General features: G+C 39.9%; 55 protein-coding genes and 2 tRNA genes. 18 read left to right on the forward strand and 39 right to left on the reverse strand.

The window, feature by feature from the left end; translation table 11 throughout:
* Positions 1-215 precede the first annotated feature (215 nt).
* Positions 216-1448, reverse strand: a complete 1233-nt coding sequence (locus QL986_RS17110; RefSeq protein ID WP_028834337.1) for a site-specific integrase — start codon at positions 1446-1448, stop codon at positions 216-218.
* Positions 1449-1649: 201 nt separating this feature from the next.
* Entirely contained in the window at positions 1650-1826 is a 177-nt protein-coding gene (locus tag QL986_RS17115) for a hypothetical protein (protein WP_013464196.1), read from the reverse strand.
* A gap of 316 nt (positions 1827-2142) precedes the next feature.
* Between QL986_RS17115 and QL986_RS17120 the strand changes: the two genes are divergently transcribed.
* From QL986_RS17120 to QL986_RS17130, 4 genes are all read left to right on the forward strand, one after another.
* Positions 2143-2574, forward strand: a complete 432-nt coding sequence (locus QL986_RS17120) for a thioesterase family protein (protein ID WP_024601547.1) — start codon at positions 2143-2145, stop codon at positions 2572-2574.
* A gap of 12 nt (positions 2575-2586) precedes the next feature.
* Positions 2587-3639 (forward strand): aldo/keto reductase, encoded by a 1053-nt coding sequence (locus tag QL986_RS17125; RefSeq protein WP_024601546.1) that lies wholly within the window; start codon positions 2587-2589, stop codon positions 3637-3639.
* A 120-nt stretch (positions 3640-3759) separates the two neighbouring features.
* Positions 3760-4107 (forward strand): hypothetical protein, encoded by a 348-nt coding sequence (locus QL986_RS18890; RefSeq protein ID WP_356742369.1) that lies wholly within the window; start codon positions 3760-3762, stop codon positions 4105-4107.
* Complete coding sequence (locus tag QL986_RS17130; protein WP_356742372.1) at positions 4052-4693, forward strand: hypothetical protein; 642 nt, start codon at positions 4052-4054, stop codon at positions 4691-4693. Before QL986_RS18890 ends, QL986_RS17130 begins: the two co-directional genes overlap by 56 nt.
* On the opposite strand, the gene QL986_RS17135 is transcribed toward QL986_RS17130, so the two are convergent.
* The 3 genes from QL986_RS17135 to QL986_RS17145 all read right to left on the reverse strand — a co-directional run bounded on the left by QL986_RS17135 (position 4626) and on the right by QL986_RS17145 (position 9287).
* On the reverse strand, positions 4626-5246 hold the full coding sequence (locus QL986_RS17135) for a fumarylacetoacetate hydrolase family protein (RefSeq protein WP_024601544.1): 621 nt from the start codon (positions 5244-5246) through the stop codon (positions 4626-4628). The genes QL986_RS17130 and QL986_RS17135 overlap by 68 nt on opposite strands.
* 242 nt (positions 5247-5488) lie before the next feature.
* Positions 5489-8005, reverse strand: a complete 2517-nt coding sequence (locus tag QL986_RS17140; RefSeq protein ID WP_024601543.1) for an exo 1,3/1,4-beta-D-glucan glucohydrolase — start codon at positions 8003-8005, stop codon at positions 5489-5491.
* Between the two features lie 16 nt (positions 8006-8021).
* Positions 8022-9287: a sugar MFS transporter gene (locus QL986_RS17145; RefSeq protein ID WP_013464191.1), complete on the reverse strand. Its 1266-nt coding sequence runs from the start codon at positions 9285-9287 to the stop codon at positions 8022-8024.
* A 251-nt stretch (positions 9288-9538) separates the two neighbouring features.
* Between QL986_RS17145 and QL986_RS17150 the strand changes: the two genes are divergently transcribed.
* The 3 genes from QL986_RS17150 to QL986_RS17160 are packed head-to-tail and all read left to right on the forward strand — an operon-like array spanning position 9539 to position 13230.
* Positions 9539-10873 (forward strand): GH1 family beta-glucosidase, encoded by a 1335-nt coding sequence (locus tag QL986_RS17150; RefSeq protein ID WP_024601542.1) that lies wholly within the window; start codon positions 9539-9541, stop codon positions 10871-10873.
* 15 nt (positions 10874-10888) lie between these two features.
* Entirely contained in the window at positions 10889-12217 is a 1329-nt protein-coding gene (locus QL986_RS17155; protein ID WP_024601541.1) for a glycoside-pentoside-hexuronide (GPH):cation symporter, read from the forward strand.
* 11 nt (positions 12218-12228) lie between these two features.
* Positions 12229-13230 carry a LacI family DNA-binding transcriptional regulator gene (locus QL986_RS17160; RefSeq protein ID WP_290191750.1) on the forward strand — a complete coding sequence of 334 codons (1002 nt, stop codon included), beginning with the start codon at positions 12229-12231 and terminating at the stop codon, positions 13228-13230.
* A 32-nt stretch (positions 13231-13262) separates the two neighbouring features.
* Here QL986_RS17160 and QL986_RS17165 read toward each other — a convergent pair whose 3' ends face one another.
* The 5 genes from QL986_RS17165 to QL986_RS17185 are packed head-to-tail and all read right to left on the reverse strand — an operon-like array spanning position 13263 to position 18783.
* Positions 13263-15224 (reverse strand): response regulator, encoded by a 1962-nt coding sequence (locus QL986_RS17165; RefSeq protein WP_290191751.1) that lies wholly within the window; start codon positions 15222-15224, stop codon positions 13263-13265.
* 25 nt (positions 15225-15249) lie between these two features.
* The gene (locus tag QL986_RS17170; protein WP_290191752.1) at positions 15250-15711 is read right to left on the reverse strand and encodes a response regulator; all 462 of its coding nucleotides are present in this window, start codon (positions 15709-15711) and stop codon (positions 15250-15252) included.
* Between the two features lies 1 nt (position 15712).
* The gene (locus tag QL986_RS17175; RefSeq protein WP_290191753.1) at positions 15713-17197 is read right to left on the reverse strand and encodes a sensor histidine kinase; all 1485 of its coding nucleotides are present in this window, start codon (positions 17195-17197) and stop codon (positions 15713-15715) included.
* 18 nt (positions 17198-17215) lie between these two features.
* The gene (locus QL986_RS17180; RefSeq protein ID WP_028834349.1) at positions 17216-17425 is read right to left on the reverse strand and encodes a hypothetical protein; all 210 of its coding nucleotides are present in this window, start codon (positions 17423-17425) and stop codon (positions 17216-17218) included.
* A gap of 17 nt (positions 17426-17442) precedes the next feature.
* Positions 17443-18783: a sigma-54 dependent transcriptional regulator gene (locus tag QL986_RS17185; protein ID WP_016900152.1), complete on the reverse strand. Its 1341-nt coding sequence runs from the start codon at positions 18781-18783 to the stop codon at positions 17443-17445.
* A 227-nt stretch (positions 18784-19010) separates the two neighbouring features.
* Between QL986_RS17185 and QL986_RS17190 the strand changes: the two genes are divergently transcribed.
* Positions 19011-19526, forward strand: a complete 516-nt coding sequence (locus QL986_RS17190) for an NUDIX hydrolase (RefSeq protein WP_013464184.1) — start codon at positions 19011-19013, stop codon at positions 19524-19526.
* 28 nt (positions 19527-19554) lie between these two features.
* Here the strand turns inward: QL986_RS17190 and QL986_RS17195 are convergent, their stop codons facing one another.
* From QL986_RS17195 to QL986_RS17205, 3 genes are all read right to left on the reverse strand, one after another.
* On the reverse strand, positions 19555-20061 hold the full coding sequence (locus QL986_RS17195; RefSeq protein WP_024601536.1) for a YgjV family protein: 507 nt from the start codon (positions 20059-20061) through the stop codon (positions 19555-19557).
* A 61-nt stretch (positions 20062-20122) separates the two neighbouring features.
* Positions 20123-20689 carry a Crp/Fnr family transcriptional regulator gene (locus QL986_RS17200; RefSeq protein WP_090494584.1) on the reverse strand — a complete coding sequence of 189 codons (567 nt, stop codon included), beginning with the start codon at positions 20687-20689 and terminating at the stop codon, positions 20123-20125.
* Positions 20690-20695: 6 nt separating this feature from the next.
* Complete coding sequence (locus QL986_RS17205; RefSeq protein ID WP_290191754.1) at positions 20696-21730, reverse strand: nitronate monooxygenase; 1035 nt, start codon at positions 21728-21730, stop codon at positions 20696-20698.
* A gap of 200 nt (positions 21731-21930) precedes the next feature.
* On the opposite strand from QL986_RS17205, the gene QL986_RS17210 reads away from it, so the two are divergent.
* The gene (locus QL986_RS17210) at positions 21931-23307 is read left to right on the forward strand and encodes an NAD-dependent succinate-semialdehyde dehydrogenase (RefSeq protein ID WP_016900150.1); all 1377 of its coding nucleotides are present in this window, start codon (positions 21931-21933) and stop codon (positions 23305-23307) included.
* A 70-nt stretch (positions 23308-23377) separates the two neighbouring features.
* Here the strand turns inward: QL986_RS17210 and QL986_RS17215 are convergent, their stop codons facing one another.
* The 4 genes from QL986_RS17215 to QL986_RS17230 all read right to left on the reverse strand — a co-directional run bounded on the left by QL986_RS17215 (position 23378) and on the right by QL986_RS17230 (position 25841).
* Positions 23378-23914: a DUF924 family protein gene (locus tag QL986_RS17215; protein ID WP_290191755.1), complete on the reverse strand. Its 537-nt coding sequence runs from the start codon at positions 23912-23914 to the stop codon at positions 23378-23380.
* Positions 23915-24047: 133 nt separating this feature from the next.
* A complete protein-coding gene (locus QL986_RS17220) occupies positions 24048-25127 on the reverse strand; it encodes an endonuclease/exonuclease/phosphatase family protein (protein ID WP_290191756.1) in 1080 nt (359 codons plus the stop codon).
* Positions 25128-25148: 21 nt separating this feature from the next.
* The gene (locus QL986_RS17225) at positions 25149-25520 is read right to left on the reverse strand and encodes a hypothetical protein (RefSeq protein WP_024601530.1); all 372 of its coding nucleotides are present in this window, start codon (positions 25518-25520) and stop codon (positions 25149-25151) included.
* A gap of 72 nt (positions 25521-25592) precedes the next feature.
* Positions 25593-25841: a TIGR03643 family protein gene (locus QL986_RS17230; RefSeq protein WP_013464176.1), complete on the reverse strand. Its 249-nt coding sequence runs from the start codon at positions 25839-25841 to the stop codon at positions 25593-25595.
* 143 nt (positions 25842-25984) lie between these two features.
* On the opposite strand from QL986_RS17230, the gene QL986_RS17235 reads away from it, so the two are divergent.
* Both QL986_RS17235 and QL986_RS17240 read left to right on the forward strand, forming a co-directional pair.
* Positions 25985-26641: a YoaK family protein gene (locus QL986_RS17235; RefSeq protein WP_138764997.1), complete on the forward strand. Its 657-nt coding sequence runs from the start codon at positions 25985-25987 to the stop codon at positions 26639-26641.
* A 56-nt stretch (positions 26642-26697) separates the two neighbouring features.
* A complete protein-coding gene (locus tag QL986_RS17240) occupies positions 26698-28767 on the forward strand; it encodes a TonB-dependent receptor (RefSeq protein ID WP_138686749.1) in 2070 nt (689 codons plus the stop codon).
* Positions 28768-28825: 58 nt separating this feature from the next.
* Here the strand turns inward: QL986_RS17240 and QL986_RS17245 are convergent, their stop codons facing one another.
* The 5 genes from QL986_RS17245 to QL986_RS17265 all read right to left on the reverse strand — a co-directional run bounded on the left by QL986_RS17245 (position 28826) and on the right by QL986_RS17265 (position 34294).
* Positions 28826-29965 (reverse strand): Na/Pi symporter, encoded by a 1140-nt coding sequence (locus QL986_RS17245; RefSeq protein WP_013464173.1) that lies wholly within the window; start codon positions 29963-29965, stop codon positions 28826-28828.
* 402 nt (positions 29966-30367) lie between these two features.
* A complete protein-coding gene (locus QL986_RS17250; protein WP_013464172.1) occupies positions 30368-31360 on the reverse strand; it encodes a fatty acid desaturase in 993 nt (330 codons plus the stop codon).
* A 165-nt stretch (positions 31361-31525) separates the two neighbouring features.
* Positions 31526-32350, reverse strand: a complete 825-nt coding sequence (locus QL986_RS17255; RefSeq protein ID WP_236613526.1) for a transporter substrate-binding domain-containing protein — start codon at positions 32348-32350, stop codon at positions 31526-31528.
* Positions 32337-33617, reverse strand: coding sequence for a GGDEF domain-containing protein (locus tag QL986_RS17260; protein ID WP_138686751.1), 1281 nt, complete (start codon positions 33615-33617; stop codon positions 32337-32339). The genes QL986_RS17255 and QL986_RS17260 overlap by 14 nt, the downstream gene beginning before the upstream one ends.
* Positions 33618-34209: 592 nt before the next feature.
* A tRNA-Leu gene (locus QL986_RS17265) sits at positions 34210-34294 on the reverse strand.
* A gap of 271 nt (positions 34295-34565) precedes the next feature.
* On the opposite strand from QL986_RS17265, the gene QL986_RS17270 reads away from it, so the two are divergent.
* A complete protein-coding gene (locus QL986_RS17270) occupies positions 34566-35063 on the forward strand; it encodes an RDD family protein (RefSeq protein WP_024601524.1) in 498 nt (165 codons plus the stop codon).
* Positions 35064-35176: 113 nt separating this feature from the next.
* Here the strand turns inward: QL986_RS17270 and lptG are convergent, their stop codons facing one another.
* Together lptG and lptF are read right to left on the reverse strand one after the other, a co-directional pair.
* On the reverse strand, positions 35177-36244 hold the full coding sequence (lptG, locus tag QL986_RS17275) for an LPS export ABC transporter permease LptG (RefSeq protein ID WP_016900139.1): 1068 nt from the start codon (positions 36242-36244) through the stop codon (positions 35177-35179).
* Positions 36241-37353 carry an LPS export ABC transporter permease LptF gene (gene lptF / locus QL986_RS17280; RefSeq protein ID WP_024601523.1) on the reverse strand — a complete coding sequence of 371 codons (1113 nt, stop codon included), beginning with the start codon at positions 37351-37353 and terminating at the stop codon, positions 36241-36243. Before lptF ends, lptG begins: the two co-directional genes overlap by 4 nt.
* Positions 37354-37660: 307 nt before the next feature.
* On the opposite strand from lptF, the gene pepA reads away from it, so the two are divergent.
* From pepA to QL986_RS17295, 3 genes are all read left to right on the forward strand, one after another.
* A complete protein-coding gene (gene pepA, locus QL986_RS17285) occupies positions 37661-39172 on the forward strand; it encodes a leucyl aminopeptidase (RefSeq protein WP_016900137.1) in 1512 nt (503 codons plus the stop codon).
* Between the two features lie 172 nt (positions 39173-39344).
* On the forward strand, positions 39345-39791 hold the full coding sequence (locus QL986_RS17290; RefSeq protein WP_013464165.1) for a DNA polymerase III subunit chi: 447 nt from the start codon (positions 39345-39347) through the stop codon (positions 39789-39791).
* 58 nt (positions 39792-39849) lie between these two features.
* Positions 39850-42702 carry a valine--tRNA ligase gene (locus QL986_RS17295; RefSeq protein WP_290191757.1) on the forward strand — a complete coding sequence of 951 codons (2853 nt, stop codon included), beginning with the start codon at positions 39850-39852 and terminating at the stop codon, positions 42700-42702.
* A gap of 129 nt (positions 42703-42831) precedes the next feature.
* On the opposite strand, the gene QL986_RS17300 is transcribed toward QL986_RS17295, so the two are convergent.
* Positions 42832-44133, reverse strand: a complete 1302-nt coding sequence (locus QL986_RS17300; RefSeq protein WP_290191758.1) for an outer membrane protein transport protein — start codon at positions 44131-44133, stop codon at positions 42832-42834.
* Between the two features lie 282 nt (positions 44134-44415).
* Here QL986_RS17300 and QL986_RS17305 point away from each other — a divergent pair, with 282 nt between their 5' ends.
* Positions 44416-44736 (forward strand): hypothetical protein, encoded by a 321-nt coding sequence (locus QL986_RS17305; RefSeq protein WP_290191759.1) that lies wholly within the window; start codon positions 44416-44418, stop codon positions 44734-44736.
* Here QL986_RS17305 and QL986_RS17310 read toward each other — a convergent pair.
* Positions 44696-45913: an HD domain-containing phosphohydrolase gene (locus tag QL986_RS17310; RefSeq protein ID WP_290191760.1), complete on the reverse strand. Its 1218-nt coding sequence runs from the start codon at positions 45911-45913 to the stop codon at positions 44696-44698. The genes QL986_RS17305 and QL986_RS17310 overlap by 41 nt on opposite strands.
* 284 nt (positions 45914-46197) lie before the next feature.
* Positions 46198-46272: transfer RNA gene (locus tag QL986_RS17315), tRNA-Arg, on the reverse strand.
* Positions 46273-46509: 237 nt separating this feature from the next.
* Between QL986_RS17315 and QL986_RS17320 the strand changes: the two genes are divergently transcribed.
* Positions 46510-46692 carry a hypothetical protein gene (locus QL986_RS17320; RefSeq protein ID WP_008110377.1) on the forward strand — a complete coding sequence of 61 codons (183 nt, stop codon included), beginning with the start codon at positions 46510-46512 and terminating at the stop codon, positions 46690-46692.
* Here the strand turns inward: QL986_RS17320 and QL986_RS17325 are convergent.
* Genes QL986_RS17325 through QL986_RS17335 form a run of 3 tightly spaced genes read right to left on the reverse strand, consistent with a single transcriptional unit; the run spans position 46689 to position 48401 of the window.
* Positions 46689-47492, reverse strand: a complete 804-nt coding sequence (locus QL986_RS17325; protein WP_290191761.1) for a phosphotransferase — start codon at positions 47490-47492, stop codon at positions 46689-46691. The two genes, QL986_RS17320 and QL986_RS17325, sit on opposite strands and share 4 nt — an antisense overlap.
* A gap of 3 nt (positions 47493-47495) precedes the next feature.
* Positions 47496-48119 (reverse strand): nicotinamide riboside transporter PnuC, encoded by a 624-nt coding sequence (gene pnuC, locus QL986_RS17330; protein ID WP_013464158.1) that lies wholly within the window; start codon positions 48117-48119, stop codon positions 47496-47498.
* A 30-nt stretch (positions 48120-48149) separates the two neighbouring features.
* Entirely contained in the window at positions 48150-48401 is a 252-nt protein-coding gene (locus QL986_RS17335) for a hypothetical protein (protein ID WP_008110382.1), read from the reverse strand.
* A 100-nt stretch (positions 48402-48501) separates the two neighbouring features.
* On the opposite strand from QL986_RS17335, the gene QL986_RS17340 reads away from it, so the two are divergent.
* Positions 48502-48741: a DUF2960 domain-containing protein gene (locus QL986_RS17340; protein ID WP_004588463.1), complete on the forward strand. Its 240-nt coding sequence runs from the start codon at positions 48502-48504 to the stop codon at positions 48739-48741.
* 70 nt (positions 48742-48811) lie between these two features.
* Here QL986_RS17340 and alr read toward each other — a convergent pair whose 3' ends face one another.
* The 9 genes from alr to rpsF all read right to left on the reverse strand — a co-directional run bounded on the left by alr (position 48812) and on the right by rpsF (position 55011).
* Positions 48812-49891 carry an alanine racemase gene (alr, locus tag QL986_RS17345; RefSeq protein ID WP_138765006.1) on the reverse strand — a complete coding sequence of 360 codons (1080 nt, stop codon included), beginning with the start codon at positions 49889-49891 and terminating at the stop codon, positions 48812-48814.
* Positions 49891-51270, reverse strand: coding sequence for a replicative DNA helicase (gene dnaB / locus QL986_RS17350; RefSeq protein ID WP_016900130.1), 1380 nt, complete (start codon positions 51268-51270; stop codon positions 49891-49893). Before dnaB ends, alr begins: the two co-directional genes overlap by 1 nt.
* Positions 51271-51382: 112 nt before the next feature.
* Complete coding sequence (locus QL986_RS17355) at positions 51383-52321, reverse strand: DUF4097 family beta strand repeat-containing protein (RefSeq protein WP_024601519.1); 939 nt, start codon at positions 52319-52321, stop codon at positions 51383-51385.
* Between the two features lie 9 nt (positions 52322-52330).
* Entirely contained in the window at positions 52331-52810 is a 480-nt protein-coding gene (locus tag QL986_RS17360) for a hypothetical protein (RefSeq protein WP_016900128.1), read from the reverse strand.
* On the reverse strand, positions 52803-53354 hold the full coding sequence (locus QL986_RS17365; protein ID WP_016900127.1) for an RNA polymerase sigma factor: 552 nt from the start codon (positions 53352-53354) through the stop codon (positions 52803-52805). Before QL986_RS17365 ends, QL986_RS17360 begins: the two co-directional genes overlap by 8 nt.
* 225 nt (positions 53355-53579) lie before the next feature.
* Positions 53580-54032 carry a 50S ribosomal protein L9 gene (gene rplI / locus QL986_RS17370; protein ID WP_008110407.1) on the reverse strand — a complete coding sequence of 151 codons (453 nt, stop codon included), beginning with the start codon at positions 54030-54032 and terminating at the stop codon, positions 53580-53582.
* Between the two features lie 36 nt (positions 54033-54068).
* Positions 54069-54296, reverse strand: a complete 228-nt coding sequence (gene rpsR / locus QL986_RS17375; RefSeq protein ID WP_002962753.1) for a 30S ribosomal protein S18 — start codon at positions 54294-54296, stop codon at positions 54069-54071.
* Between the two features lie 12 nt (positions 54297-54308).
* On the reverse strand, positions 54309-54626 hold the full coding sequence (priB, locus tag QL986_RS17380; protein WP_008466122.1) for a primosomal replication protein N: 318 nt from the start codon (positions 54624-54626) through the stop codon (positions 54309-54311).
* 43 nt (positions 54627-54669) lie between these two features.
* Positions 54670-55011 (reverse strand): 30S ribosomal protein S6, encoded by a 342-nt coding sequence (gene rpsF / locus QL986_RS17385; RefSeq protein ID WP_008110420.1) that lies wholly within the window; start codon positions 55009-55011, stop codon positions 54670-54672.
* Positions 55012-55190: the final 179 nt, after the last annotated feature.

The raw sequence follows: 55190 nt of genomic DNA on the forward strand, positions 1-55190 counted from the left end.
TACCAATGCCACAGCTTCTTGTTTAAATTCTGCTGTGTAACTTCTGTTTGTTCGTTTTGTCATTTAACACCTCAATAATTGGATTATATTCCATTATTAAAGTGTCCTGTTTGATTAAAGCAGATCACTCTTTATGATTAAACTCCGATTGAAGAAGTTGCTCATAATAATCAGAGCTTTTTGGTTTCCGAACTTTTTTCTCTGAATCTTCCATCTTATTGTTCTCCATTAACAACCAGTTTTAGTAAACGCTCTTTATAACCGCAAGAATGTATATATAATTTGGTTGTTTGATTCGAACTATAGCCATCTACCTTATGGCCCATACGCCTAGCTGTCTCAATGTAAGTTGCAGACTCAGTGGTGATTGACTCAAAATTTTTGCCACTATTCCTGCACAGCTCGTAAAATACATCCGTCCCAAACGAGTGTCGCAAGTGATGGTAAACAGCCCCTCTTTCGAGGATCTGGCAACCTGTATATAATTCTGGATTTTCATCTATACTGTTGATAACTTTAAGTAAAACTTTATGAAATGTCCTAGAACCATATTCAGAGGATAAAACGCATCCCTTTGAGTAATTATTGGCGTTAGATACAAATAGATTATTGGAGTTGGTAATTGGTCTTTCAGTAGAATAGTAGCGTTGCATTTTCTCTAGTAAAAACCTTGGTATATAAAGAGTCCTTGAACGTCCATATTTGGTATATAGAGAAGAGAGATGGTATTCAAATTCATGTTTATCGGCTTTTTTTTCTAATTCAGAGAATAAGCTCAATAGACCACTGTGTTTTTTCTGGTTTGCAGTAAAATCTTTTAGTAAAAAGCCTTGATTTTCTTTAGTCCGACAACCTAAGTCACCGCCAGTTCGCAGTATAATTTCTTCGAGTAGTGTCCCTGCTCTGCGGTATAATAGCTCTCTAGTTGCAGGTAGAAGGTATTTAACAAGCAAGCATTGTTTGTTATTGGCTCTTGATAGTGTTCGGTGAGATGAAAACACAAAAATATTTTTATATTTATTATCAAAGAAATAACTTAACCAATTGAAGTAACTTTTCAAGGAGTAAACAGCTTTAGAAACAGCAGCTTCACTCTTACCTTGAGTTTTAATAAGGTAGTTATTTATATATCCATTAATAACATCACTAGGCAAAGCAGTATGGTTAGTTAAGGACATTTGAGAGCCTGATAGAGATTGCATACAAACCCAATCTAAGAAAAGGCCAAGCTGATTACAACGAACATACTGCCCGTCGAAAGAAGTTTCTACTTCCTCAAAAAAGTGGATGATTTGATTAGTAATTCTATCTTTTTTTACTTTGAGCTCAATATATACCCCTCGCTGAGTTATATATCGAGCGTAAAGACAAGGTAAAATTAAAGGTGTATTATTATCATCTAAGTAGATCCAATGCTTATTATATTTCTTATCATGAAACCTCTGCATTTAAAAACAACCCTAAGTTACTCTCTATAACTTAAGAGTAGCAGAGATAATTTAACTTACATTTAAAACCGCAAGAATACACCCCTGAGTTTAAAAGCAGTCCATATCTATATGAATAAACTTTTTCATCACACAATAACAACTGTTTATTTATACAGCCATTATTGTGGAATCACTTTTAATTAGCAAGCATGTTATTGCTTAAAAAGAGCGTTTACTTTTCTTTGGCTTATTAAAACAATACATCCAAAATAAAATTTCTAAAGAAAAGCCTAATAAAATCAAAACAATTGCCCCAGCCTCATTACCCATAGCGTAACAAGTAAACGACGCTATAAAAACGGTGCATGCCAATAACCAATTAATTATATTCTGCATAGTTATCTCCTTGTGTGTTAATAGTTACTATAGCCATGAATTTAAAGAGGTACAATTTTTACTCAAGGGTTTTTATTTAGTACTGTTGTTCTTTTAAGGTTAAGGTTTGTTCAATCTGAGGCAGTTTACTCACGGCGCGAGGTTTATAGCCTAATTGTTTAAATAAAAAAAGCGCAAAGCTTCCATGTCCTGCTTACGTCCCTTATTTATATCCATGAGGGCAATACAGAGTAGCTCCATCCCTAGTTATAATTCCCTTGAGCTCATCCGACCATATTGCTAATCTAAATGCTTTAAAACTAAGAGCAATAAATACATGGAAACGTTTAAACAACAACACCCTATTCATACCGATATCACTGTAGCATGGGGCGATATGGATGCCCTACAGCATGTTAATAACTGTGTTTACCTGCGTTATTTTGAAATAGCCAGAATCGATTTTTTAAATAAATTAAATTTATTTGATACTATTAATGCTAAAGCCACGGGGCCTGTGATCAGTGAAAATAATATTCGCTATAAGCGTCCCGTTACCTTTCCCGACACATTGAGCGTAGGTATTACCATTAGTGATATTAAATCTGACCGATTTGTAATGAACTACAGTGTGTTTAGTCATGCGCAAAACGCGATAACAACCACCGGCATGTCAAAAGTGGTGATGTTTGACTTTAAAACAGGCCAAAAAGCCACGATCACTGAGCCATTGTTATCGGCTTTAAAAGCAAACTCTCAAACCGAATAATTAGGATTAGCAATGCAATATAGTCAATTAGGCAGTAGTGGTGTTAGCGTTTCAAGAGTGTGTTTAGGTAGCATGACCTGGGGAGTACAAAACACTCAGCATGATGCCGACCAACAGATAGCCTATGCGCTTGAGCAGGGTGTGAACTTTATTGATACAGCAGAAATGTATGCTGTTCCTCCCTCTCCCGATACCTACGGTAAAACAGAAGAAATTATAGGCAATTGGATAGCACGTAATTCACAAAAACGAAAAGACATTGTTATTGCAACTAAAATTGCCGGTAATGGGCTTTCATGGATCCGTGATGGCGGTGATATTACTCGCCAAGCTGTTATTGATGCCGTTGATCAGTCTCTAAAGCGCTTACAAACAGATTATATTGACTTATACCAATTACATTGGCCAAATCGTTGCACTCCTCATTTTGCAAGGCAATGGCCTGGCATGCTTAAATTTACTGATGTCGATGCAGAACAACACACCGCTGATATGCTTGATATTTTAGAGGGGTTAGATGCGTGTGTTAAAGCAGGAAAAATTAAGCATTGTGGGCTTTCTGATGATACGCCTTGGGGAATTAGCCAATTTTTAAATTTATCAAAAGAGCATAACTTGCCAAAAATGGTGTCAATCCAAAACGAGTTTAGCCTAGTACATGCCAAAGATTGGCCTTATTTAATAGAACAATGTGTACATGAAGATATTGCTTATTTACCTTGGTCACCATTGGCCGCAGGGCTATTAACCGGTAAATACCTAAATGGAGCACGCCCTGAAGACTCCCGCTGGACATTTATGCAGCGTAACGGTATTTTTCGTGATACGCCACAATCACAACAGGCGACCAAAGAGTATGTTGAACTTGCCCATGCACACGCTATCACCCCAGCTCAATTAGCGCTGGCTTGGTGTAATCAAGTTGATGGAGTGACATCATCTATTATTGGTGCCACTACTATGGCGCAATTAAAGGAAGACATTGATGCGTTTGACCTAACACTGAGCGATGACGTGTTATCAGCGATTGATATCATATTTAGAAATAATCCAATGCCTTACTAATGAAATTAAGCAAAGGGTAAATGTTATTCAATAATGTTGATTCTTTGCTATTCTTTATGTTTATTTTTTAAACATTATCGGTATAATGCGCAGCAAATTTTCAAGGACGATCTATTTGTTATGTTGCCTCTTCGTTTTTTATGCCTGAGCACTTTAGTTATTTTTTCTCTTTATAGTCACACTCTAATAGCTAAACCGGTAGAGGAAATTTTATGGCTACAAAGTAAAACCCCTCCATTTCATTTAGATGCTGATGATTCCCAATCCGGCTTATGTGATAATTTAACTGAGCAACTCATCTCAACCATTAAAGGCGTTAAACATACTCGCTTAGTTTTACCGCAAAAGCGTATTAATAAATATATAGATGAAGGTAAAAACGTCTGTTTCCCATGCGCTATTTATAAGCACAGTGCAAATAAACAGTTTATATATTCAATACCTACGTCTATTTACCCCCCCATTTAATATCATTACTACCGCAGCAAAAGCACCTGAATTAACCACAAAACATGGAATCCCTATAAACTTAGTTAGTTTGCTTACTGATGAGAACTTTACTTACGGTCAAGCTGATGCTCGCAGATTTTCTGTGCAGATTAACAATATTATTGAAAATTCACTAACTCACTCCAATGTTTCTATGAGTTGGAGTAGTGATAATGAAAGCGGTGTTGTAATGGAGCGCTTAAAGCATGGGTCTTTAGATTATTCGCTTGATTACCCATTTATAACTAGTTACTTCAATAAAGGTAATCAATCAAATATCGTAAACCTAGCAATTGCACAAAATAAGAATAAATTAGTCCCCATAGCGGTTGGCTGTGCCACCAATGCCCCTAATGACTTTGCATCACAAGCAATTAAAAAAATTAACCACACACTAAAAAATAACATTCTAGTCTCTGAACAATACAAAAATAACCAAAAATACTGGTTAAATGAACACTTTGAGGACTTTAATAAAACCTATACTCAGTATGTCCTTAACTTTGACTCACAGACCAATGATGCTCCAATAAACACTGCTGACCAGAATAAAGAGCAACGTTGAACTCTCGTCCAGTACTAACCATCCCTACGCCAGCAGGCGTGCCAGTCATAATAATGTCGCCTTCTTCGAGGCTCATAAACTGACTAACCTCAGCCAATATTTGTGCAGGTTGGTACAACATAAGTTGGCTATCACCATGTTGAACCGGCTTGCCATCAATATGTAATTCAAATATAAACGATGTCATTTCTGGCGTTAACTCAATAAAATCACTAAATAATGCTGAGCCATCGAATGCTTTAGCACGTTCCCACGGCAAGCCCTTTTCTTTTAAACTGCTTTGCAAAGCTCGCTTAGTCAAATCAAGTCCAACCCCTACGCCCACAAGTTGTTTATTTTTAACCACAAAGCATAATTCAGTTTCATAATGCAACGTATCACCGTTATGGGAAGAGAGTAAGGTATTAGTGATCGCGCTATTAGGCTTATTAAAAATTACCATTTGCTCAGGGTGTTCGTTGTTTAATTCAGCAATATGCGCACTGTAATTGCGCCCCACACAGACTATTTTTGAAGGCTGTATGTTCTGCGAAGCCAGCTTTATTTGATTCATTCTCTTACCTGTTAATTACATAACGCTTTTAATATTTCGGCATACTCTCAAATAATTAACGCAAAAGCGAATGCAGTTTTATTATGTTTTTATGATAACTATTGAGCTGAATATAATCAATCACATAGAATGGAATGAAAGTAAGAAAGGACTAATTTGGTAGGTTTTTGTATACGCGGTTTTAAAGCAATAAGCAGGTACATTTAGTACCTGCTTATTGATGTTTGTTAATAGGTTATTGACTACTTACAAGTAACACTACTTTGCTCGACAGCATTTGCTGTAATAGCCAGCTTAGCAATAGATACATGCCAATCACCTTGCGTGCTTAACTGCCAAGGGGTGAACACTTGTGCTAAATCAACACCTTGCTCTGCAAAACAACTTAAGTTGATGTTTAATGTTTGCCATTGACCTGATTGCTCAAGGTTATCAGTAATATCAAACTTACCCTGACAACTCTCACCACACCCCATACCAACCCATAACGGACTAGCCGCGGCTTTATCTACTTTAATTTGCATTTGCAGTTGGCCATTACTCTCAACGTATGAGCGTAAGTCAGATGGAAACGCAGCGGCTAAATTAACCCCAGCCATTGCTTGGCCATTAAAACGAATAGCGCGCGCATCTTCTTGCACCTCTTTATCAAATGTTTGGATGCTCACCGCACCTAATGACTCGCGACTGCTCGCCACCGTTTTTTGTTGCTCACCACTTTTTAAAACCAGTGACCACGGTGCTTTAATTGCACGCTCAAACAATACTAAATCATCCAGTTTTTCAGTCTGTTGAGTTTGCTCCACCAAGTCATCTTTTAAGACATTACTATCGTTGTAAGTTAAACCAAAACCATAAGGAAGTAATGGGCTGTAAGCTTCGTCGTTACGGTTTTCATTATCAATTGGATTATTAGGCCAGGAAAACGATAGCTTGCCTTTAAAGTCATGATTAATAGAGCCGTCTGCATTTTTAAACAAGACATCGCTAATAGCATCGCCTTCACTACCTGGAAGCCAAATAGCAACGAACGCATCACTGGCGTTAAGCTCAGCATTAACCCACATAGGGCGACCGCTTATAAATAATGAAACAACAGGGATTCCCGCATCTTTAAACTTACGTAGTAACGCTAAGTCGCTTTTATTACCGCGCTGGTATTCGAGGTTATCAACATCACCATTACCCTCTGCGTATGGTTGCTCACCAAACACCACAATGGCAACATCAGGGCGTGCAGTATATTCCCCTTCAACGCTCAGCGCTGCACTGCCACCAGCTTGCTCTACAGTATCTTTAATACCTGCATAAATAGAGCTGCCACCAGGAAAATCACTGTTTTTATTACCTGTACCTTGCCACGTAACGCTCCAACCACCCGACTGCATACCTATGTTATCAGCCCCTATGCCTGCGACTAATACGTTGATTTTACGTGATAATGGCAGTAACTGCTGCTTATTTTTAAGTAATACTAAAGACTCGCGTACAGCCTGTTTAGCCACTGCACGGTGATCGCTACTACCAATAATTTCAGTTTTTCCAGACAGGGGACGCTTCGCAGGGCTTGGTTTATCAAATAACCCTGCACGCATTTTAACGCGTAAAATACGCGTTACTGCATCATTAATTCTACTGAGTGGGATTTCACCGCTATTAGCTTGGTTAACCAAGTTGCTAAATAATGGTTTCCACTCATCCGGTGCCATGTATACGTCTAAGCCCGCATTAGCCGCTTGAGCACAGTTACTATTAGAACAGCCTTTAACCTGCCCGTGGCCATTCCAGTCACCGACAACAAAGCCATCAAAACCCATCTTATCTTTAAGCACATCGGTCAGTAAATATTTACTGCCGTGAATTTTTTCACCATGCCAGCTATTAAACGAGGCCATTACCGTTTGTGCACCTGCACCCAAACCACCAACATAACCTTGAGCATGAAGCGCAAATAATTCTTCTTCAGAGGCGATATTATTACCTTGATCATCGCCATTCACAGTACCGCCATCACCTAAAAAATGCTTAACCGTACTGACTACCCGCGTATCTGATAAAAAGTCTTCATCAACAGCGCCTTGTAAGCCTTTAACAATTGAGGCTGAATATGCTTTTACTATTTCAGGGTCTTCAGAATACCCCTCGTAAGTACGACCCCAACGATCATCTCGCACTACGGCAACCGTAGGTGCAAATACCCAGTCAATACCGGTAACCATAACTTCACGCGCCGTTGCTGCGGCAATTTTTTCAATAAGTTCAGGGTTGTTCGCCGCCCCTAAACCAATATTATGCGGAAATAAAGTCGCACCAATCACATTGTTGTGTCCATGTACCGCATCAGTGCCCCACATTGTAGGAATCGTGCTGCCATCGAGGGAATCATCAATAGACGCTTGATACATCTTTTCAGCTAAATCAACCCAGTCTTCGGGGGTTGCATGTTTATTGTTATTTGGAAACGAGCCACCGCCGTTTAAATAGGAGCCAAAGCCATATTTACGCATATCTTCAACCGTAATATGACGAATTTCAGGTTGGATCATTTGCGCTATTTTTTGCTCTAGTGTCATGGTCTTTAGCATATCTGCGATTTTTTGCTCCATTTGAGCATCGCTTTTAATACCGGTTTCTATTGTTGGCCAAATTTCTTTTTGATTTGTCGCATCGCTAGCACTGTTAGAGGGTTGCGAACAACCGCTGCTGGCTATTGCTGCTAGCATCAGTGCAGTGACTGAAAAAGTTCGTTTAATAATCATAGCATTCACCTAAAACTCAAAGACGAGTTGACGTTGTTTTTTTTGCACCAAACAGCGCGAAGTAAGTAATATATAAATAGCAGCCAATAGGCAGTATAAGCGCTAGTTGCACACCGATATTGTCAGCCAGCATACCTTGTAGTAATGGAATAATAGCTCCACCTACAATCGCTAAGCATAAAATACCCGACCCCTGTGAGGTGTATTTACCCAAGCCTTGAAGCGCTAAACTAAAAATAGTAGGGAACATAATAGAGTTACACAGACCAACCAATAAAATAGCCCACATAGCGAGTGACCCTTGACCTGTCATTGCAATTAACACTAACACACCGGCCAAAATACCATGACAAGCTAACACCTTGGCTGCATTTAATTTTTGCATAATCGCAGCGCCAGCAAATCGCCCTATCATTGCACCTGCAAAATAATAGCTAATATAATGTGCAGCTTGTTGCTCTGGTAAACCTGCAATATGGTCAAGGGTTAAAAAGCCGACTAAAAAGCTACCAATCGCAACTTCAGCACCTACATAAACAAAAATACCAATAGCGCCCAAAATAAGATGGCGATATTTCCAAACACTGCCTAAGTCAACAAACTCAGTGTCACCTTGATTTTCAGCTTCACTATCAATCGCTTTACCGAGTTTAGGTAACTTCAAAAAAGCAAAAATAATAGCCAGTGTTAGTAAACTTGCACTGAGCATTAAGTAAGGGAACTTAACTTCTTCGGCTGTAGCTTGACTAATTTCAGACAAAATCAACCAACTACCAAATAATGGCGCAACCGTTGTTCCTAAAGAGTTAAAAGCTTGGGTCATGGTTAAACGCGAAGACGCTGTTTTTGCAGGCCCTAATACGCTTACATAAGGGTTAGCAGAGACTTGTAAAATAGTGATCCCTGAAGCAAGCACAAATAAAGCAAGTAAAAATAGTTCGTAAACATGTGCCTCTGCAGCGGGGTAAAATAATGCACACCCTATCGAAGCAACAACCAAACCAACAACAATACCAAATTGGTAACCTATTTTACTAACGAGTTTTCCTGCAGGAATTGACATAACAAAGTAGGCACCAAAAAAACAAAATTGTACCAACATTGCTTGGGTGTAATTAAGGGAGAACATTCCCTTTAAATACGGAATTAAAATATCGTTCAGGCAGGTAAGAAAACCCCACATAAAAAACAAGGTCGTAAGCGATGTTAACGCAAAGGTGTGTGTAGACCCTGGTTTTTGGCTGTTTTCTGCTGCCGGTAGTGGCTGTGTGATATGTGCCATAGTATAATCTCTAATTATTTATAATTATCAGATTGTTACCTCTATTTAATTGCGTTTAGTAAAACTTAAAAAGCAGATAATAGTTGCAACACCAAATGTAAGCGCTTACATTTATAGCATACAGAGAAAATTTATCAATTTATTTACAAATAATATTGTAAGCGCTTACATTGCTGTATTATACAATTTCTATTGCTTAGCTAATTACGGTAAAGCGCATTATTATTGCAAGCTTAAGGACGTATCTCATTGTGTTTAAAACAATTTCTTTGCCAGGCACGTCAGCCCTTTTAAAATCGCCGTTTATTTTTGGTGTTGCCACGGCCTCTTTTCAAATAGAGGGAAGCCACAACACGCGCCTACCATGTATTTGGGATACTTTTTGTAGCAAACCAAACACCATTGCAGATAACAGTAACGGCAATCACGCCTGTGAGCATGTAAAATATTGGCAACAAGACGTTCAAATGATTGCCGATTTAGCCGTTGATGCCTATCGACTTTCTATTTCTTGGCCCCGCGTTTTACACGAAGATGGAAGTTTAAACATTCAGGGCATGGCGTTCTATAAGTCATTACTACAAGCTCTTAAAGCACGCAATATTAAAACTTATGTCACTTTATATCACTGGGATTTGCCACAACATTTAGAAGACAACGGTGGTTGGCTAAATCGCGATACCGCGTATCAATTTGCTCATTACGCTCATATAGTAACTCAGCAACTAGAGGGCTTAGTGGATTCTTATGCGACCTTAAACGAACCGTTTTGTAGTGCCTACCTAGGCTATGAAATAGGGGTACATGCACCAGGCATAAAAAGTCAAAAAGCAGGACGCCAAGCGGCGCACCACTTATTACTCGCCCATGGACTTGCGATGCAAGTGATACGCAAAAACTGCCCTAAGATAGAGGCCGGTATTGTGCTTAATTTTAGCCCTGCCTATCCATTTACTCCTGACGATGAACGCGCTGCTAAATTAGCTGATGACTATCATAACCAATGGTATATTCAAGCAGTGCTGGAAGGCCGCTACCCTGAAGTGATTAAGGAGCTTGCAAATGATGCAAAACCTGATGTTGCAAATGGCGACATGGCAATTATTAGCCAAAAAATCGATTTTTTAGGGGTTAATTACTATACTCGTATCCATTACAAAAATACGCCAGATCATTGGTTTAGCGAAGCTCCTTTAGAAAATATTGCCACCACTGATATGGGCTGGGAAATATACCCACAGGGATTGTGTGAACTCCTACTTGCATTAAATGATCGTTACACGCTACCCAAAGTATATATAACTGAGAACGGTGCAGCGATGGCCGATGTATTAATAGATGGAAAAGTAGATGACATACATCGTATCAATTACTACCATACACACCTTAATGCCGTTCATAATGCCGTTGAGCAAGGCGTTAATGTGCAAGGCTACTTTGCATGGAGTTTAATGGATAATTTTGAATGGGCCTATGGCTATGAAAAACGCTTTGGGCTAGTCTATGTTGATTACCAAACTCAACAACGCACCTTAAAACAAAGCGCAATTGCGTATCGTGATTTTCTTAAACAGCGCCAAAAATAATAATGAGTGGCTTTTATGCTGAGTAAAAAAGAAAAAATAGCTTATGGCCTAGGTGACACGGCAAGTAATATTATTTTTCAAACCGTAATGCTATTTTTAACCTTTTTTTACACCGACATTTTTGGTATTTCGCCTGCTGTTGTTGGTACCCTTTTTTTAGTCGTCAGAGTCATTGATGCAGTTACAGACCCAATAATGGGCGCCCTGACCGATGCCACTCATACAAAATACGGTAGCTACCGACCGTACCTACTTTGGCTTGCCATCCCCTTTGCTGTTATAAGCGTGATTACCTTTACTACCCCCGCGATGGATGACGGCAACAAAATTATTTACGCGTTCGTTACCTACACCTTGCTAATGTTGGTTTATACCGCAATTAACATTCCTTATTCGGCACTTGGCGGCGTACTCAGTAGCAATCCTAACGAACGGGTTTCTATTCAATCATATCGATTTGTGTTTGGCATGCTGGGGGGGTTATTGGTTACGAGCTGCACTTTACCTTTAGTAAAGTGGTTTGGGGAGGGTAATAACGAGTTGGGCTATCAACTCACCATGCTGGTTATGAGTTGCCTTGGTGTAGTGTTATTTCTAATTTGTTTTCGTTACACCAAAGAGCGGGTGATCAATCCACCACATAAATTATCTTTAAAAACACAACTTCACGTTTTATGGCAAAATCAGCCGTTTAAAATATTGTGTATGGCAGCACTGATATTATTGACCAGTATGGTGCTGCGCACGACATTAGCTATTTACTATGTAAAGTATGTTCTTGGAAAAGAAGATTTAATCACCGAATTTGTGACTTTAGGTATGGTCGGTAATATTATAGGCTGTGCGTGTGCGCAACCTTTAAGTAAACGCTTAGATAAAAAAACGGCTTATATTTATCTGCAATATATTTCTGCCATATTGAGCTGTTTTGCTTTTTTTGTCCCTAATGAGCAAGTTTTACTCGCCTTTTTAATGTATTTTTTATGGTGCTTTTTCACTCAAATGGCGACACCTTTATTGTGGGCAAAAATGGCAGATGCTATTGACTACGGAGTTTGGCAAAATGGTCAACGACTCACAGGTTTGGTTTATGCAAGCGTGGTATTTTTTATCAAATTGGGGCTCGCATTAGGCGGCGCTATAGCGGGTTGGTTACTTGCGTATTATCAGTATCAAGCCAATGTAGAATTAAGCGAAGCAACTAAAAGCGGTATTTTAACCTCATTTACACTCTACCCTGCTATTGGCAGTATACTTGTGGCTTTAATAATGACTAAATACAACTTAGATAACAAAACCATAAAAAAAATCACCGCCGATTTAACACAAAAAAGTAATTTGTAACAAGGAATAGTATGGCCACCATTTATGAGGTGTCAAAGCTTGCAGGGGTATCACTTGCCACTGTTTCAAGAGTAATGAACAACAATGCAAACGTAAGTGATGCAACCAGAAAAAAAGTGACTTTAGCGATGGAAGAATTAGGCTACCGCCCAAATTCTATTGCGCAATCGCTGGCCTCTAATTGCTCTAATAGTGCTGGCTTATTGGTTTCTGAGTTAAAAGGTCCTTTTTATGGCCCTATGATGAGCGGCATAGAAAACACCCTCAGAAAACAAGGTAAACACGTTATTATTACCGCAGGGCACAGTGACGCAGAGCGGGAACAACAAGGCATAGAGTTTTTAATTAGCCGTAATTGTGATGCACTTATTTTGCATGTTGAAGCGGTTAGCGATGAATATTTAATAAAGCTGAGCAAAGGTAAAACGCCGTTTGTTTTACTTAATCGCCATATTCCTGAGCTCGCCGATCGCTGTATTATTCTTGATAATGTTAAAGGGGGCTATTTAGCGACTAAATACATTCTTGAGTCTGGTCACAAAAACATTGCTTACATTAGCGGCCCTTTATGGAAAAAAGACGCTCAAGAGCGTTTAAACGGACATAAACAAGCACTTGCTGAACATGCCATTGAGTTTGATGAAAACAGTTTGTATGAAGGTGACTTTATAGAAGATAGCGGCTACGAAGGATTTTCTGCTCTTTATAAAAATAACCCCGCCATTACTGCCTTAGTGTGCGCCAATGACGAAATGGCAACGGGTGCAATGGTCAGTGCCAGAGAGCATGGCATTGAACTACCCGCACAACTTTCAATAATAGGCTACGATAACGTGTTCTTTACCCGCCATGTATACCCCCCTTTAAGCACTATTAATTACCCAATAGATGAAATGGGAAAAGTAGCTGCACAGTGGGTACTGAGCCATGTATATCAAAAAAGCGTACAGCCTATTCAAACTTTATTTCAGCCCGAATTAGTCATACGCCAATCGGTCGTTAATATTACCTAGCTAATTATTATATAAATTGGCAAATAGTGGCGTTAAACAAGTTTACTTAATAGCGCCAAGTTTATTGGTTTAAGCAAAACTTGCTCTATTTCTAGCTGCCTAATGTGTACGGCATCAGGCTCCATTCCACTAATAATAACTCGTTGAATATCAGGATAGTGTTCTTTAATAAACCCAGCAAGCTCTAAACCTGAACCATCGGGTAAATGCATATCGAGTAATACTTTGTCGTAATTACTGTTATGCTCAAGCGTCGCCTTACAGTCTTTGACACTTGTTGCTATATCCGTGTCTACATCCAAACTTTCTAATAATAACTGAGTAATTTGTCCGGCATCAGCATCGTCTTCCACTAATAAAAATCGCTTTATATTAGTATTATGTTTTGGCGTTGGCTGTATCGATGAAACACGTTGTGTTTTTTTCCCCAGCGCTGACTCTAAGCATTGGTAAAGTAAGTTGGAATCCACAGGTTTAGCAATCATATCGTCAAACCCTAGCGCGGTTAGTTCGTTATGAATGCCTTTCATGGTGGCCGCGGTTAAAGCAATAATCGCCCCTTTAAACCCTAACTTTCTAAGTTCAATCGCTGCTTCTTTTCCGCCCATAACCGGCATATGAATATCTAAAAATATAATATCGTAAGCGGCGCGCCCTTCTGCGAGTTGCTTTTTAACCTTATCAAGCGCTTGTTTGCCATTATCGGCATAATCTACATCTGCACCCGCTGAGCCAATTAAATGGCCAACTAACACGCGTAAATCGCGTAAGTCATCCACCACCAACACTTTGCCACTTACTTCGCATGGCGCTACTTTTTGCTGCATGTTGGGGGTTAAATCAAGTTTTAATAAATTGCGCTCTACCTGTCTGATATCACCAGGGTATAAGGAAATGGTAAACGTTGAGCCCTCACCTACATAAGAATCTAATGAAATGGTGCCCTGCATACGACTAAGTAGCTCAGAACAAATAGCTAATCCCAAGCCCGCACCACCTACTGAGCGCGACTCTACATCGGCAATTTGCTCAAAAGGCTTAAAGATGAGTGCTTGTTTTTCTGGAGCAATACCCAAGCCTGAATCTTTAATGCTAAAAAAGAGCATTTCACGTTCAGCCACCGTCTCTGTCCATGCGTTAACGATAATTTCGCCTTGCTCGGTAAATTTTATCGCATTATTTATCAGGTTAATGAGAATTTGTCGAACCCGAGTAGCATCTACACGAATAACTAATGGCAAAGGCTCCAATGATTCAAATTTTAATGATAAACCTTTATCAAGGGCTGATACACGCATTAGCGTAAACACGTCGGCCATTAGGCTATCAAGATTAACATCCCCCAAGCTTAGCTCAAGCTTATCGACTGCAATTTTAGATAAATCTAAAACATCATTCAGTAAGCTCAATAAGTGTTTGCCATTACGATAAATAACGCCCAACTCATTTTCAGCTTGCTTGCTAAAATCACTGAGCATAAGTAGTTCGGTATAGCCTAAAATAGACGACAAGGGAGTTCTCAGTTCGTGGCTTAAATGCGCTAAAAAGCGGTCTTTTGAACGGTTTTCAGCCTCCGCTTTTAAACGCTCCACCCGCTCATCTTCTACATCGCGGCGTGCTAGAGCATAACGAATAGAACGGGCAAACCGGCTACCACTCATTTCACTTTTAACTAAGTAATCAACCGCACCAGCATCAAGCGCAGCCGAATCTAGCGCATCGTTAGATTGCCCCGTTAACATGATAATAGGCCCACAAAAGCCATTCTTAATCGCTTGCTTTAAAACACTTAAGCCATCTGAGGCACCTAAGCGATAGTCAAGCAGGCAAATATCATGCTCATTTTTACTTAGTACATGTATTGCCTGCTCAGGAGAGCTTATCCACTCTATGTCAAACACATGGGAACTGAGCTGCTCTAAATAGTCACGAGTTAAAATATAATCATCTTCATCGTCTTCAACCAATAGCAGTTTCGTTGCCTTTGCTAACATAGCGTCTCCTGTTTTAATAATATGCTTAATCGTTAAACGTGCTTGGTAGCTCTACAAACTCAACCCAGTATTTACCCAGCGTTTTCATCAACTCAACTAACCCGTCAAACGTAACCGGCTTAGTTATGTAAGACGCAGCGCCTAGGTTATAACCTTTAACCATGTCTTCTTCTTGCTTAGAAGTAGTTAAAATAACAACGGGAATACCTTTTAAATTAGGGTTGGCTTTAATCGCTTGAAGTGCTTCACGTCCATCCATTCTCGGCATGTTTAAATCAAGTAAAATTAAGCCAGGTCTTGGTGACAGGGTTTTATCTTCAAACTTGCCTTTACGCTCTAAATACTCTAAAAGCTCTACACCGTCTTCAACAAAGTGTAATTCATTTAAAACGCGACTTTCAGCGAGGGCATCTTGGGTTAATAAACGATCATCTTCATCATCGTCTGCCATTAAAATGGTAATGGGTTTTACGTTTGTTAATGGCATATTATGCCTCTCCTTGTAATGTGAATAACTCTGCATCCACAGGTAGTTTAATAATGAAGGTTGCGCCTTCGTTAGGGGTGCTTATTGCTGTAATAGTTCCGCCATGTCGCTCTACAATTCTGCGACACACAGATAATCCAATGCCGGTTCCTTTATATTCTGAACGGCCATGTAAACGCTGAAATGGCACAAATATTTTATCCGCGTACTCATCAGAGAAGCCGATACCATTATCTTTTACGGTAATGACATGCCAACTTACTTTACTATTATGGTCTTCACTAAACTCGCTAATTCGTTCAAAGCTAATATCAATAACAGGATTTACGTTAGGCGCTCTAAACTTCACTGCATTTGAAATTAAGTTTAAAAACAGCTGATGCATTTGACTCGGATCAGCCTGAATGATTGGCATATCAACCGTTATCACTTGCGCATTAGACTCATTAATGGCTATTTCTAAATCGCTTAAAATATCATTAAGTATGCTATTTAGATTGGTGTCGGTAAAATCTTTACCTCGAGTTGTTACTCGAGAGAACTCTAATAAATCATTAATTAAATTAGACATCCTTTGTGCGGCATTTTTCATGCGGGCAATGTAATCTGCGCCTTTTTCGCCCAACTCGTCTTTAAACATGCTTTCAAGCCGATCACTAAATGCTTGGATTTTTCTTAGCGGCTCTTGCAAGTCATGACTGGCAACAAAAGCAAACTCTTCTAACTCTCGGTTACTGCGACTTAACTCATCAGAATATAACGTAAGTTCTTGGGTACGTTCGGTCACTTTACTGGCTAAGGTTTCGTTTTGCATTTCAAGCTCAGCACGATACTCGGCCGCATTTTTTAAATTAAGTCTAGCCAATAAAAACATACCCAAAATCAACAATGCGCTGGTCACTGCAGTAATACCAAAAGTGATTTTAGCTTCTTTCTTAATTTGTGCTAATTTCGAAAAGTGACTGACTTTAAACAGCAATTCACGTTCTTGTATATCATTAACTCGCTGACGGATCTCTCTATATAGGTCTCGCCCTTCATGTGAGTTCAGTATTACTAAAGCGCGTTTTTCTTTATCATTTAATGCTAATTTAACCGTTTTTTTAAGCTCAGCTATTTTAGCTTCAACCAAGAGTAACAGCTGTGCAATACGCTCAGCCTGCCCGTCAATTTCAGAATGTAAGGCGCTCACATGGTTCGTTTGAGACTTTATTTGTGCGATAGCATCGTAGTAAGGCACTAAATAATCATCCGTTTGAGTTAATAAATACCCACGCTGCCCCGACTCAGCTTGCACTACCGAAAGGTGCAATTGCTCTATCGCCGTGCTTAACATATTAGTGTTATCTAAACTTTGCTGAGTACGCGTTAAGCCTTGTATGGTATTAACCGCTAAAAATGCATTACCTACAATAATGCATAGTATTATGGAGATAAATAACGCCCATACTACATTTGCTTTGCCTTGCTGTTTGCGTTTAATCATTTATCGTCCTGGTTTTTATTATTTTGAGTCTGAAATAAGCTGTAAACTGTCACTACATGCTTGGCAATTAACAATTATTTTATCGAGTGCCTCGAGTGCTTTTTCGACGGGCATATCGTTTTCAAGTACTAGCTTGATAAGCTCAGCATTCATTGAAATACGATTTAACGGTGCCCGCGCATCATGTACTAATTCGTTTAAAGGCTTTATTTGTTTAGTTAATGCCATACTATCCTCATGTTGTTTTATTTATATTCGCCAATGCCACCATATGCGTTAAGGCGGTTATAAAGCGTTTTAGTACTTATACCTAACATTTGTGCAGCCAATGTTTTATTACCTTGTACTTTATCGAGTGTTGCATGAATAAGCTCTTTTTCAACTTCTTCAATGGTTTGTCCTGCAGAAACCTGATTTTCCTGAGCTTGATTATTTACTCGTGAAAAAGGTGACTCTAGGTTATCAGGCAGTGCCACATCGCTTGTTTGTGGATCGCTCATAATAAAAGCGCGATGAATTGCATGACGAAGTTCACGTACATTACCTGGCCAGTCGTACGTTTGCAGCTCTTTAAGTTGCTCGTTAGCCCAAGCAAACGCTGTACCATTTTCATCGTTCAACTGCTCTAAAAATGCTTTTGAGAGTAATGGAATATCTTCTTTTCGCTCTCGTAGTGGCGGTATATCAATTGGAAAAACAGCGAGCCTAAAGTAAATATCTTCACGTAAAATATTATTCTGCGCTAAATCGGTAAGGGAGCGATTAGTCGCTGAAATAACACGGCAATTTACTGGTAACTCACGATTACCGCCAACCCGTGTTACTTTTTTAGTTTCAAGTACACGCAGTAAATTAGGCTGCATATCAATCGGCATTTCAGTGACTTCATCAAGAAATAACGTTCCGCCATCGGCTTGTTCAAACACGCCCTCTTTACGGGCAATGGCACCGGTAAATGCGCCTTTTTCGTGACCAAATAATTCACTGCCAATAAGCTCTTTTGAAAGGGCGCCACAGTTGCTAGCAACTAAAGGTCCTTCGCATTGACTGGCATTATGAATCGCTTGCGCTACCACCTCTTTACCTGCTCCGCTTTCACCCATAAGCATAACGTTAGCATTGGTTTTAGCTACGCGCTCTATCATAGTATAGAGCTTTTGCATTGCCTCAGATTCACCAATTAAGGTATCAAAATGATGGGTGATAGCGTTTTTCTTAGCTTTTTTAACAGTTTTTTTAGGACCATTTAAAACCAGTTCTAAATCTTCTCGCTGCAGCGGCTTTAATAAATGCGTTACATTGGGCTCACACATATCGGCTAAAATCCCCTTAACCGATGGGTGCCCTGAAATAAGAGTGACTTTAGGAGATTGACCAATCATTTTTAAATGATCTAATAAATGCAAGCCGCTACCATCGGGTAACATGAAATCCAGTAATACATGATCAAAGGAATTATTCTCAAACCACTGATGCGCTTCTTCTAAACTGGTTGCAGTTTGAATATTATGCCCAAGAAACTCAACAATATGACAAATAACATCACTAAATTCGATGTCGTCATCAACTAAAAGTATATTTAACATGATTAATCCCTATGCTTTTTTATTATTCTACTCACCCCTTTAAACAAATGAAAGGTATTCAGAGCAGGACTAAAACAATGACATTTTATTTTTTAATAGTTCGCCATTATAACTACAGATATATGTATAAACGCTTAAATTAACAATCTTTTCAGTTAATTACTTTTTAACAATGAAGTAATTAATACAACCAACTGATATAATTTACCTTTATTGCTGGAGTCGTTATGCGCCTATTAAAAACCACTATTCACCCCACTATTAATATTACTCAAGGTCGTCAGTTTACTCGCCCTACTGCTCGCGCAATTGTATTTAAACAGCAGTACATTTTATTAATGTACACTCAGCGCTATGACGATTTTAGTTTACCCGGTGGTGGCGTAGACTTACACGAAAGCATTGAACAAGGACTTATCAGAGAGCTTAATGAAGAAACTGGCGCGCAAAATATAAAAATCTGCAGTGAGTTTGGCCTCTATGAAGAATATCGTCCTTGGTACAAAGATGACTTTGATATTATTCATATAAAGTCATACTGTTATGTATGCGAAATTAACGAACAACTCGGCCAAGCACAGCTTGAGCACTATGAGCAACAAAATGGTATGCAAGCTAAATGGGTAAATATTTTTGAGGCGATAGCTCACAACGAACGCACATTAGCTAATAGCGATAAACAAGGATTGTCGATTATTCGAGAAACCTTTTTATTAAAAGAAATTGCCAAACAGTTCTTTTAATAAGTTTACATTGCTGCATTTTACGTTCCTACTTGAGGTTCAGCAAGACTTTTTTACTAATATAAAATCGATATAAACCAAATAAGTTACTACTTAAAAATAGGCTTTCCATAATTATTGCCACAGGGGAGCCAGCAAAAATATTATGCGTTATCCAAAAAGAGGTTCCCACCACCATACATAACCTCAAGTGCAAGTCTCTATTTTGAAATGAAGCAATGGTTTGTATTAATGTCGCCACCAGCGCAAAGCCACTAAACCAATCTTGCCATGTTAAATAAACGGCTAAACAACTCACTGCCATAAATCCAAACATGGCCCAAGTATGCTTAAAGTATATGCAGTAAAAATAACGTAACGCGGCAATAAGCATTAAGCAGCCGGCACTGTTATAACCCAAAATAAAAAAGTGGACTGAGGTTAATAACACAGAGGTAAATAAACAACATAAGATAATGCGTCGGGACTTAAACTGAAATGAAGCTAAGTCGAGTAAAGTCGCGACGGCAACCAATGATTGGGCAATTAAAAACATAACACTCCAAGGCATTAAGGCTTAAAAATGGGGAGTGTATAGTGCTTTATAAAAACAGCACTTAACTTAAGTTAAGTCGCTTACGAATTCGTGATAACGAAATAGCCGAAATACCTATATACATAGCCACTTGGCTTAAGCTTAACTGCGCCAACCAATGCGGTTTATGTTTAAGCAAGTAACAGTATCGCTGCTCGGGGCTGTTGAGTAATAAAAATGCTTCTTTGGCTTCTTTAAATATTAGTTGCTGCGCAATGAGTTGCTGCTTAATGAGTTGGTACTGTGCTTGCTCAAATAGTGTTAGCGGTACTTTAATTACACTTGCCTCATTAATTACTTTTAATTGGTAAAAAGCGGGGCTTGAGGTCATCCAATTGGCAAACAGCAATGCAAACTCATTTTTAAAATAAAACTCTTTGCATTTTTGCCCGCCATCAATATCATCATGAATAGCACCTAAAACCCCCTCCACAATTAAATAGCCATAACGCTGTACATCGCCTTGGGGCAATAACACGGTATTGCGCGCGACAAGCTGTTGAGGGTAAATACCTGCCAATTGTGTTTTAAGCTTATTTATAAGCACTTCGTAACTATCGCCAAGCGATAAAAGTGGGTTATCAGGCATTAAACATTACCATTTTTTCATTAAAATATGCGTAATATCCGCAGCTGATACCCCCACCCGAGGCACATACTTTTGACCACACCATAAAGGCGAAAAATCACTTTGGCCTGCTTTTTCAGCGCATGTTCTTAATGCAGTTATTGCGCTACTAGCGTGAGGAAACGAAGGCACGCCCTCTGGCATAGTACCTAACTCGAGCATGACGCGGTTTTGAATCCCCCGCGCAGCCCGACCTGAAAACAAAGTAGTTAGTGCGGTGCTATCTTGAGCCTGCTCTAAAATAGCTTGCTGATGTAAAGCAGATGTTTTTGCCTCTTTACATAATAAATAAGCGCTACCAACTTGAACTCCACTGGCTCCCAGCACTTTCATATGCTTAACATCATCTGGCGTTGCAATACCTCCTGCAGCAATAATCGGTAATGATAAATGCTCAACACAACGCTTAACTAACTGCTCAGTGGTTTGTTGCAAGCTTAAATCCATTGATAAAAAATGCCCTCGATGCCCTCCAGCTTCTAAACCCTGAGCAATAACAGCATCAGCGCCATTTTCACTGAGCCAAATAGCTTCATCTAAAGTGGTCGCCGTTGAAATTACTTTAGTGCCCCAGCTTTTTATTTGCGCCACAATAGCGTGCTTAGGTAAACCAAAATGAAAACTCACAACCGCCGGTTTATAGGATGCAATAATATCAACAACGGCTTGGTTTATAGGCTGACGGGATGCCCCTGCGGTTAAACTTTGCGGGTCAATTTCATACTCTGCAAAATAAGGTGCCAGCATATTATGCCATAGCTGCTTTTGTTCGTTCGTGTAATCAGCAACCCTATGACAAAAAAAGTTAAGATTAAAAGGTTTCGTTGTTTTTTGGCTAAGTACTTCTAGCTGCTCAATTAATTGTGCTGGTGATAACATGGCGCAAGGCAAAGAGCCTAACCCTCCAGCCTCACTCACAGCAAGAGCAAGTTGCTCATTTTGAACACCCGCCATAGGTGCCTGAATTATCGGTAAATCGATATTAAACAATGACTGTATCATCTAACTACTCCCTGTAACTTTTTCAACAACTTGCAGTATTTACAGAACCATAGCAAAAACAACGAACAAACAAAATCTAGATTTTTGTATAAAGTAATATAAAAACCATTATTAACAAAAAGTTATGAATTTTTATAAACTATCGCCCAACTGGCTTTGGTTTTGCACCTATCCTATTACATAATTTGTTAGGAGGTAAAATGAGTAACACAGTAGATACGATCAATCCCGCAACCGAGCAAGTCATCAATAGCTATACGCTGCTTTCTCAAGCTCAAGCAGAACAAGTGATCGAAAAGTCTCATGAAACATACTTAACATGGCGATTAACCTCGTTTACTGAGCGAGCTAAATACCTGAATAAGCTAGCCTCTTTATTTGAAGAGCAAAAAGAAGCGCTTGCTAAACTGATGACCGAAGAAATGGGTAAAGTGTACGAACAAGGCTTTCAAGAAGTGCAGCTTTGTGCTGACATTTGCCGTTATACCGCAGAACATGGCGCCGATATGCTGAGCGACGAAGAACGCGATATGCAAGGCGGTCGTGCAATTATAAGTTATCGCCCCACAGGCGTGTTGCTAGGTATTCAGCCATGGAACTTCCCACTTTATCAAGTTATTAGATACAGTGCCGCAAATATTATGGCGGGTAATACCACGGTATTAAAACACGCGGGCAATGTGTTTGGTATGGCTGAAAAAATAGATACCTTATTTAAACAAGCTGGGTTCCCTGAGCATTGCTTTAGTAACTTACTAATTGACGGAAAAACAGCCAGCGCACTTATCTCTCATAAACACATTAGTGGCGTTACCTTCACAGGAAGTGATGGCACAGGCAAAAAAGTAGCTGAGCAGGCCGGTAAGCACGTTAAAAAAACGGTATTGGAGCTTGGCAGTAACGATGCTTATGTTGTACTTGATGATGCTGACCTCGCACTGGCAGTTAAAACCTGTTTGCAGGGCCGCATTATTAACAATGGCCAAACCTGTGTGGCTGCCAAGCGTTTTGTGGTAGTTGACTCATTATACAATGACTTTAAAGAAGCACTGAGCCAGCAATTTAAAGCAATTAAAATGGGCGACCCTATGGATAAAGATACTGAACTGGGCCCTATGGCACGAGAAGATTTACGCGACAAAATTCATCAGCAAGTGCAAGACTCGGTAAATGCAGGCGCAAAAGTAATTGTAGGCGGCGAAATTCCGCAGCAAACAGGCTATTACTACCCACCTACAGTACTAGAAAATTTATCACCAGGGATGCCTGCATATGATGACGAATTATTTGGCCCTGTGGCATCTTTGATTAAAGCCAAAGATAATGACGACGCTATGCGTATTGCCAACGACTCCCGTTATGGACTAGGCGGCGGCATCTTTTCAAAAGATGAGAAAAAAGCCATTGAGCTGGCTAAAAAGCATTTTGATACCGGTATGATCAACATAAACGGTTACGGACTCGCACAACCGAACCTACCATTTGGCGGTGTTAAAGACAGTGGCTATGGCAGAGAACATGGCGGCTTTGGTATTCGCGAGTTTGTGAATGTTAAAAGCATCATGATTAATAGCTAATATCAGGTATCTGGTTAATAAAACTAAACACCGCGCTTGTAATAAGCGCGGTGTTTTTTGCCTGATAAATCTAAAAACCTGAATTGGGCTGTTTTAAAAACTCGCGTTCTTCTTCTGTAGACTCCCGCCCCAGTATTTTATTACGATGCGGGTAACGATTAAATTTATCGATAATCGCTTTATGTTGATACTCAAAGTCTAAGTTATTTTGAATACCTAACGCCTTAAATAACCGGACTGCTTCCTTATGAATTAACTGCGATTCGCTGTGCATAAAAGGCATATACAAAAATACTCGCTGCTCATCCGTCAACTTCTTATCAAACCCTTTTGTAATGGCCGATTGTGCTAACGCTAAAGCCATTGAATCACAGGCGAATGATGCTGGCTTGTCACGATAAATATTTCGCGAGAACTGATCAAGCACGATAATTTCAGCTAGGCTGCCTAATGCACTCTCACGCCATTGAAATAACTCACTCGCACTCGCTTGCTGGTGTAATTGGCCAAAACGAGCCTGAATCATCAAATCAAACGCCTCGTCTTTTTGCCACCACTGCTTTGGCTCAAGCTCTGTAAACCAAAAGTTGATAATTTTATTAAACATAATGAATCTCTTTGTTAATTAACACTCAACTAAATAGCTCGCTATATAAAATCCCGCAAATTTAAAAAGCACGACCCTAATGTATTAATTTTGCCTTTCGCCTAAAGCCTTTAACCTAACACCTGTACTTAATCTAGCCTTTTTCAAACCTAGGCACTTTACGTTTATCGGCTTTGCTCATAGCAAGCTCTTGTATGTCTTGCTGTTTAAGCTCGCTGGGCTTTGTTTCGAGTGATTGCTGATTAGCATCTTCATAAACAAGTTCGGTAAGCAGAGCAAAGTGATCGGAGCCATATTTAGCAACACGTTTGATACGCTTTACAGTAAAACCTGTAGAGTGAAATAAGTGATCGAGCGGCCAGCGCATAAAAAAGTAACCAGCATGAAAAGTGTTATAAAAGCCCCGTCCTTTACGTGGGTCTAAAAAGCCACTGATTTGCATAAATAAACGGGTGCTGCGTGACCAAGCTACATCATTTAAATCGCCGGCGACTATCGTTGGGCGGCTTGGATTTTTAAGCGCTTTAGCCACCATTATTAGTTCGCTATCGCGCGGACGCGATGAATCTTTTTCTGTTGGGCTTGGTGGCGCGGGATGAATAAAATGCCCCTGCATTTTTAGCCCTTGATGGTTTTCAAATAAAATATGAATAGAAGGAATATCATCTTCTATAAGTTCACAAATTTGTGCATCGAGTATGTTAAATTTACTAAATACATGCATGCCGTAACGATTATCTTTTGGGCACTGTACTTGATAAGGGTAGTTTTTTTTAAGCACAGATAACTTATCTTGCCACCAGCTATCGCTTTCTAGAGTGATGAGTAGGTCGGGTTCATAGGTATTAACAAGGCTAATGAGCTGCTCACTATTGTGGTTCGACATAAGTACATTAGCCGACATAATACGAATGCTGTGGTTGATATTTTCCGGTGCGCTTTGCACCTCTTTTTTAGCAAGCCATGTATAAGGATAAATCCACTTAGCTTGAAGCGCACAAATAATTAAAGCAACAGCCGCTATTAATGAGTATGCAATAAAGTCGATTTGCCACATACCTATTAGTGCAACGATAATTACAGCGCTTGCTAGGTAACACACCTGCAAGCGCACAAAATCGCAGCTACGGACTAAATAATGCTGACTGTATGACAGCGGCAATAAGGTTATTAACAACAAAAAGCCAGTAATTACCGCCAACACTATGAGCATTTATAAGTCCTTATATGGTACCTAATGGCGCTGTAAAATAGAGAGAATTTCACGAGTGTCGTGCACTAGATGAATAATAGTGCGATCAACTTCTATTCGCACTGTGTCTCTTTCTCGGTCTATTACTCTAGCACGCTTATAAATATCATGCTCGAGGATATCGCCTTGATGATAACGGGTGTGCCATCCTGGTGGAGTCCACCCTTGGCGAATTAAATGCCTTGCTTGTTTTTTAGAGATTCGTTTTTTGTCATGGTATTGGTTATATTTATGCTTTTTCCAGTGGTGTTTATTCGCATGCTTATTTTCATGTTTGTCTTTGTGTGGCACTGCAAATGCGTTTGTTGCCGTTAGCGTAAAAACCATTAATAAAATACTTATTAGTGTTTTCATGGCTGTTCTCCAGTGTGGTTATTACTGAAGATTATTAACGCTTAAGCCTGAACAACACATGAAACCCTAAAGTTAGCGCTGTTTGTACTGTGTTTTACAATGACTGCGCATAATCGCGGGGTCGCGCAACTTTAGGTGTTTAGTTTTACGCCCGGCATGGCGCTTACGCCACACTTTAAATGAGCCGCTAGATATGTGGTCACGCATGAAATTAACTAACTGAGAGTAATTTAGCCCATAAAGATTTTCAATGGCTTCAAACGGTGTTCTATCTTCCCATGCCATTTCTATAATCCGTGATTGCTGTTCTTGGTTAAACATATTTATTCCAAATTGGGTTAATACGCAAAAGTTAAATTTAGCGATCATCACTTGCTTGTGATGTTAAAAATATAACCTCTTTTTATTTATTAACTTTAATTAAGTGTATGATAAACCTACATACTGAAACTGGGGCTTAAAGGATGTTTACAAAACTACCTAAGTGGGTTGAATATGGTGCATTTACCCTCGCTTTTATTGCCGGTATGGTAAACGCTGTAGGCTTATTAGGATTTGAACAGCAAGCAATTTCTCATGTTTCGGGGTCGATTACCTCATTAGCTATTGAACTTACTACCAACATCAATGCAGCGTTATTTTTAATTGCGATTGTACTGAGTTTTATATTTGGCTCGGCATTAACAGGGTTAATGCTCTCAGGCGGGTCACTTAAGTTAGGACGCCATTACGATACGCTCTTATTTATTGAGGGTATTTTACTGCTGTTAAGCGCACAGCTACTTCAACATTCGTATCCTTACTCACTTACACTCGCCTCTGCCGCCTGCGGCTTACAAAATGCTTTAGCCACTAACTACAGCGGCGCAGTTGTGCGAACCACTCACTTAACCGGTATATTTACCGACTTAGGGTTAATGTTTGGAAAAGCCCTAAAAGGACAAACATTCGATACTAGAAAGTGCATTGTTTTTGTATTAATTATTGCCGGTTTTTTAACCGGCGGAGTGGTAGGCGTATTGCTATTTAAACATTACTCAGTGCTGACTTTAGTTGTGCCCGGCATTTTTTGTATTGTTTTATCGATTACTTATCGGGTTTATAGGTTGAGTGTGCTTTAACCAATTCACAAAATCCCCTACCCTAAACTTATCAACTTGCCGATGTGCTGGAATTTATGAAATATTACTATTTACCCTCTTTATTGTTATGCAGTCAGTTAAGTTTAATTAATAGTGCGTGTGCTGAAGATACCGCGCAATCAATTGAACGTATCACAACCACAGCATCACGTAGTGAAGCGCTTTCCACCCCATTACCTTTGGTGATCAGTGTATTAAGCGAATCACAGCTTGAGCTTATTGCCCCTACCCATGTAGAAGAAGCACTGCAACGCGTTGCAGGTGCCAATGTACAACGTGGTAATGGTCAAGAGTATTTACCCGCCCTGCGCTCGCAGGTGCTTTCTGGTACGGGGGCTTGTGGAGGGATTTTAACTGCTGAAGATGGTATTGCACTTCGTGCAGCTGGGTTTTGTAATATTAATGAGCTATTTGAAGCACATAGTGAGATGGCACAGCGTATTGAAGTATTAAAAGGCCCAGGCACTGCACTGTATGGCTCAAATGCAGTGCATGGCGTAATTAACGTCATTACACCAGACACGACCCAAGGTGGTGGTTTACTGGGTGTTGATTATGGCTCTTACGGTTATGCTCGCTATAAATTGCGTGCAGGCCATGCTATGGATAATTCAGGGTTCGGTATTAATGCCAGCTTTACCGATGATGGCGGTTACCGAGATGATGAAAGCGTTAAACAACAAAAAATAAATGTGCGACATCGATACGCTAACAACAACTTAAGTTTAATATCGGGGTTGACCTATACCGACTTAGACCAACAAACCGCAGGATATATTAGTGGCTTTCAAAGCTATAAAGATGAAGATATTGCACAGCAAAATTTTGATCCTGACGCCTTTAGAAAAGCTCGCTCGCTTAGGGCTTGGAGTAAAGTAAGCTGGCAATTAGGTGAGAACACGCTTGTTGTTACTCCTTATCTTCGTGACCAAAGCATGGACTTTTTCAAACACTTTTTACCCGGTACTCCGCTCGAAAAAAACAGTCAAACAGGGTTTGGCCTACAATCGCTTTATCAACATTATGTGAACGACAATACCAACCTAAAACTTGGTTTTGATGGTGAGTTTACTCAAGCCGATTTTTTACAAACCCAAGATAAACCGACTCAAGGTTCTGCGTTTTTAGTAGCCACAGTGCCGCAAGGTAAACATTACGATTACCAAGTTGACGCCACCTTATATGCTCCATTTGCCGCTATTGATTGGCAACTAAATAATTGGCTTATAACCGCAGGACTGCGTTATGAGCACATGCAATATGACTATCAAAATAATATGCTTGCAGGGCGTACAAAAGAGGATGGCAACGAATGTGGTTTTGGTGGCTGTCGTTATAGCCGCCCCGAAAGCACTAAAAACAGCTTTAGTAATCTTTCGCCAAAACTCGGGGTGAGCTATCAGCTTAATACTAACAATACATTATACGCTAATTTTTCAAGAGGCTATCGAGCCCCCCAAGCGGCTGAGCTCTATCAATTACAACGCGAGCAAAGTACTGCCGACTTAGACGCAGAAATAGCTAATAATGCTGAGATGGGTATTAAAGGGGTGTACAACAATACTCGCTATGGCTTATCGATGTATGCGATGAGCAAGCACAATACCATCTACCGCGACAGTGACTTTTTTACTGTTAATGACGGCCAAACTCGGCATCGCGGTATTGAGCTTGAATTAGCGCATAGCTTTAATCAGCACTTATCTGTTAATTTTGCAGGCACCTATGCCAAGCATACGTACTCGAATGAGCAAGTTATTGGCAGCATTAATATTAAAGGTAACGATATTGATACCGCACCTCGAAAGGTTGCTAATATCGATTTTAACTGGCAAGCCAACGAGAGTATTAGCCTTGCGCTGCAATGGCACTATGTGAGCCGCTACTTTTCCGACCCTGAAAACTTACATGAATATCAAGGCCACGATATTTTAAGCTTGCGCGGCCAGTGGCAAATTAGTCCACAGCTATTACTGAGTGCCCGAATTATAAACTTAACTAACACAGCCTACGCTGAGCGCGCCGATTACACCAGCTTTACTGGGGATCGTTACTTCCCAGGTAAACCACGTAATGCCATGTTGTCTGTAAGTTACCAGTGGTAAAACAAAAAATGCGCTATATAAATTATATAGCGCATTCCTTTTATACGTTTATTTCTACTTATCGAACGGCCAGTACAATTAAACCAGGCACCACAAAGAACGATCCTAGTATATAGCCTAATGCTGCTGATTTATTATTTGTACCAATTTCGGCTAGCTTTTCAGCAAGTTTTAGCGGTATTTCACGCAGCACAGGAACGCCGTAAATAAGTGCAACTGCAAATACATTAAACATAACGTGTACCAATGCAATTGTTAGCGCAACCTCAGCCATAGGCCCTGTAATTGATGTGGCCGCTAATAAAGCAGTAATGGTTGTACCAATGTTAGCTCCCAGTGTGAATGGGTAAATTTGACGCGTAGTAAACACACCACTTCCAGCAAGTGGGATCATCAAACTGGTTGTCGTTGATGATGACTGAACCATAATTGTTACTGCCGCACCTGATGTGATACCCGCGATAGGCCCGCGCCCAATGGCTCCATGCAGTATATCTTTTGCAGTGCCAACCAGCGCTTTTTTAAGTAATTTACCTAATGTAGTTACGGCAAATAAAATCAAACAAATACCTGCAATAACCATCGCTGCACCTAGCATTTTTGTATCTAAAAAACTAAATGCATCTTTTATTACGCCCACAGCTGGTTTTACGAGTGGTTTAATAAAGTTGTAGCTCTTTAATGATAAGTCGGCATCACCAATAAATAAGTGCGATAAAGCAGCAGACATTTTTTGCAGCAAACCAAACATTATTTCTAGCGGTAAAAATATAATAACGGCAAATAAATTAAAGAAATCATGAACAGTTGATGCCGCAAATGCACGTTGGAACTCTTCTTTAGAGCGAATATGGCCAATAGACACTAAGGTGTTAGTAATAGTGGTACCAATATTTGCACCCATCACCATTGGAATAGCAATACTTAACGGTAAACCGCCAGCAACTAGCCCCACTATAACTGAGGTAACCGTTGATGATGATTGCACTAAAGCGGTTGCTAAAGCACCTAATAATAATGCGATAAACGGGTTGGTTGCGAATGCAAAAATCTCTTTCGCTCCCTCAGTACCGCCCGACGCTAATTTAAAACCACCACTGACAGTGCCAACGGCTACAAGGACTAAATAAACTAAAAAGGCGATAGCAGCCCAGTTAAGCGTTTTTATTAATAGCGTATTGCGCTTTGATTCACTCATGTTTAAATCTCAGTTTTGTCTTACCGATTATGGCATTTTGATGACGTTTTTGTTTCAGAGCGCATTAGAACACCTAAATATTACAGAAATATTTCAATTCGATTAACGTGCTTTTTTATTCATAACATAAAAACATAAGGGTGAAAAATTGAGTATAAGGCAAGCCATAACTCTAAAAAAAATCAATTAAAATCAAAAAATTAAACTTAGTATTCAATTACATAACAAAGCGCTAAGTGGCATCAATTAAGGACTAAATTTAAAAAGCTCTGAGTAATAGATTAAGTAGGTACTAAAGGGAAGTTTTATAAGCTTTATCTGATTTTACTAGGGGTATTGCCTAGCCTTAGGCTAGGCAAGGTTAATAAAGCAGCAACCTCGAAGATTGAGTAAAAACAAGCTTTATGATTGATACAAATTAGCTTTTTTTATACTAGCAAAATCGTTAAAACGCACACCGTGCTGGCGCATCACTTCAAGAATTTTTTTGCTAATCATTTGACGTAAATAAAACGGCTGATTCGGCACAAAATGATGAATTGTGTGGGTGTGGCCAAAGTTAAAGCAAAACAAATTAAACGGCATAAACAAACGGCTAGTAATTACGTGAGTTTGCTCAAGCATATTATTAACACCGCCGTAATAATGCATACTGGAGGTAACAAAATTAAGTGAGCTCGAACGTACAATGTTAGGCACTATCAGCACCACCATTAAAAACTCGAACACATTCATTACATCGAGCAATAATGCCGGTGAGTTAGCCGCAATTGGGGTAAATAAATTAATTAAATGAAACCCTATCACACTGTATAAAATAGCAAAATAAGCAGTAGTAATTGGAAAACCTGCGTTAAACACTTTAAAAAAGCTAAACCCTTTAATTTCTTTACTAAAACGTTTTGCGTTAATTAATAAACCAAGCAATCCATCAACAATCACCAATGCACGTAAAAACGGGTTTTTAATACCATTACCTACCAAACGTTCTTCTAGGTCTTGCTCAGTGCCCGACGTTTTGTGGTGATGCAAATGCATCTTGCGACGATACCACGGGCTAATCGTATTAGGGCGCATCAACCACACAGTAAACATCATAAAATTGTGTAAAAAAGGCTGGTTGCTAAAGTACTGCTTATGAATAAGATCGTGCTCAAGCTCGTGCGAAATAGAGGTGGCTATAGCGGCCAATACAATACAAAGCCAAGCAGGGATAATGGCAAAGTAATACAAAGTACCAACCCCAATTAACGCACTTAGCGAGAGCAATAAGATAGCCATTCCCAAGGTGTTTTGATGCATTAACAATGGATGTTTTTGACGAAGCAGCGCTTCTTCCGCCTTAATCGCTTTAACAATGGCTTGAATATTCTGTTTTGCGGTCAATTGAGTCATGATGTTTTATTCGCAACAAGAGGTTGAGGTATATAATATCCGAGTAAAAAACTCAGTACAAAGTAATTTAATACTAATTAATTTACGGGGAAAAAAAGTATAAGATCATAATCAAATTAAATATCTCACTTTCTTAGCGCGTGCTATTGGGGCATTTTAAAGCACTTATAAAGCCACATTATACTTTTTAAGAAGCATTTTTTGTTTATCTCCTTTGATAGATAAACGACCACTGTTCCATATATTTATTAGCGTTTGCCTTCTTTCTGCGGGCATTTTATTTGAAAAAATAGGTATTTCAACCAATTTATTTTCTAAGCCTGGACGCACTATTTTTAATCCATTGTTCCAATCAAATCGATTCAACATGTACTGTAAAACCAGCATATTATCTGCATATAGATCGATTCTTCCCGCTTTAATCATCTGAAAAATCCGTTCTACCACATCGCTAGAGCCCGCGATTACTTCCACTAAATCAGAATTATTTGGATCATCAATATAATTTTGATAATCAACACTTACCGAGCTGTAATCCCACCCAGGCCCTGTTGCAACACGCTTTCCTTGTATGGATTGAATCCCATCATAGCGCCAGGATTCATCCTGCCTAACAACAAAAGCAGTTGGATATGCAAATGTTGCCTCTGAGGCGTACTCGAAACCCACTTCGATGTCTTGCGAAAATAAATATTCTGGCAACATATCGCAAAGACCATCCGCAACCATATCGAGCCCCCTTGCCAAAGGCACTTCGTAATATTCTAATTGATAGCCTTTTGATGTATATATTTGCTCTAGCATATCAATCACAAAGCCGCGGGCAGGAAAACCCTCTGACGGAAATATGGTCATAGGAGGCCATTGGTCGTAGCAAACTTTTAATGTATTGGCATGACTAAAATTACCTATACTCAATGCTAACAATAAGGATATAAGCAGCACTTGAGAGATCTTTTTTTTACCTTTAAACATTTTATTTTTCAACACGATCACGTCCTTTGTCTTTAGCGCAGTAAAGCTTCAAGTCAGCGACTTTGAATAACTCAGTAACTGAGCAGTCTTTTAGCTCGGATGAGGCAACGCCTATGCTTACAGTATAGATTACAGTTTCACCATCAACTTCTAAGGTTGAATCAACCACAGCCTTTCTTATTTTATTAGCGAGTTTGAACGCGTTATCAAGCCCTGTATTTGGAAGAAATAGTGCAAACTCCTCTCCACCCACTCTACCAATAAGGTCAGACTCTCTTATCATGCTCTGAACTGTGTCGGTAAAATGAATAAGCACCTTATCACCAACAAAATGTCCATACGTATCGTTAATGTTTTTAAAGTAGTCTAAGTCAATTAAAATAAAAGATGCGGGTAATTTCTGTCGCTGAGAAAGTTCTAGCAAATGATTTGCTGTATCAAAAAAGCTCCCCCGATTTAAAATACCCGTTAGAGAGTCTCTTGTTGCAAGCGTTTTAAGTTTTTCATTTAATACTTGTAGATCTTTTGTACGTTTTGTAACGGCTTCTTCCAGCCAATCTCGTTTAGATTTTTCATCCTCGAGTAATCGCTCCCGATCCCTTTCCATACTAAAGAGCATCGTATTCATATGATCTTGGAGCTGGCTGAGCTCGTTGTTTTCAATATGTGAAAGATTGATCCGTTTACGTACATTTTTACTTGATTGGACCTCATTAACTTGTTGCATCAATTCTTTTAAAGGCCTGGCTAGGTAACGATCGAAAGCCCAAATAAATAACCCAAACAAAATTGATAATTTTATCATTGCCGTAATAGCAATTAAGAAAAAACCAAATAAAACACGATCTAAAACCACCTCAGACGATGAATAGAGCACCAATGTGCCAAGAAAAACCCGTGTACCATTAAGCGTCCAATACAACTCAGATTTAGTTTCAAAAATTGAGAGAGGAAGTGAGGCTTGAGTGTAAGAACGTTTAGAAATCATGCTTTTGCCATGTTTGTCAAAAACATCAACTCCCTCAATAACCGGCATTTTAATAAGCCCATCAACGAGTACACCTAACTGAGTTTGGTCATATTGCCACAAACTCGTCGAAACAGGACCCTGAACAGTTTCTTGCAACTGTTTTAATTCATAGGAGATTGAGTTTTGTGTTTTTAAGTATTCAGTTAAAAACTGCATGCTTGTTATGAGGCAGGTTACAAACAAGTAGATAGAGAAAATAACGCGCATCATTTTTTTAGATAAACTGTTTGGACTACGGTAACTTGCAAACATTAACAATGGCACTTCTTAATAAACTTTATAGTTGAGCTTAGGTTAATTACATTCTTAATGGAAGCAAAGAACAGCATAAGGAATAAGTGTTCTCATTTCTGGCGGCTTTAGGCTATTCAAATTTAAGGCATAAAAAAACCCCAACTAATTTGGTCGGGGCTATAACGTATATAGCTGAATAAATAATTCATCCCTGAAGCTGCATCCATCGTTCATCCATGAACTCACTTCGAGTCACTGCGAAACTACGTTTCGGTTCACTCTCACACAGTGGCCGGACTTTTACTTATAACAGCGGCACCTCACGTGCCGCTCAAGTTCAGCCACTCAAATTTAAGGCATAAAAAAAACCCAACCAATTTGGTCGGGGCTATAACGTATATAGCTGAATAAATAATTCATCCCTGAAGCTGCATCCATCGTTCATCCATGAACTCACTTCGAGTCACTGCGAAACTACGTTTCGGTTCACTCTCACCCAGCGGCCGGACTTTTACTTATAACAGCGGCACCTCACGTGCCGCTCAAGTTCAGCCACTCAAATTTGAGGCATAAAAAAACCCCTGCTAAATCTAGCAGGGGCTATAAAAAGTGGTACCAGCGGCCGGACTTGAACCGGCACGCCTTGCGGCAGGGGATTTTGAATCCCCCATGTATACCAATTTCATCACGCTGGCATCATTTTTCTTTAACCTTCTAAACAAGAGAAGATAAAGAAAAACCACTTTAGAGTGAAAGATTATGTACCCTCTTCCATCTCATTGCTAAGCATTATACAAACAATAAGCAAAGCGGCAAGCGTTTTATGTATTAAGCATGATCAACCGCTTAACATTTAGGCAACCATTAACATTTGAGCCAATATCGAGTTAAGCACGTAGCGTAATAGGTAGTATTTGACGGCTTATTTGCTAAACTATCGCGCACATTAACATTGAGAGTATATTTATGTTGGCTGAGTTTCCACGGGCAGGATTTTGGCGCCGTTTTGCGTCATTGGTGTACGATACATTAGCTATTATCGCTTTTGCGATGCTAACGGTGGTATTGTATTTATTTGCTATTCAAGGGCTTATTTCCCTTGATGTTATTGCTCTTAATGGCGCTGAAGATGTCTCAGCACGTATTCAGGACTCACTGTTACTTTCAGGGATTCGCAGCTCACTGTTAGTTCTGGTTGGTTTGGTGTTTTTTGGTTATTTTTGGACTAAAAGCGGGCAAACAATTGGTATGCGTGCGTGGCGATTAAAAGTACAAACCCATCAGGGAAACTTAATTAGCTGGCCACAAGCCATTATCCGCAGTATCAGCGCATTGCTGGGTTTAGGTAATTTAGTGGTATTAGTGGATTTTAAAAATAAAAAAGCACTACAAGATTACCTATCAAAAACCGAAGTGGTTACGCTCACCAAAGAAGAAAATAAACGCGTTTATCGCGAACTATGATATCAATCCGCAATAATACTTAATTAAGCGAATTGGTATAATCTCAATCTAAAGAATAAAAAACGCGGCGCTTTTTACAAAGGCCGCGTTTTTTATTTAAGCTTTAAATTTAGTTATACCCGCTTATTCATTAAATAAGCTGCAAACCCTGTAAATAAGATGCTCGGCAAAACGGCGCCTATAATTGCAGGAATTTGATATACCATTACCACAGGCCCAAATATCTCATTGGTTAGATGAAACACAATACCGGTTACCACCCCCATAATAATTCGTGCCCCCATAGTTACAGTTCGCAGCGGACCAAATATAAACGACAAGGCAACCAACAACATTACGGCAATAGACACGGGCTGCATTAATTTACGCCAGAGCGCTAAATCATAGGTGCTGGTGTCTTGCTCATTTTGTTGTAAGTAAGCTAAATATGACCATAGCCCTGAAAACGACAGTGATTCTGGTTTTACCGATACCACGCCTAGCTTTTCGGCGGTAAGCTGCGAAGGGTAAAACTCTTCAGAAACTTGTTCAGTGGTAATTAACTCTTCGCTGATCATCACTTTATTTACATCGCGCAATAGCCAACCACTATCTCGCCCTACGGCTTCTTTTGCTTTGGTGATTTGTGTTAGTGATAACGATTTATCAAAATGATACATGTTAACGCCGCGCAGCATGCCATTTTGGTCAACATCTTCAATGTTAATGAAGTTATTACCATCTTTAGCCCATACTCCTTTTTGCGCATTAAACACATCACCACCATGAATCGCTTGATTACGCATTTCCTTAGCGTGCAGCTGTGCAGCAGGAGCGCCCCACTCGCCTAAAGCCATTACGCACAATGCCATAAAAATAGCTGTTTTCATTACTGAGCCAATAATTTGTAAACGCGACATCCCCGCCGCTTGCATTACTACCAACTCACTATTTGAGGCAAGCGCTCCTAATCCAGTTAAGCCACCAATAAGTGCAGCCATAGGAAAAAACACCACTAAATCATCTGGAATACTGTAAATAGTGTACAGCATGGCAGTCATTATATCGTAGCTCCCGCGCCCTACAGATTTAAGCTGCTCAATAAACTTTATTAATGTACTAATACCCACGAGCACCATTAACGCAAACCCTGTGGTTTGCAAAATGCTACGACCTAAGTACCAATCAAGTGTCTTCATCATAGGTTTTGCTCCCGCTTAGTGACGACAGCTTTAAGCCAAGCACCCAATGGACGACCTCTAATAATTAATAAGCTACCAATAAATAATGCACTTAAATGAATCCACCACAGTCCAATTGATGGCGGAATTTTGCCATCCTCTACTGCAAATTTGGCCGCATTAAGTAAAATAAAATAGCCTAAATACAAGCTGATAGCGGGTACCAATTTTGCAAATTTACCTTGGCGAGGGTTTACTACACTCAAAGGCACGGCCAGCAAAGTTAATAACGGAATGGAAAGTGGGATCGCTAAACGCCACTGCCACTGTGCAATTGCTTCGGGAGTATTAATTGACATAAGTTCACGGGTTGGCACAGCTTCTAATTTACGACGTTGATGCTCTATTTCTTGTTCGCGAATTTGTACGCTGTAACCATCAAACTCAGTTAAGTTAAGCGAAGGCGCTTCGCCATCAGTTTCGTAGCGTTTACCATCAGTAAGTACTAACTGCTGCTCACCATTTTGTGCTTCAATTACAACGCCTTGCTCAGCGTATACTAAACGCGCTAAATCGCCTTTTTCACTATCTGGTAACTGCGCAACAAATACTTTATTAAGTTCTTTGCCGCCATTTTCAATATTATGAATAAATACCACGGCTTTTTCGTTACCGGTTTGTTGAAAACGCCCAGCTCTAAGCGCCGATAATCCAGCATCCGCCTTTGCTTGCTCTTTTAATTGATATTCTTGCTCGCTAGCCCAAGGTGCAACATACAAGGTAAGTACCGCGGCGAGTAACGCTAAGATGACACTAGAAATAAGCGTAATGCGCACCACATACCACTCACTCACGCCACAAGCTTTAAGTACTGTCATTTCACTGTCAGCGTAAATACGGCTGTAAGCTAAAATAATTCCTAAAAATAAACTCAGGGGTAAAATTAATGATGCTAACTGTGGCAACTTAAGCGCAATCATTGAGAACACGAGTTTTGCTGGGATACTCCCCTCTGAGGCATCACCAAGAATAACAACAAACTTTTGCGACAAAAATATGGTCATCAAAGTTAAAAATACGGCGACCTGCGATTTTAAAACCTCAGTGGTCAAATAACGGAAAATTAGCAACATTCGCCCCTGTTAAACATGGAATTTCAATATAATAATAAAAAACGATGAGTGAACTAGTTAATTCACTCATTTTAAATGAGTATTAAGCACATATTATAAGCCATCAATATTAATTATCCTACCTAACATCACGATATAATGTTGCATTAGTTACCCTTAAGCATATAAAGTTCAAATACACAGTAAGAGTCGAGTAAAATCTACTAATATTAGCGCTAGACCTAAAAATTTAGGTAAAAAGACTAGAAAACACATTTTTAGTCCCAATTTAGCTTCTATAGATGACTCAAAATCAGGAGTGACAATGGAATTCAACGTAAAAAGTGGTAGCCCAGAAAAACAACGCAGTGCGTGTATTGTTGTGGGTGTATATGAACCACGCAGGTTATCCCCCATTGGTGAACAACTTGATAAAATTAGCGATGGTTATATCTCTAATTTATTACGCCGTGGCGACTTAGAAGGTAAGCCAGGACAAGTACTACTATTGCATCATGTGCCCAATATTTTAAGCGAACGTATTTTACTTGTTGGCTGCGGTAAAGAACGCGAGCTTGACGATAAACAATATAAGCAAATTATTTCTAAAACTATCAACACGCTAAACGAAACGGGTTCAATGGAGGCCGTGTGCTTTTTAACTGAACAACATGTTAAAGGGCGTGATACCTATTGGAAAGTACGTCAAGCGGTGGAAACAACACAAGATTGCCTTTACACCTTTAATCAGCTGAAAAGTAAAAAAGTAGACCCTCGCCGCCCACTACGTAAAATGGTATTTAACGTCCCTACTCGCCGTGAACTTACTATAGGCGAAAGTGCCATTGAGCATGGTTTAGCGATTGCAGCAGGTAGTAAGCTGTGTAAAGACGTTGCTAATATGCCGCCTAATATTTGTAATCCAGCGTACCTTGGCGAGCAAGCCAAAGAACTGGAAGCTAATTTTGATAACATCACTGTTGAGCTAATTGGCGAAGATAAAATGGCCGAACTAGGAATGAACTCATACCTAGCAGTAGGTCGTGGCAGCGATAACGAATCAGTTATGTCGGTAATTAACTACAAAGGCGCAGGCGATGACCAAGCGCCTATCGTTCTCGTTGGTAAAGGCTTAACCTTTGACTCAGGCGGTATTTCATTAAAACCAGGCGAAGGCATGGATGAAATGAAATACGACATGGGGGGCGCAGCTGGTGTTATTGGCGCTATGCGCTCACTTGCACAAATGCAGCTACCTATAAACGTAATTGGTGTTTTAGCCGGCTGTGAAAACATGCCAAGCTCAAACGCCTATCGCCCAGGAGACATACTAACAACTATGTCTGGGCAAACGGTAGAAGTACTTAACACCGATGCCGAAGGCCGTTTAGTATTATGTGATGCGCTGACCTATGTTGAACGTTTTGAGCCTGAAACCGTGATTGATGTTGCAACCTTAACCGGTGCGTGTATTGTCGCTTTAGGTGCCCATGCTACGGGTTTATTAGCTAATCATAATCCACTGGCGCATGATTTATTAAAAGCGTCTGAGCAAAGTGGCGATCGTGCATGGCAACTGCCATTATGGGATGATTATCAAGATCAACTTGAAAGCCCGTTTGCCGACTTTACTAATTTAGGTGGGCGCGCTGCAGGTACTATTACCGCGGCCTGTTTCTTATCTAAATTTACTAAAAAGTATAACTGGGCTCATTTAGATATTGCCGGTACTGCATGGCGCAGCGGCGCTAAAAAAGGCGCAACAGGTCGTCCTGTTCCTATGCTGACTCAGTATTTATTAAACCGAGCTGGTATTAGCGAAGCAACTCACGACTAACAAACCAACACAGGGCTTCACAGCTCAATGTAGAGTATAAAATAAGGCGCTTTTAAAGCGCCTTATTTATTGGGTATTAATTGAAGCAAACCCCGTTATATGGCAAAATCCCCTTCTTAATTTGTGTGTATTTAATAACAGCACAATCAATGTCATGGGAAATCCCGATACAATGAACATGAATGCCCAGTTTTTCATTTTAAAGCAACAAGATGAGTCATTAGCTAAAGCCGATGATCACTTTGCTTTAGCAGCTCAAATAGCTGGGCAACAGTATCGGCTTGGTCAACGCGTATTTATTTTTGTAGATAGCGAAGAAACCGCCAACAGCATTGACGAAACTATTTGGACATTTGATGCCGACAGTTTTGTACCTCACAATTTACAAGGCGAAGGCCCAAAAGGCGGCGCACCTGTAGAAATAGGCACAACACCACCCGTTGGTAATCGTAAAGTATTAATTAACTTGGCCAATCACTTACCGGATTTTATTCGTCGGTTTAACCAAGTTTTTGATTTTGTACCCGTAGAGCCCGTAGCCAAACAAGCCGCTCGTGAGCGCTTTAAAAAACTACGCCAACTCGGTGCCAATATCACCACGCAAGATATTAATCGCTAACGCTCACTGCGTACAAAGCTAACTAACTCATTTAAGTACTTATTTAAGGTTCTGTGTAATGGATAAAACCTACAATCCGCAAGATATTGAACAGTCTCTCTATCAAGACTGGGAACAAAAAGGCTACTTTAAGCCATCTGGCCAAGGCACCCCATATTCAATTATGATCCCGCCGCCAAATGTCACGGGTAGCTTACACATGGGCCACGCTTTCCAAGATACTATCATGGATACCTTAACGCGCTTTAAACGTATGCAAGGTAACAATACGTTGTGGCAAGTAGGTACTGACCACGCAGGTATTGCCACACAAATGCTAGTAGAGCGTAAGCTTGCGGCAGAAGAAGGTAAAACACGCCACGATTTAGGCCGTGATGCATTCATCGATAAAATTTGGGAATGGAAAAACGAGTCTGGTGGCACGATTACAAAACAACTTCGTCGCCTTGGTGCTTCTGTTGATTGGGACCGTGAACGCTTTACCATGGACGATGGCCTATCAGAAGCTGTTAAAGAAGTATTTGTACGCCTTCATAAAGAAAACCTAATTTACCGTGGTAAACGCCTAGTAAACTGGGATCCAAAATTACACACTGCGATTTCTGATCTTGAAGTTGAAAACAAAGACAAGCAAGGTCACATGTGGAACTTACGTTACCCACTTGCTGATGGTGTAACGACACAAGACGGTAAAGACTACATTGTTGTTGCAACCACGCGCCCAGAAACCATGCTGGGTGACTCAGGTGTTGCAGTAAACCCAGATGACGAGCGCTATCAAGACCTAATCGGTAAAGAGATTTTACTACCGATTGTTAATCGTCGTATTAAAATTGTTGCCGATGAACATGCCGATAAAGACAAAGGTACAGGCTGTGTAAAAATCACCCCTGCGCACGACTTTAACGATAACGAAGTAGGTAAACGTCATCAAATGCCGATGATTAATATCTTCGATAAAGACGCGGCTATTTTAACTCAAGGTGAAACCTACACCTTTGATGGTAAAGAACTTGAATTTGACGCGCCTATTCCTGAGCGCCTGCATGGCCTTGACCGTTTTGACGCACGAAAAGCCATTGTTGCTGAATTTGAAGAGCTCGGCCTACTTGAAAAAATTGAAGACCACGGCTTAACCGTTCCTTACGGTGACCGCTCTGGTGTGGTTATTGAACCACTGCTTACTGACCAATGGTATGTGCGTGTAGCTCCTCTTGCAGAGCCTGCAAAAGAGGCTGTTAAAAATGGCGACATTCAGTTTGTACCTAAGCAATATGAAAACATGTACTTTTCGTGGATGAATGACGTACAAGATTGGTGTATTTCACGTCAGCTTTGGTGGGGTCACCGTATTCCAGCTTGGTACGACAGCGAAGGTAACGTATACGTAGGCCGTGATGAAGCGGAAGTTCGCCGCGATAACAACATTGCAGATAGCGTAGCACTTAGCCAAGACGAAGACGTTCTTGATACCTGGTTTTCATCTGCACTTTGGACATTCTCAACTCAAGGTTGGCCAGAGAATACTGATGACTTAAAAACCTTCCACCCGTCTGACGTGTTGGTAACCGGTTTTGATATTATTTTCTTCTGGGTTGCGCGTATGATCATGATGACGCTTCACTTTATAAAAGATGAAAATGGCAAATCACAAGTTCCCTTTAAAACAGTTTATGTAACTGGTTTAATACGTGACGATAACGGCGATAAAATGTCTAAGTCAAAAGGTAACGTACTTGACCCACTAGACATGATTGATGGCATTGGCCTTGAAGACTTAGTACAAAAGCGTACTGGTAACATGATGCAGCCTAAACTTGCCGCTAAAATTGAAAAAGATACCCGCAAAGTATTTGCAAACGGTATTGAAGCACACGGTACCGACGCACTACGCTTTACTTTAGCTGCCATGGCATCAACCGGTCGTGATATCAACTGGGATATGAACCGTCTTGAAGGTTACCGTAACTTCTGTAATAAATTGTGGAACGCAAGCCGTTACGTATTAATGAACACAGAAGAGCAAGACTGTGGCTTTAACGACAATGAAAAACAGTACTCGTTAGCTGATCGTTGGATTTTAGGCCAATATGAAGCAACGGTTAAAACCTACACCGAGCACCTTGATAACTACCGTTTTGATTTAGCGGCGAACACGCTGTACGAATTCACCTGGAACCAGTTCTGTGATTGGTACTTAGAGCTAACGAAGCCGGTATTATTTAAAGGCAATGAAGCACAGCAGCGCGGTACACGTCATACCCTTATTACCGTACTTGAAAGCTTATTACGCTTAATGCACCCAATGATGCCTTACATCACTGAAACGATTTGGCAACGTGTTGCACCACTTGCTGGCCTTGAAACAGCGGGTACCAGTATTATGGTTCAGGGCTTCCCTGTTTATAACCAAGCCAATGTTGATGCACAAGCAATGGACGATTTAGAGTGGGTTAAGCAATTCATTTTAGCGATTCGTAATATTCGTGGTGAAATGGATATCAGCCCAAGTAAACCACTTAGCGTTTTACTGGCTAACGCATCAAGCGATGATGTACGCCGTATAAACGAGAATGAATCATTTTTAGCGTCATTAGCTAAGCTTGAAGCGTTTACCCTGCTTGAAAACAAAGACGATGCTCCAGCGTGTGCGACCTCTTATGTTGGCAATCTTGAGATTATGATCCCAATGGCGGGCTTAATTGACGTTGAAGCCGAGCTTGCACGTATTAACAAGCAACTTGAAAAAGCAGAAAAAGGGCTAGCCCAAGTGCAAAAAAAACTCGCTAACGAAAAGTTTGTTAACAACGCACCTGAAGCAGTACTGGCTAAAGAAAATGCTAAGCTAGCTGAATTTACCGATGCTAAAACTAAGCTACTTGAGCAAAAAACGAAGATTGAAAGCTTATAATTAAACCGTTACGGATGGCTTATGCTATTCGTAAACATTTAATTTATAAGTATAAAAAAAGCCGCTTACTTCATTTGAACTAAGCGGCTTTTTTATGTCTAGGCTCTAGGCTCTAGGCTCTAGGCAGAATTAGAACGTGTAGTTATACTGAGCACCAATAAGTACGGCATGACCTTTTGATTCAAAAGACCATTGCTGAGGTAGCGTTTCGCTTTCTACTTTTTCAGTGAACTTTTGCGTTTTACCACGTAATACACTCACACCCAAATCAACATTTGAGTTTTGATCAATCGCGTAGTTACCACCGAACGAGAACCAGAAACGGTCTGTATCAGGAATAGAAATTGATAAATGCTGTTGTGACACTGGCGACTCATCAAACGCAAAGCCGGCACGTAGCATTAAGTTTTCGCTGTATTGGTAATCAGCACCGATTGAATAGCGCATTGCATCAGAAAAGTCTTCTGTTTTTTCAAAGGCGCTGAACTTATCGCCTGTAGGCGCAGTAACTTGCGCTTCTAATGAGTCAAAGCTGCTCCAACCTGTCCATAATACGCTGTAGTGAACGCCTAGTTTCTCGTCTAACTGATGAGAGCCTGAGAACTCAGCAATTGCTGGTAATGTAATTTCAACAGAGCCCGGTAATTCAAGCTGTCCGTTTAATCCACCAGGAATAAATGAAGGTAATTCATTCGAGTATTCACCTTCAAAAGTAATATCTGTTTCTGTACGGTAGTTAAAACCAAAGCGGCTATTTTCATCTAGCTGATACATTAAGCCAACGTTTAAGCCGTAACCCATATCATCACCTTCAAGGTGAACAGCATCAGCACTTGCAGGAATAGAAGCAATAGCAGGGTTTACAGGAGGTACTACACCAAACTTACGGATAATCTTCGCTTCTGCATAAATTGCATTCAAACCAATACCAAAGCTAAACTGCTCTGATACTTTATAAGCAACACTTGCGTTCATGTTTACAGTAACAATTTCAGTTTCACCGGCAATTTGGCCAGCTGCGTAATCATCGTTAAACTCAGTAGCAAGGCCAAAGTTAGAAAAAGCACCAAACCCAACCGATACTTTATCGTTTACTGGCATAGTGAAATAACCTGCTGGAATAATCGCGCTTGGTGCAATGCTGTCATCATCTAGTACGCTGTTATCCAAACCGTAAGCATTACCTGTGCCTTTAAGGCTCACATCAGGAATGACAGCCATAGCTGCAACACTAAGTTGCTTCTCTTTAAACAACGTCATTAATGCTGGGTTACGTGCAACCACAGACGCATCGTCTGCTACAGATGCTTCACCTGCGTATGCACGACCTAAACCAGATACGTTTTGCTCAGCAAGCTGAAAAGCCGCTGCAAAAGTATCAGCTGAAACAAATGCCAGCGATGCCGCAATAAGAGTTTTAGTAAATTTCATTGTTGTGTCCTTAGCCAAACTTACTGTTTGGATAGCTATGTGTGTTGTTATTAGAGTTTCAAACCTGCGTACCCTACCTTAATTTTTTATAAAAAACCTTACTAAAACGTTAAAAAAAGCCAAAAAACACGTTTTTTAACGACAATTTAACAACTATTTAAAACTCATCGGACAAGAAGTGTGGTATTAGAGTATATACTCTAATGAGATTAATTCCTATTTGCATTGACTTAAAATACTTTGCAATTTACACTGCAATTAAAATCACAAAGGGAGAAAACTGTGATCATTTTACTTATTCTTGCTGGGCTTATTTTTTGCGGCATTAGTGTTTATTTCTTTTATAAGGCAAATTATTGCGCGTGTACGCGTGCTGGGAAATGTGACAATCCTGTCAATCAATATTGGCTCGCAGCCATTGCCATGGCGATTATTTCTTTGGTTTTTTGTTGCTTAGCGCTGCATGTAGAATTAGGCACACTGTTGTGGTTAACGCTGATGGGAAGTTGTTTTTTAGGTGGCTATATTTCTGTTAAAACAAACGAAAAAAGAGGATGTAACGCTAAAGCAGTAAATGCTCTTTTAAAAGCCGAGGCAAATTAATCTTATAATCAGCGGGTTTGACACTTGCCTGTATTTTTATCTCGTTATTATTTAAGCTTAAATCTATATCTTTTGCGGTAACATGGTGGTTATGTTTAGCATTGTAAAAAAGCTTCACTTTAGGTTTGATAGGGTTTGAATGATTGCCCTCTAGCACCAACGCCAAACGCTCATTGGTTAACTTAACAATAGTTCCTACTGGGTGTACACCTAAACACTTAATAAATAACTGTACTAACTCTGTATCAAACAGCTGTTTGTTAGCCAACAAATAGCGAAGCGCATTAATTGGCTCATCACCCTCTTGATGCGGTCTATCTGCTGTCAATGCATCGTATACGTCTACAATCGCAATGATCCGAGCTGGGCGGCTTAATTTGCTTCCATCTACACCTCTTGGATAGCCTGAACCATCAAGACGCTCATGATGATTTACAATCATATCAAGCATTAAAGGCGTAATACCTTTTCCGCCTTTTAACAATCCTAAGCTTTGTGCGACATGCTTTTTTATTGCCGTCATTTCGTTACCTGTGACTTTTCCTGGTTTGGAAAATATCCCTTGCGGTAACTTAGCCTGACCTAAGTCATGCATTAAAGCCCCCATTGCAAGCTCTTGCACAACAGCGCGTTTATAACCTAAGTATTTAGCAAACACCGCTGTAAAAATGGTGCAGTTGATCATATGACGCCAGTTGTAACTGTGCTTATCTTTGATCCGAGTTAAAATAGTCATAGCGTGTTCATTACGAAATACAGAGCTCACTATTTCATTACTTATTTCATTGAGCGCTTCAATATTAAGTGACAAACCTGATGTTAAGTCACCAAAAATACTTTGTAGTTTTCTGTTGTGCGCATCATAACTCACACTGGCTTTTGCAAACTCTTGCTCTAAGCTTATAGCAACCTTTGCCTTAACTGGCTTATCTTGCTTAGCTACAGGAGCTTGTGGTTTTTGTTTTTCTTTGTATTTAGCTGGTACGGCGACATCACTTTTTGTAAAGTCGATGAGAAGCTCAAGCACCCCTTCGGTAATTAAACGCTGAATGATTGATTTATCACGAACCAAACCACTGGTTTTAATTTTTATGCCATCCACACTCTCCTGCTGCTTAGTAACGCTATTTACGTACATGCCTGGAACGAGTTCTGATATAGGTAAGGTGATTAGCATAAAAATGAGGGTTTCTATAATTAATGAATATATACTTTAAATAGCATTATTTAGCTATAAAAGTCTAGCTTTTGAGTTCAGGGTAATAATAAATGATTAACATCAATAATTATACGCACTAGCAAGAATAAATCATAAGCTCAGCAATGAATATACGCCTAAAGGTATAAAATAGATTGCTACATATTTTATTATCGAAAATTAAATAATGTAAGGCAGCGGACTAATTTAAATAATTGTAGGTATTTTGAGGAAGAAACAGGAAATGATACTTTAAACGCAAATGGCGCTCTCGGTAGGGATCGAACCTACAACTTAGCCTCCGGAGGGCCACGTGATATCCATTTCACCACGAGAGCACATTTGTTGCCGCCACATCAACTCGCGATATCAATGCTTTAGCATGCGCAATAATAAAGGCATCTTTGTATAAATGCCAGCATGATTCGTTTACATGTCTATAATTTAAACTAATCACTTCACAAAAGGTAAAAAAAGCGCTATTTGTTTATATTCTATAAAAAAACAGTAACGCTTTAGACACATATTATCTATTATTGTCACTGAACGGAAAGATTAAACACGAGGAAGTAATTATGAAGTTAATGTCAACAGAGCAAGTTGCTGAATTTTTAGGTGTAAAAGCAGAGCGCGTTAAACGCCTTGCTCGAGAAAGCCTATTAATCGCTAAATCAGAAGATGATAACGGCGAAATGCAATTTGACGCTGATGAAGTAGCAAAATACAAAGAGCTTGCGGAACGCTTTGGCGGACTTTAACCCTCCATTAAAGCAATAAGCTCATCCAGTTGCGCGCGCAATACAACAACCTGATTGTTTATAGCGCGTTGCTCATACCAACCTATACATAACAGTAAGTAAACTAACTGATAGCAATTGAGTTTATGCATAGATAAATAAAATTGTTCTGATAGGGTGTGCGTTTTGTAATTGTTAAGCAGAGCCTGCTTGCCTGAAGCATCTAATTTAAAACTAACCGCTAACGCAGCAAGATCAAAATACACATCATTTGTTTGAGCATACTCAAAATCGATTAAATAAACGCCTTGCGGGTTTACCACGATATTTTCTTTGACTAAGTCGTTATGGCAAAAGCCGCTATCTACGGGCATGTTGGCTATACTTTTTAATGTTTTGCTTATGAGCTTTTCATACTGTTTAAACACAAATAAATGCTGATAGGCTTGCAATTCCAAAGCTATATTCATTGCCTCATTATTAGTTGTATACGCATGTAGCTTAACAAGTTTAGTCAGTAGCGGCATCGCCAAATAAGACTGCGCGACGTCGCCATCAATATAGTTAAAAGCTGCGCGCTTATTTTGCTTATCAAGCCAGATGGGAGCAGAGCAAACTTGTTGTTTACTGAGCTCATATTGGGCATGTAACCCTACTTGTGGCCAATACGCTTTATAACACTTTAATAAATAAGCTTGGCTGTCAGTACGGATCAAAAAGTTATCGTTGCTTAAACCGTTAACCAAATACTCTGTTGAGGTTATTGTGCTCGGTACTAAAAACGCGCTACAAATATTAACTAACTGAGAATGCTGATTCATAGATTAAAGTTGCGCCATGGGCTTGGCTTGGCTTTGCTCGTATTCTTCGTACCACGTTTTAAATCCCCATGCTGCCATAACGGTATAAAATACAAATAAAACAAGGGTTGGGTAATAGCCTTTTTCATAGTACAAATACATAGAGGCCGCATCAATGACTATCCAATAGAGCCAATTTTCTAGTACTTTTTTAGCTACCAGATACGTAGTAACCACAGCAAAGCAAGTTGTGAAACTATCAAGATACGCAAAATCTGCATGCGTATAGTTTTGCATTACATAGCCAATTGCTAATGACACTAATGTAGTCAGTACAATTAAAATAATATGTCGGTTTACCGGCCAGGATGTAATTAGTCGCTGCGCTTGATTAGCCTTGCCTTTGCGCCACACGACCCAACCAAACACCGCCATATACATATAATAAAAGTTTAGTAACGACTCCATTAGCAGCGCGCCATTCCAATACATAATGGTATAAATAAGCGTACTAAAAAAAGCCGCAGGCCAGCACCATAAGTTCTCTTTAATGGCCAGTAATAAATACGCCATCGACAAAGCAACCGCAATATATTCCCAATGCGACATAGCAGTAAAACCACTGAGTATTTGCGTTACAAAATCCATCATTATAAAACGACCGTGTTTGTTAAGGGGTTATTCGGGAGATAAATCGCCCGAAATAAATTTACACACAAATATAGCTTTACCAAATTGCTCATATGAATGTTTAATTTCTGTGCTGATCACTTGCATAACTAGGTCATAATCACCAAATATTTGGGTCGACATCGTATTAGTGATCACTTTGAGTTCTTCGTAGGCATTAACTCTGTCGATAAAGCCTTTAATAAAAGGAATGTAATCTTGGTGGAGCGGGTATTTACTGATCTCTACTGATAATTTCATTTCAAACTCACCTTTTTAATTATTTGATTTCAACTAATCATTCAACGCAACTTAAATACAGTGTAAAATTACACTAACACTCAATTTAAATGAGCTCATTATGGCACGCAGAATTACCTACACTTTTAAAAATCAACCGCGCGAAATTAACTTCGCCAAAGATAAATACCACGATATGTATCAGGCTATTGCGGCTGCCGAAGGTATCGATTTAACTAACTACTTAAACATGGTACGCCAAATTGAAATGACCTCTAAAGGGTCATCGGCTGTGCGTAACTTTCGTGATCAAGAATTTGCTCGCATGGGCTTTAGCGATATTTACTTTATAAAAGAGTAACGATACCGATTAAGTGAGCATCACGATCATTCTAGCAATGTAAACTTAATGGGTATTTTTAAAATAAATATTAGCGCTGGTACTCATAACTTACGCGCGGTGTAATATTACACAATAACTCGTAAGATATAGTATCAGCACATTGTGCAATTTCTTCTACCGGCAACTCAGGGCCCCACATTACTACCTCATCGCCGACTTTGATGCCATCAGCATTTTCACCAATATCAACACTGATCATATCCATAGAGATGTTGCCAGCAATACCATAACGTTTGCCAGCAATCACTACAGGGGTACCATGTTTAGCATGACGCGGATAACCATCACCATAGCCCATAGCAACCACTGCAAGCTTAGTTGGCTGAGTACTTTGCCAACTGCCACCATAACCAACACCTTGCGCAGCATCAACATCGCGAATTGCAATGACCTTAGTGGTTAAGCGCATCACCGGCTTAAGCTGATGATCTTTGCCTGAAGTGTTAAGCATTGGTGATACACCATACATCATCAAGCCTGGACGCACCCACTCGCCATGACCGGCAGGCCAAGCAATAATACCGGCCGAATTTGCTAAACAATGTGCTTGTTGTTTGCCTTGCACTAATGAATCAAACAAAGCAATTTGCTCAGCTGTTTTGGGATCATTAATATCATCGGCACTGGAAAAGTGAGTCATTAAATTGATTGTATCTTTAGCGTTATTAGTCGCTTGCAAGCGCTGATAAAAATCATTCAATTGCGTTGGTGCAACCCCTAAACGATGCATACCCGTATTGATTTTTAACCAGCAACTGATTGGTGCATCGAGCTTTGCATTTTCAAGTGCTCTGAGCTGGTTTTCATCATGGATTATGGTTTGAAAGTTATTGGCTAATAAAATCGGCAAGTCATCTTGATGGAAAAAACCTTCCAACAACACAATAGGCTTGGTCAGCCCGCCTGCTCGCAGTGCGAGCGCTTCATCTATTCGTGCCACTGCAAATGCGTCGGCATCATTAAGGTGCTGCGCTATTTTTACTAAACCATGGCCATAAGCATTGGCTTTTAATACCGCCATAACTTTACTGTTAGGCGCAAACTGTCGCACTTGCGCTAAATTATGAGCAAGTGCTTGTAAATTAATTTCGGCAATAGCTAAGCGCATTAGTAATCATCATCTACAGCAGGCCCCGCGTAATTATCAAAGCGAGAGAATTGACCTTGGAAGGTTAGGCGCACTTTACCAATCGGACCGTTACGCTGTTTACCGATGATAATTTCTGCAACACCTTTATCAGTACTGTCTTCGTTGTATACTTCGTCACGATAAATAAACATGATTAAATCGGCATCTTGCTCAATAGAGCCCGACTCACGCAAATCTGAGTTAATTGGGCGTTTATCAGCACGTTGCTCTAAGGTACGGTTAAGCTGCGATAGTGCAACAACCGGACACTGTAATTCTTTTGCTAATGCTTTAAGTGAACGTGAAATTTCGGCAATTTCTAAGGTACGATTATCTGACAAGCTAGGTACGCGCATTAATTGTAGGTAATCGACCATGATCATACTAATACCACCATGATCGCGGGCAATACGACGTGCACGTGAACGTACATCAGTGGGTGTTAAGCCTGAGGCGTCATCAACATACATTTTGCCTTTTTCCATGAGTAACCCCATGGTTGATGAAAGGCGCGCCCAGTCATCGTCATCTAGCTGACCAGTACGTACTTTGGTTTGGTTAATTCGGCCAAGGGACGCCAGCATCCTCATCATAATTTGTTCAGAGGGCATCTCTAGTGAGTAGATAAGTACAGGCTTGTCTTGGGTCATTGCTGCATGCTCAGCAAGGTTCATTGCAAAGGTAGTTTTACCCATCGATGGACGTGCTGCCACAATAATTAAATCTGAGGGCTGCAGACCAGTCGTCATTTTATCTAAATCAGCGTAACCTGTGCTTACACCGGTAACACCATCTTGTGGTGACTGATAAAGCTCTTCTATTTTATCAACGGTTTTTTCAAGTATGTTGTGAATGCTTTGCGGGCCATCACTACTTTTTGTACGTTGCTCAGCAATTTTAAATACTTTGCTCTCAGCAAAGTCGAGTAAATCGTGACTTGTGCGCCCTTCTGGGTTAAAGCCTGCCTCAGCAATTTCATTGGCAACACCAATCATTTCACGCACAACTGCACGTTCGCGTACAATGCTAGCGTAAGCATCAATATTAGCAGCACTTGGGGTGTTTTTAGCTATTTCGGCTAAATACGCAAAGCCACCAATCCCTGAAAGCTGATTATTTTTTTCTAAACTTTCAGAAATAGTAATTAAATCAATCGGATCGCCAATTTCAGCCAGTGCTGTCATTGCCTCAAAAATAAGCTTATGGGTACGGGTATAAAAGTCCTGTGACACAACAAGTTCAGCTACGCGATCAAATGCTTGATTATCAAGCATTAAACCACCTAAAACAGATTGTTCAGCTTCTATTGAATGGGGAGGAACTTTAAGAGTGTCGACTTGCTTATCTGGTTTGGCCATAACTTCACAGTACTAAAATTGAATGGCTCTATTCTATCGACTTGGCGGGGCTGTGCAAATAGCAAAGCAGGAAATCTTTCCTGCTTTTTGTAACTTAAAATAAAATGGATGATTATTGACGCTTAAGTCCAATCGTCCCACTTATGGTATTCATTTCTACACTGGCATCGGTGCCATTAGTATTAAACTTAATTCCACTTGCTGGGCCATATTTGGCTTTTTGCACTTGGTCGCTCGTTAGCTGGTTGTCAATTTTACCGCCGGCATGGGCTTGCACTTCAAATTGTGCCGATAAATCAGCTGGAAAGTAAAACTCAGCATTGCCACTTACAGATTCAAAACTTACATCAGCATCACTTAAAAGGCGATTAATACGCACTTCAACTTCGCCATTTACAGTGCTTATTTGTAACTCTTTGATTGCATCGAAGGTAAGATTGATATCACCGTTTACGTTTTCTAAGCGAATATCATTGGCAGTCGAGTTTGATTTTATATTCCCATTAACCGCATTAAAACGAACTTCTCCGTTAGATTGCTGATCATCAATTGCGCCATTTACAGTTTCAAATTGCACTTTACCACTGAGGTTTTTTGCGTTGATGTCACCGTTAACACTAGTAAGCTTAATATCGCCGTTAAGATCATTTACTGTAATGGCGCCATTGACTACATCAATTTCAGTGCCTCTTTTTAACTCTTTTGCAGTTACTGAAGCGTTAACCCCAACATACTCCAGCGCACTGCTTTGCGGCATGAAAATAGTTAGCGTTGAGCCATTATTGTTATTATCCCAGTTTGAAAGATCAGGCATTTTTACAATAAACTGAGTTTTATTACCTTGTGTTTTAAGAGTGTAGCCTTGTGCTTTATCATCAAGCTCGCCGCTCACTTTAAATTGATTTTTCTCCCAGCCCATAATATTTACATTGCCGCGCTGATTTTCTATATGAATAACGCCACCGTTTGGTACTTCAATTTGTTGTTCTATTTTTTCACCGGCAAATACAGCCATTGGTAATAAAGCGATTCCAAGTATTATTGCTTTCATTTATTTCTCCTAGATTTGTTGCCAACGCGGTGCATGCACCTTGTTAATTAAGTCGAGTTGTTGTTGATATACTTGCGCTAACATAGACAGTAGCGCCTTATTTTGTGGTTCATTTTCAAGTGTTTGCTTTATAGCCTGCTCAGCATCTTCAAGTTCTTGTAGCTGCACTTGCCAGTTATCTGTTAGTGCCGCTTGGCTTTGGTATTGAACAAGTAAACTTTGTTTTTGCTTAGTAAAAAAATCACTCATCGCCACAGCGGTATTTGTCTCTGGAGATGTAAAAAACACCATAGTGCTAACCAAAGCAGCCACACAACATGCCGCAATAGCAGTTAGCTTCGGCCAAACGACACTCTTAACTGTACTTGCCTGCTTATTAGTCATTATGGCGCGCTCAATCCCATCCCAGAGCTCTTTATCGGGTGTTATATTTTTATTTAATTGTGTTAGCGACTCATTTAAGTAGTCATCAAAATTTGTTTTACTCATTTTCGTACCACTGTTTTAATAATTGCCTTGCACGATGATATTGCGCCTTACTTGAGCCTACAGCCATGCCTAGCAAGGTTGCTATTTCTTCATGCCTATAACCTTCAACGGCATACAGTACAAATACCATTCTTGCGCGCTCAGGCAGCCTAACGATTAATTTATCTAAGCCATTTAAGCCATTGCAGTCATTTGCAGATTGCTCATCCATACCGCTTTGTTCAAAGCTAATAACTTTATTAAGCCAATGTTTTTGCTTACGCACATAGCTAATAGCAATATTACTGGTGACACTGTAAAGCCAGGTAGAAAATTGCGAACGCCCATCAAATTGCGCTATTTTGTGCCATACCTGTACAAATACTTCTTGGGTTGCATCTTGCGCATGCCCCTCATCGGCTATTAGCCTCAGGCATAAGCCATAAACTTTTGCTTTATGCATGTCATAGAGCGCTTTATAGGCTAACTGGTCGCCGTTTTTAACTTGATCAATAAGCATTTGCTGCACTTGATCAGTTATTGGCTGATTAGCGTCCATTAACATCGCAAATTTTTCCTGTTTATAATTATGTAATTGCAATTTAACTTATTAGACGTGAGAAGAAATAGAAAGGTTTAAATGAAATAGAAAATATTTGTAGAAAATGAAGCTTTATTTTAGAAAAGTGTTTGATTTAATCCACAGCAAACAATTTATTGTTTTGAATTACAAATTTTAGATACAAAAAAACCGTGCAAAGCACGGTTTTTTTTAACTTAATTTTAAAAATTAAGCTTCAGCAATAACGATTACTTTAATAGTAGCTGTTACGTCTGAGTGTACTGCGATTGCAACGTCAAATTCGCCAGTCTCACGGATAGTACCTAGAGGTAAACGAACTTCTGATTTAGCAACTTCAACACCAACAGCTGAGATAGCGTCAGCGATGTCACGAGTACCGATTGAACCGAATAATTTACCTTCGTCACCAGCTTTAGATACTAATGTAACTTCTGCTAATGCTTCAAGTTTGTCAGCGCGTGCTTGTGCTGCAGTTAACTGTTCAGCGATTTTTGCTTCTAGTTCTGCGCGACGTGCGTCAAACGTTTCAATGTTTGCTTTAGTTGCAGGAACTGCCTTACCTTGTGGGAAAAGGAAGTTACGTGCGAAGCCAGATTTAACAACAACCTGGTCACCTAGGCCACCTAGGTTAGCGATCTTATCTAGTAGAATAACTTGCATGTTTCTACACCTTTTAAAAACGTGTTAATCCGCTGCTTACTTATGTAAGTCAGTGTATGGAAGAAGGGCTAAGTAGCGAGCACGCTTAATAGCAGTTGCTAGCTGGCGCTGGTATTTAGCGCTAGTACCTGTGATACGGCTAGGTACGATTTTGCCACTTTCTGTAACATAGTTTCTAAGAGTAGCTAGATCTTTGTAATCGATTTGTTGTACGCCTTCCGCTTTAAAGCGGCAGAACTTACGACGTCTGAAATAACGTGCCATGAGATTAATTCCTCAAATAATTCTTTCTATATGCTGAGCATGCAAAACCAATTGGCTAAGGCCGTTACGACCTTCGTGGCGATTTAAAAAACCACTCACTTGCAATGCCTGCCCAACGTGCAAATGTTGAGTCTGTTGTTGCATTTGCTTACCACTGGCAACCACCTGAAGCCTCACATAACTATTACGGTTAAGATCTGCTTCAACTTGCATTGATTTATGTTCTACAACAAAAATACAATGCGGTATGCCCGCGGGGCTTTGGCTAAACTTGGGTGTTTTACAAACAACCCCCGATATAACCAGCTGATTCGTATATGGGCTAACCATTATAGTAACTGCTGACTACGTGCCATGCTAGGACTCAAAACAATTAAGCAGCTGGTGCTTCTTTCTTCTCTTCTCTTACAAGAGGAGACGCTTCAGTTACAGCGTTTTTAGTACGCATAACTAAGTTACGAAGCACTGCATCGTTGTAGCGGAAAGTAGTTTCTAGCTCGCTGATTACTTCAGTTGGTGCTTCAACGTTCATAAGAACATAATGAGCTTTATGAAGCTTGTTGATTGGGTAAGCCAGTTGACGACGGCCCCAGTCTTCAAGACGGTGGATAGTACCACCTGCTTCAGTGATAGAACCAGTATAACGTTCGATCATACCAGATACTTGCTCACTCTGATCAGGGTGAACCATGAATACGATTTCGTAATGACGCATGGATATTCCTTACGGTTAATAGAGCCTTCTACCGTTTCGGCCGGTCGGTTTAAGGCAAGGAATTAATAGTTTAAAAGCCGAAATGAGCGCGCATTTTACGCTTAGTAGGATAATTAAGCAAGCAGGTTTTTAAGCTTTAATAGATAAGCGTTAAAGGGTTCGGGGTTCGGGGTTCGGGG

Origin of the sequence: Pseudoalteromonas sp. APC 3250 (assembly GCF_030407915.1) — a bacterium.
Taxonomy (GTDB): Bacteria; Pseudomonadota; Gammaproteobacteria; order Enterobacterales; family Alteromonadaceae; genus Pseudoalteromonas; species Pseudoalteromonas tetraodonis.

Coding starts and splice junctions, on each gene's coding strand:
- QL986_RS17110 (WP_028834337.1), bottom strand. CDS start 1,448: ATGCAGAGGTTTCATGATAAGAAATATAATAAGCATTGGATCTACTTA.
- QL986_RS17115 (WP_013464196.1), bottom strand. CDS start 1,826: ATGCAGAATATAATTAATTGGTTATTGGCATGCACCGTTTTTATAGCG.
- QL986_RS17120 (WP_024601547.1), top strand. CDS start 2,143: ATGGAAACGTTTAAACAACAACACCCTATTCATACCGATATCACTGTA.
- QL986_RS17125 (WP_024601546.1), top strand. CDS start 2,587: ATGCAATATAGTCAATTAGGCAGTAGTGGTGTTAGCGTTTCAAGAGTG.
- QL986_RS18890 (WP_356742369.1), top strand. CDS start 3,760: ATGTTGCCTCTTCGTTTTTTATGCCTGAGCACTTTAGTTATTTTTTCT.
- QL986_RS17135 (WP_024601544.1), bottom strand. CDS start 5,246: ATGAATCAAATAAAGCTGGCTTCGCAGAACATACAGCCTTCAAAAATA.
- QL986_RS17140 (WP_024601543.1), bottom strand. CDS start 8,005: ATGATTATTAAACGAACTTTTTCAGTCACTGCACTGATGCTAGCAGCA.
- QL986_RS17145 (WP_013464191.1), bottom strand. CDS start 9,287: ATGGCACATATCACACAGCCACTACCGGCAGCAGAAAACAGCCAAAAA.
- QL986_RS17155 (WP_024601541.1), top strand. CDS start 10,889: ATGCTGAGTAAAAAAGAAAAAATAGCTTATGGCCTAGGTGACACGGCA.
- QL986_RS17160 (WP_290191750.1), top strand. CDS start 12,229: ATGGCCACCATTTATGAGGTGTCAAAGCTTGCAGGGGTATCACTTGCC.
- QL986_RS17165 (WP_290191751.1), bottom strand. CDS start 15,224: ATGTTAGCAAAGGCAACGAAACTGCTATTGGTTGAAGACGATGAAGAT.
- QL986_RS17170 (WP_290191752.1), bottom strand. CDS start 15,711: ATGCCATTAACAAACGTAAAACCCATTACCATTTTAATGGCAGACGAT.
- QL986_RS17175 (WP_290191753.1), bottom strand. CDS start 17,197: ATGATTAAACGCAAACAGCAAGGCAAAGCAAATGTAGTATGGGCGTTA.
- QL986_RS17180 (WP_028834349.1), bottom strand. CDS start 17,425: ATGGCATTAACTAAACAAATAAAGCCTTTAAACGAATTAGTACATGAT.
- QL986_RS17185 (WP_016900152.1), bottom strand. CDS start 18,783: ATGTTAAATATACTTTTAGTTGATGACGACATCGAATTTAGTGATGTT.
- QL986_RS17190 (WP_013464184.1), top strand. CDS start 19,011: ATGCGCCTATTAAAAACCACTATTCACCCCACTATTAATATTACTCAA.
- QL986_RS17195 (WP_024601536.1), bottom strand. CDS start 20,061: ATGTTTTTAATTGCCCAATCATTGGTTGCCGTCGCGACTTTACTCGAC.
- QL986_RS17200 (WP_090494584.1), bottom strand. CDS start 20,689: ATGCCTGATAACCCACTTTTATCGCTTGGCGATAGTTACGAAGTGCTT.
- QL986_RS17205 (WP_290191754.1), bottom strand. CDS start 21,730: ATGATACAGTCATTGTTTAATATCGATTTACCGATAATTCAGGCACCT.
- QL986_RS17210 (WP_016900150.1), top strand. CDS start 21,931: ATGAGTAACACAGTAGATACGATCAATCCCGCAACCGAGCAAGTCATC.
- QL986_RS17215 (WP_290191755.1), bottom strand. CDS start 23,914: ATGTTTAATAAAATTATCAACTTTTGGTTTACAGAGCTTGAGCCAAAG.
- QL986_RS17220 (WP_290191756.1), bottom strand. CDS start 25,127: ATGCTCATAGTGTTGGCGGTAATTACTGGCTTTTTGTTGTTAATAACC.
- QL986_RS17225 (WP_024601530.1), bottom strand. CDS start 25,520: ATGAAAACACTAATAAGTATTTTATTAATGGTTTTTACGCTAACGGCA.
- QL986_RS17230 (WP_013464176.1), bottom strand. CDS start 25,841: ATGTTTAACCAAGAACAGCAATCACGGATTATAGAAATGGCATGGGAA.
- QL986_RS17235 (WP_138764997.1), top strand. CDS start 25,985: ATGTTTACAAAACTACCTAAGTGGGTTGAATATGGTGCATTTACCCTC.
- QL986_RS17240 (WP_138686749.1), top strand. CDS start 26,698: ATGAAATATTACTATTTACCCTCTTTATTGTTATGCAGTCAGTTAAGT.
- QL986_RS17245 (WP_013464173.1), bottom strand. CDS start 29,965: ATGAGTGAATCAAAGCGCAATACGCTATTAATAAAAACGCTTAACTGG.
- QL986_RS17250 (WP_013464172.1), bottom strand. CDS start 31,360: ATGACTCAATTGACCGCAAAACAGAATATTCAAGCCATTGTTAAAGCG.
- QL986_RS17260 (WP_138686751.1), bottom strand. CDS start 33,617: ATGTTTGCAAGTTACCGTAGTCCAAACAGTTTATCTAAAAAAATGATG.
- QL986_RS17270 (WP_024601524.1), top strand. CDS start 34,566: ATGTTGGCTGAGTTTCCACGGGCAGGATTTTGGCGCCGTTTTGCGTCA.
- lptG (WP_016900139.1), bottom strand. CDS start 36,244: ATGATGAAGACACTTGATTGGTACTTAGGTCGTAGCATTTTGCAAACC.
- pepA (WP_016900137.1), top strand. CDS start 37,661: ATGGAATTCAACGTAAAAAGTGGTAGCCCAGAAAAACAACGCAGTGCG.
- QL986_RS17290 (WP_013464165.1), top strand. CDS start 39,345: ATGAACATGAATGCCCAGTTTTTCATTTTAAAGCAACAAGATGAGTCA.
- QL986_RS17295 (WP_290191757.1), top strand. CDS start 39,850: ATGGATAAAACCTACAATCCGCAAGATATTGAACAGTCTCTCTATCAA.
- QL986_RS17300 (WP_290191758.1), bottom strand. CDS start 44,133: ATGAAATTTACTAAAACTCTTATTGCGGCATCGCTGGCATTTGTTTCA.
- QL986_RS17310 (WP_290191760.1), bottom strand. CDS start 45,913: ATGCTAATCACCTTACCTATATCAGAACTCGTTCCAGGCATGTACGTA.
- QL986_RS17320 (WP_008110377.1), top strand. CDS start 46,510: ATGAAGTTAATGTCAACAGAGCAAGTTGCTGAATTTTTAGGTGTAAAA.
- QL986_RS17325 (WP_290191761.1), bottom strand. CDS start 47,492: ATGAATCAGCATTCTCAGTTAGTTAATATTTGTAGCGCGTTTTTAGTA.
- pnuC (WP_013464158.1), bottom strand. CDS start 48,119: ATGGATTTTGTAACGCAAATACTCAGTGGTTTTACTGCTATGTCGCAT.
- QL986_RS17335 (WP_008110382.1), bottom strand. CDS start 48,401: ATGAAATTATCAGTAGAGATCAGTAAATACCCGCTCCACCAAGATTAC.
- QL986_RS17340 (WP_004588463.1), top strand. CDS start 48,502: ATGGCACGCAGAATTACCTACACTTTTAAAAATCAACCGCGCGAAATT.
- alr (WP_138765006.1), bottom strand. CDS start 49,891: ATGCGCTTAGCTATTGCCGAAATTAATTTACAAGCACTTGCTCATAAT.
- dnaB (WP_016900130.1), bottom strand. CDS start 51,270: ATGGCCAAACCAGATAAGCAAGTCGACACTCTTAAAGTTCCTCCCCAT.
- QL986_RS17355 (WP_024601519.1), bottom strand. CDS start 52,321: ATGAAAGCAATAATACTTGGAATCGCTTTATTACCAATGGCTGTATTT.
- QL986_RS17360 (WP_016900128.1), bottom strand. CDS start 52,810: ATGAGTAAAACAAATTTTGATGACTACTTAAATGAGTCGCTAACACAA.
- QL986_RS17365 (WP_016900127.1), bottom strand. CDS start 53,354: ATGTTAATGGACGCTAATCAGCCAATAACTGATCAAGTGCAGCAAATG.
- rplI (WP_008110407.1), bottom strand. CDS start 54,032: ATGCAAGTTATTCTACTAGATAAGATCGCTAACCTAGGTGGCCTAGGT.
- rpsR (WP_002962753.1), bottom strand. CDS start 54,296: ATGGCACGTTATTTCAGACGTCGTAAGTTCTGCCGCTTTAAAGCGGAA.
- priB (WP_008466122.1), bottom strand. CDS start 54,626: ATGGTTAGCCCATATACGAATCAGCTGGTTATATCGGGGGTTGTTTGT.
- rpsF (WP_008110420.1), bottom strand. CDS start 55,011: ATGCGTCATTACGAAATCGTATTCATGGTTCACCCTGATCAGAGTGAG.